Here is a 55,512-nt window from a genome sequence, read left to right as displayed (position 1 = left end):
CGGTTGAAGTTCACTTTGATGGTGAAGATATTCCGTTACCAGAACCATCAAGCCCAGAGCAATGGTTAGGTGATGAGCGATTTGAGGGGGGGTTTTGGTTGTTAGTTGATATTGATACAACAAAAGTAAATACAAAGTCTATTCGTATTAATATCAGCATGCCAGAAGCTTTAGTGAAACGTATTGATGCTGTTGCAAAAAAACAACATTTAAGCCGTTCGGCATTCTTAGCTAAAAGCGCGGAAATGGCGTTGCATTAATCAAGTAAAATATACTAAACCCAGGCTAAATGCTGGGTTTTCTATTGCACCTAATTTGAATGTAGAGGGGTAATTCATCCTAATACGATTTTAAATTTATGTGTTGGTGTAAAGACATAATTTGCATAACGGCAGAATAGGCTGCTACAAGGTGCTATCTAAATGTAATAGTTCAAAACCCGTCATTTAGTCGCATTAACCACTTTTAGATGCTTTCTTTTATGTCCGTTCCTTATTCAACTTACATTGAATAAGCTGCCATAATTGCTAGAATACGCAATACTTCAAAATACTGTTTTGCTAAAGTTTTGCATTTATTTTGCAAAATTTAATTTTTTTATAAGCAACTCAATATCTTAACTACGGAAATTTTCAATGCTCTCAATTTATTTAACGGATATTCAGCAACACGTGCAATTTAAAGATTACCCGGGTGAGCAGCCTGTTAAATTCATCTTGAATTTTAAAAAGATTTTTCCAAGTGTGATGGAGCTTTTACTACCTGTATTGCCTGAAAATGAAAATCTGGAAGAAATGACGTGGGAGTCGACCACTACAGATTTAGAGTTATTTAAATTGCTGCTCAGTGGGTGGGGCGTAATTGAATTACGTTTAAATGCGCTCAGTCAGTTCAAAGGCAAGACATTTGCAGATCAGTTGGTGAAACAAGCCCAACAAAAACGTAAAGATTTCGCCAAAGCACAACAACAATTACAAACTGTGGAGCTAGATTACTTATTTATGCATGAAACACATGCCTTAATTGATGCTGAATTGGTAGAAGTAGGTGAAAAGTTCTATTTGCCAATTTTGCGTGATTTATGGAAAGGCAAAGTATCTACAAAAGTATTGGAAGCGAAGTTTTAAGAACAAACCCATATTAAAAAGCTGTCTCGGCGGCTTTTATTTTTTATAGAATCATACAAGACGATTAGCAACCACTTGCAAATTCAAGATTAATTCAAAATAGCCTAAGCAAAGATTTTAGAAATTTCCTCTCTTAAGAAATAATGCCTTGAATTTTCCTGTAAATCTTTATGCCAATACATCCCCATATTAATTACAGGCAAGTCTACAGGCACATCAAAAATATTCAATTTTTGGCTCATATTCAAATGCTTTAAAATCATTTTAGGAATAGTTAGTATGGCTTGAGGATGCTGCTGTAAAATCTGTAACGCCGTAGAATAGTGCTGACAACGTAAAAAAACCTGCCGTGATAATTGCTTTTGATGCAAATAAATATCTTCTAGCAACATACCAGTACGCCGTGATGAAACCCCAATATGTGCAGAAGATAAATAAAGTGCAGTATTCATTTCTTGTTGTGAACTACAGACCACAAATTGGTCTTGAACTAAGGATTGAAACTGAATTTTATCGCCAAAGTTTTGTTCTAAATCAATTACAAAATCAATTTGTTGTGTTGCTAAATCTGCCAAAACCGTTTTGCGGTCTAATTTGTGGCTCAGAAATTGAATATCCAAGTTCAACTTTTGAAAATGCGCCACCAATTTAGGAAAAATAATCGGTTCAATTTCATCATGGATAGCAATTTTGAGCGATTGCAACATATTCGGCTCAAATTGCTGTTTCTGTATTGCAATACTTTGAATCGCCAACAAGGCATTTTTAATAGTCGGATAAATTTGCTCGGCAAAAGGCGTAGGCAGCATTTTATTGCCACTTCGCACCAGTAAATCATCTTGTAAATGTTGTCTTAAACGCTGCAAAGCATGACTGGCGGCAGATTGGCTAATACACAAAATTTGTGCAGCTTTGGAAATACTGCGCTGCTCATAAATTGCAACAAACATCGGGTATAAATTGATGTCTAAACGATGAAAAACGGTAAGATCAACTTTTGCATTGTTATGAACATGATTCATAGTGTTTTATTGAATTAAATCATTTTGTTCATATTACTTTTCAAGTTAAGGTGTTGTAAAGCAATGAATACAATATTTTAAGGGATTTGAACCATGTTTGAGCTATCTGCACGCGCCAAAGACTATATAGAACGTACCAAAGCCTTTATTGCCAAAGAAATTGAGCCGATTGAAGCTGAATTCTGGGCAGAAGTTCACGAATTAAATCAGGGTGGTGACTGGACTAAATGGCAATGGCCAGCACAATTAGAACAATTAAAAGCCAAAGCCAAAGCTGCAGGTTTATGGAATATGTTTTTACCTTGTCCAGAATTAGGACAAGGTTTGTCGGTACAAGAATATGCACACATTGCAGAGTTGAGTGGACGCAGTTTGATTGCGCCAACCGTATTTAACTGTAATGCACCCGACAGCGGCAACATGGAAGTTTTATGGCGCTATGGTTCTGAAGCACAAAAGGCAGAATGGCTGACACCGCTGCTTGAAGGTAAAATTCGTTCTGTGTTTTGTATGACTGAACCTGCAGTGGCTTCAAGTGATGCGACCAATATGCAGGCAACAGCAGTCGTAGACGGCGATGAAATTGTCTTGAATGGTCTTAAATGGTGGTCTTCAGGTTTGGGCGATCCAAATGCCAAAATTATTATTTTTATGGCGCATACACCCGATGAAACCAAAGACCGTCATCATCAACACTCTATGGTTTTAGTCCCTGTGGATACTGCGGGCGTTAAAATTCAACGCATGTTACCTGTATTTGGTGATTACGACGCGCCACACGGTCATGGCGAAGTCAGTTTTGATAACGTGCGTGTGCCTGTTGCCAACTTTATTGGCGGTGCAGGACAAGGTTTTGAAATTGCACAAGGTCGTTTAGGTCCGGGGCGTATTCACCATTGTATGCGTTGTATTGGTGCAGCCGAAAAATCTTTGGAGTTGATGATTGACCGTGGCATGAGTCGTACCGCATTTGGCAAGGAAATTCTGAAACTCGGTGGCAATTTGGAGCGTGTAGCGGAAGCACGTGTGGCGATTGACCAAGCACGTTTATTAACTCTCTATGCAGCCTATAAAATGGATACTTTAGGCAATATGGCAGCACTTACCGAAATTTCTGCCATTAAAGTGGTTGCACCAAGTGTCTTGGAAAAAGTAGTTGATATGGCGATGCAGATTCATGGTGGTGCAGGCGTATCTAGAGATACACCGTTGACAGGTTTCTTTGCCCAAGCGCGTAGTTTACGTCTTGCCGATGGACCAGACGAAGTACACAAAGGCATGATTGCCAAACTTGAGTTGGCTAAACGTGGTTATCGTAGCAGCCGCAAAAAATAAGTCAGTTGCGAATTTTTTATTGTGTCGCTTGGTAGTGTATTCGGCAATATTTCTGATATTGCCGATACATCTCAAGAGAACACGGAAAATCTATGTTAGATTAAAAAAATTGGAAAATTAGGGAAAAATAATGTCAGTTATTGATGTAGGCGGCACAGTACGCGAAGGCGAAGAACTCGATATTCAGGCAGTGACAGCATGGTTAAAACAACAAAATGTCGATGTCGTAGAACCTGTAGAAGTCACACAATATTCAGGCGGTGCATCGAACTGGACATATCGCCTTAAGTACAGCAATGCTGATTTAATTTTGCGTCGTCCGCCCAAAGGTACTAAAGCTAAATCTGCACATGACATGGCGCGTGAATATCATGTGCAAAAGAATTTAGCCCCGTTTTATCCTGTGTTACCTGAAATGGTGGCGTTGTGTCAGGATGAAGCTGTAATTGGCTGCGATTTTTACGTGATGCAACGTATTGAAGGCATTATCCCACGTGCAAAATTGCCACCAGAGCTTGATTTTAGCGAAACTCAAGTACATGAACTTTGTGTAAATGTCATTGATAAACTGATTGAGCTGCATCAAGTACCTTATGCAGGAACTGAGCTAGAAAAATTAGGGAAAGGTGATGGTTATTGCCGACGTCAGATAGAAGGTTGGGATGCACGCTATGCCAAAGCACATACCATCAACGTGCCATCTTTTAAATATGTGCGTAAATGGTTGTTAGACCATATTCCTGCAGATTCAAAAACCTGCATTATTCATAACGACTGGCGTTTTGATAATGTGATTTTAGACCCGAAACATCCGACTCAAGTGATTGGCGTTTTGGACTGGGAAATGGCAACACTGGGCGATCCACTCATGGATTTAGGCTCGGCTTTGGCATATTGGGTTGAAGATACCGATAATCAAATTTTTAAAGCCACCCGTCGTCAACCAACGCACTTAAAAGGCATGTTCACACGTCAGCAAGTGGTGGACTATTATTTGCAAAAAACAGGCTTGAGCACCGATAACTGGACATTCTATGAAGTGTTTGGAATTTTCCGTTTAGCGGTGATCGCCCAGCAAATTTATTATCGTTATTTCCACAAGCAAACCAATAATCCTGCATTTAAGGATTTCTGGATTGTCATTCATGCTTTGCATATTCGTGCCTTAAAGTTAATTGGTTTACAAAAACTGGAAGCAAATGAACTAGCACAAAAATATATCGCCAAATTTAAGGAATTGATGCCGAAATGACCACCATTTATTTAATTCGTCATGGGCAAGCATCTTTTGGGGCAGAAAGTTATGATCAACTTTCGCCTAATGGTGAGTTACAAGCCAAATTGCTCGGACGTTATTTTGATCGCATTTTAAAAGAAGCACCCTATGTGGTGGCTGGTTCAATGCAGCGCCATCAGCAAACTGCACAACTGGCTTTGGCAGAATGTTTTCCTGAGGTCGAAATTCATACCGACAGTGCATGGAACGAGTTTAATCATCAACAGGTTTTCGCGCAGTATGAACCGCGTTTTAATCAACCTGAATTGATGAAAGAAGATGTCGCCAAAGAGGTCAATCCTCGTGCATATTTAGCAAAAATTTTTGAAGGTGCGATAGAACGCTGGACGGGCGGTGAATATCACCATGAATATGAAGAATCTTGGCCGCATTTTAAACAGCGTGTCGAAGATGCATTGCAGCATTTATGTGATGACTTAGCCCAAAAACAACCACGATATGCTGTGGTATTTACTTCTGGTGGTGTGATTTCTGTGGCTGCAGGTAAAATTTTAGGCTTAACGCCCAATAAAACCTTTGCATTGAACTGGGCAATTACTAACTCAAGTATCACCACTTTACGTTTGGTCGGCAGTGAACCACAACTGTTAAGCTTGAATGAACATCATTTTATTAAAGCTGAAAACTCAAATTTATTGACTTGGATTTAAGGATCAAACCATGACAAAAACAATTCTAATTACAGGTGCAAGTTCAGGTATTGGTGCGGGTATGGCACGTGAATTTGCTCAAATGGGTTATAACCTTGCAATTTGCGCCCGACGTTTAGAGCGTTTGGAAACGCTGAAACAAGAACTGGAAAGCCAGTTTGGTATTCGTGTTATTGCAAAAACGCTGGATGTCACCAATTATGATCAGGTGTTTCAGGTGTTTCGTGAATTTAAACAAGATTTTGGACAAATTGACCGCATTATTGTCAATGCAGGCGTGGGCGAAGGACGTCGCATTGGTAAAGGTAATTTTGCCATCAACAAAGCCACAGTAGAAACCAACTTTATTTCAGCTTTGGCGCAGTGTGAAGCCGCGGTTGAAATTTTCCGTGAGCAAAACTCAGGGCATTTGGTGATGATTTCATCTATGAGTGCCATTCGTGGTATGCCAAAACATCTTACTGCTTACGGTGCAAGTAAAGCTGCAGTAGCACATTTAGCAGAAGGAATTCGTGCAGAATTAATTGATACACCTATTCAAGTTACGACTATTTTCCCTGGTTATATTCGTACCGAAATCAACGAAGGTGCAAAAAAACTGCCTTTTGAAGTTGATGAAAAAACAGGTTCACGCTTACTTGCTGCAGAAATTGAAAAAGCGCCAATTAAAGCCTATGTACCTAAATGGCCATGGTTGCCATTGGGCTTAGCTATGAAAGTTTTACCATTAAAATTGGTCAATAAACTCGGCTAAATAGCAGCGATATCATAGTATTTGAGTAGCATCCTGAAATTTAAAGCTGATGATGAATGCAATCACTTTAAATGACACGATGCTATTTTTATATTTGAGTCTCTACTTTTGTTTGGGTTTAAAATTTGTATTTTCGGTTTTCGTATTTAAGAGTGAAATGTGATGTGGCTTAGAACAGCAACCCTTGCCTTAATTCCCGCTTTGGTGATTCAGGGAAGTCGTGTTAAAAAGAACACGATCCGATTGCCTGAAGCCGAAGGCGCACGAGAAGGTATTACAGGGCAAGGGCAAACGCTGTCATTATTGATTTTAGGCGATTCTGCCGCTGCAGGCGTTGGGGTAGCACATCAAAATGATGCGCTTTTAGGTGCGGTGATTTCTGCTTTGCAGCATCAGTACCAAGTACATTGGCGTTTAGAGGCGCAGTCTGGAGATACTACCTCACAAGTCATTCAAAAAACGAAAAAACTGGTAAATCAAAAATATGATGTTGTGGTTACTTCTGTTGGTGTCAACGATGTAACACGCTTAATGTCGGCACAGACTTGGATTAAACAACAGCAACATTTTTATCAACTTATTCAAGCGAAATTCCAACCTGAATTAATCATTGCTACGGGGGTTCCACCAATGCATTTATTTCCCGCATTGCCCAATCCATTATCTTGGCTATTTGGACAATACGCAAAACAAATGAACTTACAATTAGAAAAAATGATTGCACAACAAGAAGATATGCAGTGGATTGAATATGATATTCGAAAATATCAATCCATGAATTTAGAAATGGCAAAAGATGGTTTTCATCCAAGTAAAGAAATTTACCAAATTTGGGGCAAAGAAGTCGCGGAGATGATTTTAGAACGGTTTTAGGTAGAATTCTTATGATGTAAAACTCGGTAATGCGTATAAGAAAGCCCGCTAATAGTGGGCTTTTGCTTAACTTTACTTTGTTTATTAATAGCTTGGAGCGGATATCCAAGTTTTATTAGATATTACTTCAGAGCAAGGAGATGAGTTTGCTACAGGCGATTGACTTAACTTAATTAAAGTCGCTGCTTGTAACTCCATTTCTTTTGCTTTTTCCAAAGACAGGCTCGAATAAGCCAAAGCTACAGAGGCACAATTTGCCCACGTGTGAACATTGTTACTGTCTGATTCCGCAAGTTTAAAATATTTATCAGCAAGAGCTTTCATCTGATTACCTTTATCCTCACTTGAGGCTTTGGCTGATGCAGATTGTAATGTGAGAACCGTTGTTGAGTTTGGAACACCTGGCTTGTATGCCTCTATAGTTTTGTCATCCACAACACGCATACCATAAGTAATGTTGTTGGTTGGATTTGTGAAAATATAATTTCCACTCGTATCTTTTAGATAAGTGGATGTTTTATTAGGCTCAACAATTGTGAGACTATTTTCTGCGAATTTAACATTGATAGAGTAGTAGCCATTTTGAATAGCGTACACCCCATCTGTAGCCGCAAATGTACACATGGATATAACTGAAAGCGCTATTATCCCCAGAATATTTTTTTTCATTTTTAAGTCCCTTTATAGCAACACTTTTACTAAATTAATCGAAGCGTCATCCAAAAGACATCCTAATATTGGGAGTATCCCTATTTAAATAGTCATGCTATATATGAAATTTTAAGCAGCATTTCAGAGTTAATTTTTTAAGGGGAATTAAAGATGAAGACTTTAAAATTATTTGCAGCTATAACTATGTGTTTTTCAATTTTTGGATCCACGCAAGTAATAGCTGATGACTCTCCTAATACAGCACTTGCGGTTTGTTGGGAGACCAATTCAGGTAAATATCAATGTGATGGACCAACACAAAGACTATCAACCTCCTATACGACATTATCAGAAGCCTTGAGCTTATCTGGTTGTTCTACTGGAAGAGCGGTACAAACCAATTATCTGACACATGCAAGAACTGGCCGTCAGTATGCAACAGTTTACACCTGCAACTACACACTGAAACCAGGTAACACTGCCTCATATACTACCAACAGAGATGTGCGTGGTTGGTGGGATGGTATTATTTATTAATTTCTTTCTATTAAAAAAGCCCGCTGATTGCGGGCTTCTTTTTAACATTTTACAAGTTTTGTGCTAGCTAATGGCAATATGTACAATCCATTGCGCTCTTTGAAAAGCGTTACATTCATCAATACTGGTTTTTGTTGCTGATCACCATCTTCATCGTAATATGGCGCATACCATCCTGCAGTTGGTAGAGCTTTGTTGTGCATCCAGTCATCTTCTATAAAAATAGGTTTAAATGTAAAGCTTGATTCCGCATAACTCCCCTCAATAAGCTTTGGAGTAACATTTACAAGGAGCATAAAGCCCCCGTTAGGCTCTTTAGTTTTGCATGTGCGGACGCTATCACCCCAGAGTCCAATATACTCATTTGGAATTGAATTAATTTCTTTTGCCGATGCCCAAGTAGAAAAGAAAAATAAAGCCAAGATAATGAATTTCATAATGTCTATTTATGTGATTAATGATCGCGTGAGAGTATACACCTTGTGGCTTGAATTATTGGAAATCTATAGTAATTCTAGAAGGAATGAATCGTACCAGGTTTGTCGGAGAGTCAATATTCTGAGAGACTATCCCGATGATAAGACCAAGTATCTCTTGGATCATGGCTACAAACCTGCAGATATTGATCGAATGAACCGCATGAAACATAACTCAAATCTACCCAAATAGATAAAGAATTACTTGGGGAAAATGATGTTTAAATTATTGTTGTCTATATTTGGACTAAACGGTGCTGTAGAAATAGGTTGTGAGATAGGTGAGGAGCAGATCGTAGCAAAACAAAATAAAGAATAAAAAATGCCCCCGCTAATGCGGGCTGTTCTTTATAAACTTACTCTTATTATTAGTTTGACCAAATGAGTTTTTTATAAGTACCTTTTACAAAGAGTTAAAAACTCTTCCAACTTTTCAGGGTCAGATTCTTCCGTATTTGCGAATACACGCTCTTTCAGATAGCTCTCAATCAAATGGCGCATAAGCCCATTTACTGCGCCGTCAACCGCTGCAACCTGTTGTAAAATTTCAGTACAAGTAGCATCACTATCCGCTAGGCGACTTTGAATCGCATTAATTTGCCCCTCAATTCTTCTCACTCTGGTTAAAGTGCTTTTAGATCTCATTTCAATTTATAAACTTAAGTCTTATCAAACCAACTTTTAAGATATATAAAAATATCTAAAAGAAATATTGAAATTTGTTCAATTTGTGTTGAGAAGTTTTAAATACACATAAAATACAAAGCTTTACACCAACCCATAAAGGTTAACTAAACCCACTTAAATTTACTAAACGGTTAATTTTTAATTTTTTTTACAAAAAAGTTGAGTTCTTTTTACTACTTAAAAATGAATAGGGACTGCGTTAGTTGACAAATCTCAGATTTAGCAATAAAAGTTGGTTGACAAATCATAGATTTAGCCATAAAAGATGTATTTATTAAATTTAGTAAGTTTACTTTATAAAACTAAAGATATTGAACATACTATGAGCAGTAGCATTTTAAGATGATCTGAAATGTCAAAAGTGGATAAAAAAGGGAAGCCAACCCAGCAAAGTTTAGATCTTTTAGATCCAGCTGTTCAGCAAGAACAAGCTGGCGATCTTGATTTTGTTTTGAAAATCCATGATGGACATTTACATGATTTAGAAATTTCCAGTGTAGTTAACTTACTATCAGCCTTAGGTCAAATTGTTGGTGTTAAACAATCGAGCTTTAATACAATTAAAGAAGGTTCAACGACCATCGCCATAACAGTTCCTGAAGACCTTAAATCTGTCGCAATTTTAAATGTAACTAAAGACACCACAGCAAAACGCAAACAGATTTCCCGTATCCAAAAAGAGTTGGGTAAGTATGGTTTTAGTCATGCTGAAATTTCTTATGGCACATTAAGAGAAGATGAGGTTTATAAACCTAAAGAAATTTTATATGTCGTTCCTGAAGTCGAAACTGAAGATGTTTTCACCCAAGAAGAATCTTTAGATGGCCGTCTAACCCGTCTGCAAAAAGGAAAAGATAAGTCAGACCACATTACGATTATTTTGAATAATGGTGAAGAGGTACCAGCGCAGTGTTCTAAAAAGTTATTAGAAGAACTACATCCATTTTTTAATACTGATCAAAGCTTAAGATTTGAAGGAAAAGCCACATACTTAACGAAATCAAATTCTTATCAATTAATATTGAAAAAATATGTTATTCACAAATTTCATGTTATTGAAGACATGACATTAGATGAATGGATTGATGACTTTAGATCAAAAGGTGCATCAAATTGGTCGAAACATAACGATCCAATTGGTGAATGGCTGAAGGAGCGTCAAGATTGATTATCTTAGATACGAATGCCTTAATTACTTTATTAATGACAAATAAGAATGAGGCTGAATTTAAAAATCTAAATACATTCCTTAAGCAAAATGAAAAATTATCTATTGCATTGCCCATGCCTGTAATTTCTGAGTTTATCGCTGGCGATGACAATGAAGCCCGTTCTTTAAGCTTATTAAAGCCTAATTCAAAATTTAAAAATTTAGACTTTGATGCAAAGGCAGCTTTAATCGCTGCGAAAATTTATCGTGATTATCGCCAGCTACCACAGAACCAAAAGTCTCAAGAACCACGGCAAAAAGTTAAAGTTGATATACAGATTATTGGAATTGCATTAGCTAATAATGCAACTATTCTTGTATCGCATGATAATGGGGTTAGGAATATAGTGAATGAGCTGGATCTAAATTTGAGTGTTTTTGATTATATGAATAATCATTACTTTGAGCAAATGGCGAGTTTGATTGTAGCTGAAAGTCAAAAAGTTCAATAAAGTTAAAATTTTATAAATAATCTCAGGTTAATTTTTTATGTTTGAAAAGCTTTCTATTAAGAATTTTAAAAGTATTTCTGACTGGCAGGAATTAAAATTAGCGCCAATAACTTTGATTTATGGCCCAAATTCATCTGGAAAGTCTACTATAATCCAATCATTGCTATTGTTGCAACAGACAATGTTAAAACCAAATAAGAATGGTGGCTTGGTTACAAATGGGTTAAATTTAAAATTGGGAAACTTCCCTGTCATTGTTAATAAACATGATTTAAATAAAGATATTGAATTTAATGTGGAGTATTATTATATAGATAATGAGAAAGAATATAATAAATATCATAAAAGATTTGAATTTGTTTATGGATATATCGGTGATTCAGGTGAGCAAGGTTTTTCATTCTTAAAAAATTACAAGTACTTTTCTGAAATGAATTTTAAAAAGAAAAAAATAAATGTAATTAATGAGTTTGTAAATAATTTAGTTTTGAACAATCCATTAAAAATGACTAAAGAAGAATTAAATGAAAGCTCTTTATCGTTTAAATATAGTGATAATAATAATTACTTTTTTGAAGATATTCATAAATTAAAAATAGATAAAGCCATCATTAAAAAAATGATTACGCTTCCAGTATACAAAAGCACATTAAACTACTCTGTTCCATCTTCAACAGAACTGTCTTTTGATTTGCCTCCAATGAGTACTTATAAGATACATCCAGAGCAGTTTTCTATTACACAATTAGTTAATAATGTTGTAACTAAAAATGCGTCGAATTTAAAAGATAAACTGAGTACTATTTCTTATATTGGACCATTACGAAAAAGAATAAAGAAAATTTATATGCTTGAAAATGATAGTGAAATAAGTGTTGGGATTGATGGAAATAATATAGGTTTTTTTCTTTCGTCTCAGGGTGAATTATTATTAGATAAAATAAATGATTATTTTTTTAAATATAAAATCCCATATAAAATACTTATTAAAGAATTAGGAGATGATTTAACAGGCCCTGTAATTTCTATACTACTAGAGGATTTAAGAACAAACACTGTAGTTGGTCCTTCTGATGTGGGGGTTGGGATTAGTCAAATCTTACCAGTCATTGTCGAGGGGATAATTAGAAAAAATTCAACTATTTGTGTAGAACAGCCTGAAATTCATTTACATCCAAAATTACAGGCAGACTTGGCTGAGTTTTTTGTTGATACATGTAAAAATAATCAATGGATTATTGAAACGCATAGTGAAGCCTTAATGCTGCGTCTTCAAAAATTATTACGTATGAAAGATAACAGAATTAAACCTGAAGATATCTCAATTGTTTATGTACATCCAACTTCAAATGGTTCAAAGCTTCATCACATTAGACTTGATGAAGATGGCAGTTTTAGGGATGAATGGCCAGCAGGATTTTTTGATGAACGAATTGATGAAATTTTTGGGTGAGATAAAGTTGCATGTTAGTTCATTTTTCGTTTGATGGAGCTTGTTTTTCATCCAAATTGTTGTGTGATAAATATAATCCAAGTATTCACGAGCAGTTAAATCAATATTGGAAAAAATATGGAGTATTTGTATTTCCAGAAAATTTAGATTTTAAAGAATACTTAAAGACAATAGATCAAAATCACCGGAAAATTTGGACAGCAGTATTAACATCCCCAAATTTTTTTAAAGTAAAGAAACTTACAGAAAATTGGAAGAATCTTAATGAGCTTGCTAATCATGAACCTATGTATAATGGAATAGAGGAATATAGTAAATTTTTTAAAGTACTATTTTCTGATGAAGATCATTTTTATATGTTAACTGAGTTAGGAACTATTTCTAAGCTTCAAGGCAGTTTTGAAATTATAACACCTGGTCAGATTTTGGTTTCACCTTCTTTTAATGAAGTTAAGAATAATTTTGAAAAAAAGACAGTAGTTGGTGATGAGTTAGAAACAATCTGGAAAAATAAATTTAGTGATTTGTGTAAATATTGCACAGATATTACTATAATTGACAGATATTTATTTAAAAGTATTGTCGAAGATAAAATTAAAAATTCATCATCAAGCTTCGAGTATCTCCTAAAAAAGATTTCTAAATATGATGGAAAATATAGAATTATAATCGTATCTTCTATTAATGAGATTAATGAAGATAATATTTTGCTAGATAAAGTCAAAGCTCTAGGAGCCAAAGATGGTGAAGAAGCTTTATTGAATTATATAAATAAATTCTTAACAAGTCCTTTAAAAAAGAATATATCAAGTTTTAAAATTATTGATGTTGAGAATAAGTTTTTTCGAGTAAGTGGACATGATAGATATTTTAGATTTGATAACTCTTACTATAGAATAAGTAAAGGTTTAAACTTTATGCGAGTTGGTGAGCAAATAGAAGATAATAATTTTGATTATTTTACTGGAGAAAAAGTTGTTAAAGATTTAATTTTATCTATTGGTGATTATCATAATTCAGAAAAAATTATCGTTTAATAAGAATTTAAAATAGCCATAACAAGATATTATTTGTTATGGCTATTTATATAACTCATATTCAAAAATTAGCTTTTATCACTTTTTTTAAGTACTGGCATAATGATCTTCTACAACCAACCAACCAAGACTTCTTTTACCGTTATCTACAACATCAATATGATTGTCACCCTTAAAAACTAAAACATCTTTATTGAAAAACTTTAATGAATTCCAAAAAGAAGAGCCACTTAATACTTCAAGAGAAAGGTGAATATCATTTTGTAGGGCAGAGAGTTCTTGTGTGTAGTCTAAATCAAGCGTATTGAGCAACTTTCCATAAACCACACGTTTTTTTCCATTTTTTAAATGAATGATTTTTACATCAGAACTGGCAGGAGCAGAACTCTCATTTCTCAAAAAGCTTTCTTCAAGTCGAGCCACAATATCCGCATTCATTGAGCGATTTAGTTCTTTAGCCGATACTGCAATTTTGTCTTTTAATTCTGGCGGTAAGCGTAAATTATAAGCAACACCTAAATGTTTACCCATGACTTTGTCCTTAAAATTCCTATTGACATAGTACCAAGTGGACATATATATTTTCAATATGTCCACTGGACATATTTTGCAAATAAAAAAACCCCTTGCGACTCTCACATCAAACAAGGGGTTCTATCCAATCTCTTCGCGGAGAAAAGACATGAATAGTCTAGCACAAATCAACGATACACAAGTTTCCATCATCAATTTTAAATCTATTCCAGTTGTCACAACTGCGATGTTAGCTGACTTCTATGGAACAGATGTAAACAACATCCAACAGAACCATTCACGCAATAACGAGCGGTTTATAGATGGTAAGCACTTTTTTAAGCTTGAGGGTGCTGAACTAAAAGCATTCAAGCAACTGACTGACTCAAAGACAGTCAGTCGAAATACAAGAAACCTGATCCTTTGGACAGAACGTGGCGCAGCCCGACATGCCAAAATGCTTGATACCGACCAAGCATGGGACGTATTTGAGCAACTGGAAGATTGCTATTTCCATCGTCAGGAAATTTTAGCCAAAACCCACAAATCAGAGCGTGAACCACTAACCAATGCTGTGAATATGCTCGTGGCTAAAACCAAGCACTTAAATTACTCAGAAGCCTATAAACTTGTGCATCAACGCTTCAATGTAGAGCATATCGAAGATATTCCGTATGAAGCTATACCAGTGGCAGTGGAATACGTGCATCACTTAATAGCGTTATTTTCTCAAGCAGAGAAAAGCCATACTGCTGTTTCAGATCGCTCACGTTCAATGGCACTGCATGCGCTATGGCTCAGTCACTGGTGGACAGAGTTTGGAGACGTGATCCGTAAGATCAGCCCGACAATGGGACATGGCATCCATGACCATTTTAAATTTGCTGCAGAAGATGCACGGCAAATTGTAGGCAGGGAAGTCTACATGCCAATTTATGAGTTGGCGCAAAGACATGATTGGCATAAGGGCGGGATAGGCTACAAAGCACTGTCAGAATGCCGCAGTTTAACTCCTGTCATTTAGTTTTAGCCACCTTTGGGTTAATGCCAGTCAGTTAAGAGAGTGACTGGCATTAATCTTATGGTGCCTTTTTCATTCCAAAGAACAGCGTATTTAGACGATATTTTTAAGTCAGTAGTGACTTACTGTTCGCTATTTTTTTATGAAAAATCACCCATTTTAGTACCAAATTTTCATAATTTTATTTTGTCATAATGGTCAATGCGTTCTATATTTTCCATAATAGTTTTGCAAAAGTTTTGCAGGAATTTTGCAGGCATTAATTAAAAAAGCACTAAATGGAATGGATTGTATCGTTGAAAAAACTGTAATTATGCTAAAATTTAATAAACAATCTTTTGATATTTAGTCAAAATTATTTTTTCAAATCGCATTATAACTTATTGATTTTAAACAATGTCAGAAATAGAAACCCATCCACTCGAACCTTTTTTACCAGCCAATGCCAAGCTGTTAATGTTGGGGAGTTTTCCACCACCTAAAAGCCGTTGGAAAATGGATTTTTATTATCCGAATTATCAAAATGTTAGCTGTGGGTAGTCTGCTAAGTCACTGTATATAAATAACTTTATAGTATATTTTTACTCTAAAAAATGGGCAAAATACACTAAATGGAACATAATGAAAACAATGACTTAGCAATACGTTTTGTGAAAATATTTTATGTCACTTCTGCAAATGGCAGTTTAATTCCAACGTCCACATCATTCCAGATAATTTCATGGCCAGACTCATAGTGTTCTGTCATTTTAACGGAACTATGGCCAGCCAATGCCTGGGCACTTCGACCTGCCTTTTTATGCAGAAAAATAGCTAAAGCACGTATCTCGTGAAAGGTTGGAATTTGTCTGCCTTCTAATTTCGGATAGGCATTTGAAAGTTTAACGATGCGAAGAAATTCCTCTGATAAATACAAAGGCAAGATTTGAGTCCAATGTTCTTTCTTGGCATTTTTAACTTTTCGCTTTGGGACATAGTGAATAACGAATGGGCTAGGGACGTTGTCTGATTTACAACGATCGAGCACTTGCTGTAATTCATCATCAATCTTGATTCGGATATAACCTGAGCCATCCAGTATTTCAAAATCATCCATAGGGTCATCAGTCGTTTTTTGCTGAGCAATATGAATGTAACCATCATGAATATCAGTCCAGCGAATCTTAACAATGTCGGATCTACGCTGAGTCGTTAGCAAAGACAGATCAATTGCGTTTTGCAGCCATAAAGGAGAGTGACTACGAATGATTTGTAATCCTTCAACTGTATGTCTTTTTCTTTGCTTAGGCACATAACGGCTAAGGGTAATTCTTGCAGGATTATCAGGGCAGAGTCCTTTACTGACAGCCACATCAAATATATTGCACAGCAAGCTGCGCACGGATTTACTGTTCGATGGTGTCAAACTATCAAGATATTCATTGACCATTTTCAGGGTAATCGAATCAAGCTCTTTATTCCCCCAAACTTTCCATAATCTGTTCAATTGAACTTGATAGGTATGCCGAGTATTTTCAGATATTGGGCGACCGTCTTTACGTCTTTTTTCAGCTAAATATTGCTCTGAAAAAATCTGAAAATTTACAGTCCTTCCTGCAACTTTGGCAAAAATATCCTCTTCAACAATTAATAAAGCATTCAGCTTTCTGGCTGCCTGAAAAGCTTTATTTCTATCTGTGCCCATTGCATGAAATTTACCAGTTACAGGATGACGGTAACGCCAAGAGTTACCGTTGTCCCGATACAGGTTAGCTGGTATATCTTTATTACCTTTGTGACGTGACCTTGCCATATTCAACCTTGTAAAACTCGATCTACTAAATCATCACCAGTTTGTTTCTGGTAAATATGCCACTGTATATACCAATGTTTGCCTTTCTGTTCAGCAGGGATTAAACCCAATCTACAGTGACGTGCGATTGTTTGGCGAGTTGGTGGAGTTGCTCCTTCGGTACCATAAACGCGCTTAATAAACTCGGACACTTTAATTAAACAGGTCATAGCTTTTTACTCCTGTGCTTTCAAATGTGTTTTCCAATTCCATGCGCCTCCTTCACGGCTGTATTCGGGGATTAAGGTGGGGTTTTCGATTTCCTTGCACTTCTCACAAAGAACCACACCATCCTTGCGAAGCAGCCAAAACTTTTTCACATTTTTTACTGTTTCACTGCGTGTTTCGTATTCGCCAACTTCCATAAAGTCATTACAGCAATCACAGTAAAAGTGCGCTTCATATCGTCCAAGCATTCCCATTACTTTTTACTCCTGTACTGCTTCGATCATCACTTTGTAAGCACTGAAAGGGGTTGCGTGAGTATTCATTACGTGATCATTGGCTGCTCTAAGCATTGCTTCAGTCGGCTCTTTAGGCACAACAACATAATCACCAAGCTGCTCAAGAATTACCTGAACAATTTTTTCACCATCTAAACGAAACGGATCGGCTTTGATACCAGATGCTTCGAGTTGGTCACAAACTGCATTTTCAATCGCTACCACAACTTTTGTGTCATTTAGATTCATGGTTTTGCTCCAAGCAGTAGCGGATCGCATGCTCTTACGATGGGAAAAATTCTTCAATCTCGCCACCATCCTCATGATCTTCATCATGCTTTCCAACTGAGAAATGCATACTTTCACAATGTAGCCAAACATCCTTGCCATTTAGAGTTATGTAATCATCATTAAAAACAACTTCAGCTTTAATCATGGCTTTGCTCCTGTGCTTTAGCTGCTTTCCAGATTTCAAAAGAAAGAGCAACGTAAGTACTTCGATATTTACCCCCTCTCATTTCAAATACAGATGTAAAAGGGCAGTCTGGGTTTTTTAATGCCTCAAGCATTCCTTTATAGAAGCCAGTTTTTGAGAATGCGTGTTCAAACGCCTCTCTTTCTTTCTGCAAATCCATCACGCCTCCAAATGCTCTCTAAACTCTGTGTATAGCTGTGCTGCTGCCTTGTTCAGTCTGCCGTTTGACAGAATAGCGACACCACGCGGAAAGTTTTTATTTACCGTTCTGCAGTAGAACTGTGTTTCACCAGTTGGATGACAAACACCACGGTAGCCAATTTTTACGAGCCAATTCATAAATGCTTCAGACATGATTGGATCAATTTTGGTGATCTTGGTTTTCATAGCTCACTCCTGATATGGCCACATCCATTAATTTATGAATGTGGCCAACCTCAATTAGCCAAATAACTCAGCTTCACGTTGCTGGGCTGCTAGATCTAATCGTTGCTTGCCCTGATCAGACAATTCTTCATAAGCGGGATCGGTATAGACCTCGTTAATATCATCCTGAGTTTTTGCTGCCTGAATTCGCTGAATAGCACCCTCAATCCAAGGTTTGTTCTGAGCAACCATATTCTGCTGATTATCGATAAACTCCTTACGCATTCTGTAGACCTCAAGTAGTTCACCTTGATGGTCTAGTGTGAGTTTGGGTTTATTCTGCGTCATGAGTGCAGCCACATTTTTTAATTCATCCGTGGTTTTGGCATTTTCAATTGATGTCTTTAAACCACCCATGATGGACTTACTTTTAATCGGGTCAATTTGCGCCTTACCCAATTCCTCAATCTTTTGGTGAATCGCATTTACTAGATATGTTTTATGCGGATCGGAAAGGTCTGGATGTCCCTCAATGATTGGAATAATGGTTTGCAGGTCTTTGGCATGTGTAAATCCACTAATTTGTTCTAGATACTCTTTACGCAGTTCCAGAGATGATGGCTTTTTTGCAACATCATTTGATGTTTGATTTTGGCTATCTTCAATTGTTTCAACCATCTCAGCATCGACAGCTTTCGGCTGACGTGTACGCTTTGGCTTTTCTGCTGGCGCTTCTTGCTCGGCTGCAGGTGATTCCTTAACAACGTTTTGTTTGATGCTATCCAATGTTACTGGCTGTGCTGTAACTTCAGGTTCAGGCGTAATGTCGATGATTGAATCAAGTTCTTCTTCATGTGTACGCAGGCCCATCAATAAATCAGGTGCATAGATACGGCCAAAGAATGATGCAGCACGGTAGCGAAGCATTTGTTCAGGCATGGTTTGCCATTTTGAACCGTTCTTTTGGAACCAACCTTCTTTTACAGCCAGCTCCATGGTAATTGGACTAGACTCAAGGCGCTCACCAGTGGCTTTTTCAATAACCCATGCCACACATTTAAGATTTTTCACGCGGGCAACTTTGTTTGATTCAACAGGCTCACGCTTGCGCGTTTCTTTGTTATATTCCCATTCTGTAACTGCATAAGGAATTTCCATTTCTTCATCACCACCTGTGATGTCAAAACGTAATGGGCTATAGCGACCACAGCTGTTAATTGCCGCAATAATAAATTGGCTTGACCAGCTTGGACGGCCATCTACCAAGTACAGGTTTTGCATAATCATCATTGGATCTGCACCTAAACGCTGTGCCATATTCAATGCGATGATGCAGTTTGAAACGCCATTTGGATTTTCTTCAGTTCGGTACAACCATTTCTTGGCGTTTTGATCGAAGCGATCTTTCACCATCAATGTATTTCGGAAAGCTTCAGGAATGATCGTACTGTTCGCCAAGCTTTCAGCCATGTGGTGCATTGCTTGGAAGCCACGATAAGTATTGAAGTTTGCCTCAACATTTTCAGGTTTACGTTGTGTGCGAAGTTGCTCAGTTGTCATTACTTGTGAAGTCATGGGTATATTCCTTATATTGAAATTAATTACTTACGAAATTTGCATGTAGCGAAAGCAGGGCAAAACTTTTCATTGCAAAGCATGGATTTTGAATTGCCATAAAAAGTGCCGTGTTTCAGAATTTTGGCGGCATGGTGAAGTAGTCCAGGTTCTTCTTCAGTACCAAGTAAAACTTCTGCAGGTGATTCAATCTCGCCAATACCTACGTGTTGGCCTTTGTCTGTTTTGGCCGTAGTTAAGCCATATATACGTGCTGGAGCCGTGACGGATTCTTGCAAGGCATGTGCTGCCAGCACGGTATAGATTCCCATCTGTGGCGTATGCCCCGATGTTTTAACAACACCATCACTGCCCACCGAAGTTTTACCAGTCTTGATGTCACCAATACCAAGTTCGCCTTCGTCATTTTCATAGATACGGTCAATGGTTCCTGTTAGCTCAATGCCTAGATCGGCAAGGATTAAGGATTCACAACGGACTTCTACGCCAATAAATTTTTGCGTTGGTGCAATCTGAGTGATGTATTTGTTCACCAGTGCATGACCAATAGATTCAGCACTGTTTTGGTCTAAGTCAGCCCAATCTACTTCCTCATTGGGTTGCCAAATTTGCTGATGCAAAATTTCAGAACATTCTTCTGTAGAAACGGATTCACCAATTAAGTGCATGTGGTCCCACTGGGTCACAGCCTCATGGATTGCAGTGCCTAGTCGTGTACGAGCACCTGCAGGCATACGCTTGTTTAAAAGGTTCTTTGCTTCCCAACGTGCAGGACAGTCAAATAAATCAGACAAAGAACTGGCACGAATCGGAATGATTTTTGTTGGATTTACGGCGATATTCATCGTGTTGCCTCCAAATGTGCCTTGGTTGCATTGATCTGATTTTCGTATTCAGCATCACAAGCCTTTAAACTCATGGCCATAAAACCGAATATGCATGCAGCTAATACTGCAGATGCTGCAGCATCGGAAAGGATTTTTTTAAAGCGAAGTGATAGGCGCTTTTTATTTTGGCGCTGTATCAGCATTGCGACTAACTTGCTATGGGATGTGTTTTGTTTCATACTTATCTCGCTATATGCAGGCCCCGTAGTTGTCCAGACCGTCGGGGCTTTTTGTTGTCCACGAGATAAAATATACCTGTGAGGTAAATAAAAGTAAATACCTGTGTGGTAAAATTATTAAAATATTTTTTTACTTGTATGGTAAAAATTGTTATTTTCTTAGCATAGACAAAAGAAAACCCACCGCTGGGGTGGGTTGATAGGCTTGTGCTAATTATTAAACACTTTGATAGAACAGGACTGACGTATAGGTAGCTAAAGCAACACAAATAATAATTGAAATACTAATATTTGACATGATTCTCCTATACCTTTTATCTACCTCACCTTTTACACTTTGAATTTTAAGCTTTTCATCCTCAAACTTTACTTCTAATGCTTTAAAAACTGTAGTGTATTCTTCCTGCATTTGAGTGACTGTGCTACGTTGCCCCCAAATATTTAAGATCATAATCAATACCATGCAAAGTACAGTCATTAATACAATAAAATTCTTAGTAAAAAGATAGTTACTTGGCTCACCTATCACTTTCATTTGAGCAGTTGCAAACCAAATACCAGCTGGAATAGCAAACATTTTAGTAGCCACTGAATCAAAGGTGTCATTTAACTTTTTAATGTATTCTGTTTTCTTTTCATTATATTCTTTACGTACTTTATCAAAGGTATAATCTTCTACATAACTTTGATAACTATGGTTAATATTCGTGATTAATGGATTCAAATTTCGAATTAAATAACTGAATCGAATTTCTTCAATTTGATCTTTAACAAAAGCTGTCACTTCTTTACACATGAGATGAATAATAGCCTCACGGTGCATGTCAGATTTTATAAATTTTTCTAAGCTTTTTGTATCAATTGAATAATTTAAATCTTCTTCAGAAGCTCTAATTTTAAACTTGTAACTACGGTTATAAAAAATACAATCTCTATCTGCATTCGATTCTTCAGATAAAAACTTTATGAATGAATATAGTTCACCCATGGCAAGGTAATTTTTATATTGAGGATCAGATGACCCTACATCAAAATAACTTTGAGTTTTAGTAAGAAAAATATTCTTGATAGGATTCTTTATATGATGATCATATTTAAGAACAGTATCCCAACAATCACAGATAATGAAATCATGTCCAAAATTAAGGTTTGTTTTATTTAACCTAACTTCAAAAATATATTGTTCATTAAAATGTTTTTCTAAAATTCGATCTAAAACAACACCTGAATTATTTAATCGACCATTAGTTTTGACATTTAAACTTCCATCGGCTAAGGAACGTGAATGTAATACTTTTAGGGCACTAAGTTTGTCTGCATCTAACTGCATCCAACTTACAAATTGGTCATGACTGTCCTCTCTGTCTTGCATAGACAGAAAGATGTCACGATAAATTTGTGCCGGATTCATGGTCATATCTATTCATCTAGATCGTTTTGAGCTGTTGCCGCTCTAAGTTCTGCAACTAAACTATCTGACAGTAATGAACTGTCAATCTTGAGTATATCATCTTCAAATTTAATTTTATCGTTAAGCAAAGCTTTCGCAAAAGTAATTGAAAGATCTTTTTTACTACTACTAAATTTCTTAAAACCCTTTAATTCTGTTTTGCTTATTTGCAATATCCCTGAAAGATTATGCCCATCACTGGCATACTCAAAAAACTCATCGCTATCCGCAGGGAATACATGTTTTGCTACATTTAACAGGACTACATCATCCCCTTTACTTATACATTCGTTAATATACGAATGCGCTAAAGCAAGATATTCATCAGCAGCAGATTGATCAAGTTCTAGTTTCTCAGTGGCAAATGATTCTATGGCAACTTTTAATTTCTTTGTTTCTTCATTTGCAGCTTTTGTATCGACTTCACAACCTATGAATTTCTGAAAATAATCAGTCACTTTTTCCGACTGACCATTTTTAAATCGAATATAACGTTCTGCAAACTCATCACGCCATTCTGTAATATTAATTGTTGCACCCAAATGCAACTTATCTAAATCCAAAATCTCTTTAGCAATAAAATCAAGATCAGGGTTAATATCCGTCGCATTCGACTTATTAATAACTGCAACAGCTAGTTTGGTATGTTCCTCACCTTTAAACTCAAAAAACACAAGAAAACCACCAGTAATACTTTTGTTATGAACAAGAAAATTTTTAAAGTGTTCAGCCATTTTTTTTGTCATTTCAACAAAGTTTAGACAATCATCACCAGAGTAATAACTATCCAACTCCTGTTCAAATGCAGGTTTAAGTGCAGTATCTTCACCTATAGAAAACTGCCCAACCATTAAACTCGTACTAGAAAAAAGCTTCAATAATTGTGCTGACAATTCAGCACTTAATGAACTTAAATCATTCTCTGTGTCTTTAATCTTAGCAACTAATGTTTCTGTACTTTTTTTATCTTCTTTAACGCGTCGAATTTCATGAACAATAATATGTTGAATACTCATAAATCACCTAAAACCTTATAATCGTAAAGCATTTATTTCCCCACCCGATAAATAAGTGCTTCGGGTTCACAGTTAATTTCCCCAAGCCGCATATAGCGGCTTTTATTTCTTTTTTTCTTCAACCATCTTTTGCCCTAACTTTCCCTCATTGCACAGCTGGATTAATTGCTCATTAGTAAGCACAGGGATGAAGTGTAGATCGCCAATTTCTTCTGAAAGAATTTTAACTTCTTCAGGGTTAAGTGTTAGTGACTCGCTATCAGCTGCAGCATTGTTAATACGCTCAATGATTTGATTCATTATTTGTTTTGGGTGCATACCTGTTCTCTTAATTAGTCGCATACAAGTGGAATCTCTAACTTATGTCTACTTGGTGGAATAATCTCTACAACAGGAACAATATTCTCTACTTCAGACATATCAAAGGTGATTCTTTCATTTCCATTTACAGCTAAAACATGAAGAACTCCACCAGAAACACCAATATATTCTTTAATTGTTCTGCGGCCATCTTTTAGTTGCACCTCGACGAATTCTGTAATTTGAGGTTCTGCATCAGGATCACACACAAGGAACCATCCATTTCTTACAACAGGGTACATGGAGTCACCAGTACCTTTGACTGCATAAGCATATTTTCCTGCAGTCAATGACGGCACATAACCATCACCACCATTTCCATCGTATCCCATATCAGAAAAATAACCATCTAATCCCATTTTACTTAACGACTTAACGGGTACCCAACGTCCCGTAAGAGTGTTTGTATGTTTGTTGTTTTCAGCAAGTGATTTATGTTCAATGGATTGATCCAAGTAACCCTTCGGCTTATTAAACGCCTGCTCAATTTTTGCCGCAGTTTCATCACCGATATTTTTTGTTGGGTTTTTACCAATATATTGACTCAATAAGTTATATGACATCCCCACCTTTTCAGCAAAATCAGCCCTACTTAGACCAGACTCACTCATTAAAGCTCTTGTGTTGGTGAGCCTAATTTCATGTATTTGCATCAAGTCAACCATCACGGTGTCCATATTCAATTCACTACCCTTAAATCTACCTATTAGGTAGAAAAAATAAATACCCTGATAGGTTGAATAAATTTTACCTGCAAGGTATATTTATATTTAATTTACCTACTAGGTGTATTTATGGTCACACTCTATCAATACTGGAAAGAACTTACCCCAATTGAGCGTAAGAAATTCTGCTCGGATGTAGGAGCTTCTTATAACTACATGGAATCGCATCTCATCCATGGGCGAAAAAAACCAAGCATGGAAAAAATTCAGGCAATTGTTGATGCAAGCAATGAAAAGCTTACACACAAAGGATTGTTTGAGTTTTTTCTAAACAGGGAATCAGCCGCTTAAATCAATTATCAACCAATTGATTTTATTTAAACACGTTCAAAGGAAGCATAAATGAACATCTTAGATGCGGCATATCACACGGTGCATGACTACCCAGGTGGGGCAAATGCTCTAGCACCTAGACTCGGTATCAAAAGCCCAGCCGTGCTGAACAGCAAAGTGAATCCAAATACGGATACCCATCACATTACGCTTGCTGAAGCTTCAAAACTAATGGGAATCACAAACGATTGCCGTATTTTGCATGCACTTAATGCAGAGCACGGAAAGGTTGCAATTGATTTACCCAAAATTCCCGAATGCCGAGATACAGCACTGACTGAATTGGTGTTGAACATGGGAATCAGTGGCGGTGACATCCAATCGGTTTTTAAAGAAATGATGCTCGATGGTCGTATTACGCGCGGTGAAGCGGTGGATATGTCACGAGTCATAAACAAACTGCACAAGATATTGGCTGAACTGGATGCCAAGGTACACGCTTGTGTTGAAGGCAAAGAAAAAGCCTGATGGTCAAGATCAGGCTTTTGGGATTCTTATTCGAGGTAAATCAAATATGAATGTAAGAGCAAATTTAGCACATGAACCACTCAACCAACAAGGTGAGGTTGTGAATTTTCCCAAAAAAGAGCGAAAAGCCATGTCGAAAAGAGATGATGGGTATTCACCCTTGCCCAATTTCATCTGTGACGAAGGCTATCTGGCTGTATTAAGTGGGGATGCTATTAAGTGCATCGTTCTACTAAATCGCCACATCAAAGGCTTTCACCTAGATCAAAAGTCAATGGGTGAAACCTTGGTGATGAAAATCACTGGAATTAAAGACAAGCGTACTGTCCGTAAATGTATGGCCGAGCTAGCCAAATACCAATTGATCAGCATCACGAAAACACTAGGTAAAAGTAGCTCTTACACACTGACTTTAGGTGATCGTATTTCTGTTGAAGCAGTAGCATCAAATATAACTACATCTAATGCAGTTACATCAAATGTAGTTACATCTCATGTCACTACACCAGTGACATCTCATGTCACCACCACTAGTGACATCAAATGTCACTCTGTAAAAGAAATAGATTTAAAAGAAAATATTAAAGAAAACTTTAAAGAGAGAAACACGCAGCAAAATCCAGTAGATCAGGTATTGAATCTCTGGACACCAGATTTGCATTCTTTGAATTCTTGGTTGCAGCGATCAGGTGAAATGCCAATGACACAAGATCAAGTGAATCAGGTTTTGCTGGAGGTTAATGCGCATTACGAGCAAAAGTTTAAATCTGGGCTGATTACAGAAACTCAGATGTATTCAAATTTTGTGAAATGGATTAAGCGAAAGTTTTCACGCAATACAAATACCCACCAATACAAACAAAGCCAAGTTAGCACTTCACGCAACGTTAACGACGCATGGGGCGATGTAACTCAGTATGCGCCTTGCTCAACTGACGATATCGATTTGGGGGACCTTGTATGAACTCAATTGCAGCTGTATCAGGATTTAATTTCCAAGTGAGTAGTGACATTTGTCCCATCCACAGTGAACTCAAAATCAAAGCAGGGAGTAGTTTAATTTGTGGAACCTGTGCCAAAGAAAATGTGATTCAAAGCAACCTTGAACACCAAAAAGCAGTTGATGCCATGGTGCGTAAGAAACACTTTGAAGGCGCTAGACTCCCAAACCGACATGCCAAAAGCGGTTTCAATGAGTACATCACTCACAACGATGGCCAACGAAATGCCAAAGCGCTTTGCGTGAAATACACCAAGGATTTTATTGCAGGTCGTCCACGTAATTTGATCATGGTTGGTCGTACTGGCACAGGTAAAACGCATCTGTCTTGCGCCGTGGCTCGAAACGCTTTGAACAAGGGAAAATTCGCAAGATACATCACGTCTGAAGACGTGGCTGCAGAAATTGCCAATGCATGGACTAAGCCTGATGACACCGAAGCACAAGCCGTTTATCGATTCACTGAGTATGACTTACTGATTTTAGATGAATACGGTTTGCATGATCGGCACGAGAACAGACTGCAGCTGGTGCACAAAGTGCTGTACGCACGTTATGACGAAGGCAAGCCAACAATGCTCATTTCAAATTATACGTTAGAAGAATTGCGCAAAGATTTAGGTGATCGACTGTGGTCCCGTTTTCAACATGATGGGTTGGATGTTGTGGAATGCAACTGGGCAGATCAGCGGGTAGGGGGTGAGGTGTGAAGCATCCTAAAGATTTTTCAACAATGGATTTTGTTGGATCTAAGGGCGTATCGCAGTTAACACGCGGTATCGCAGTTCTAATTTTTATTAAAAACACCAAAGTTGCATCAGTTGACGTGATTCGAGCGCAGGTATTACCAGGTATGTCAAAAAGATCAGTACAGCGATATTTAACAAACTTGGAAGGCATTGGGTTAGTGCGTCGCATTGGCTATGTAAACACTGGGTATCGATATTACTTATCAGGTATGGCCAAGGAATTATTTGAGGTGAAGGCATGAATTTAACAATCGAGCAAATGCGGAAAATTGTGGATGGGGCGCCTGCAATAGCAAACTTCTACATACCAGGTAATGGCTACACGCGAATGGGGAGTGTTTTGCTTGATGACGCAATAAGTCTTAATGACCTCCGCGCCGCTCTAGCTGACCACGACCGAACCGACTATGTGAGTGATATTCGGAATCATATTAGCCCCACTACGAAGGTGATTGAGCATGAATGATTTTGAGAAATACTGGGAAGAGAGTGCCTCTAAAGAATCATGGGCCAACAAGGCTGTGGCTTGGAATATTTGGAAAGAAAAACAAGCCATCATCGACAACTTAAAAGCCCAGCTCAACAACATGGAGGCTTGTTATATCGAGAAGAAGAAGCAGGTTGAATCATGCGTTGCCTTGGTGGGGGAATGGCGAGAAACACATATAGGCGGTTGGTCAGACTATGCGAGAGGTAGTCTGCACTCACGCCAAGACTGTGCTGATGATTTAGAAAAAGCTCTGCGAGGTGACAGTGACTAGCATCTCGCTTGCTGAATACAGAAAACTTTATGGCGGTGGTCGTAAGACTGCCACCAAACGTAAAAACAAAGTCAAAGGCGTAAAGGTGGAAAGTGTAGGTGAGGCAGCACTGATCCAACAGCTTAAAACTTTAAAAATTGAATTTGAGCAGGAGTTTCAATTTCACACAACAAGAAAATGGCGGGCAGATTTTCATATCAAGAATACGAAGCTGCTGATTGAAGTTGAAGGGGGTATCTGGTCAGGTGGCAGGCATACACGGGGCAAGGGGTACATAGGGGACATGGAAAAATACAACGCAGCAACAATGATGGGTTATCAGGTTTTACGGTTCAGTACAGAGCAAGTGACAAGCGGATTTGCGATTAAACAGATTGAAGGGTTGGTGAAGTGATGAGTGCAGCAGTAACAGACAAGTTTGAGCAATTTGAATGGTTGACCAAGGGTATTACAGCGAAGTCACCAAACTTTGAACCAAATGTGCGTGGCACTGGAGAGCAACCATTGAATTACGAAGATCGTTTAGGTGCGATTGCAGCTATGGAAACACAGCTAGCGAAGTCAGTAACTGCGTTAATTATATTTGAGGGCAAGTGCGAAAGTGATTATGAATATGTGCGAGGGCATCTTGTAAATATCATGCTTAAAAACGCCGTAACGGATAAAAAGCGCGAGCCTGAGCACATCACAATGAATCACTTGGCGTATTTAATTGCACGTATGGTCATAGACTTTGCATTGGATCCTCAGCTTGAGGCTAATTTCACAGCACAGGGGCGTTTGTATTATGCGGGTATTAATTGCCACCAGATGACGGTAGATAATTATCGGATGACATGGAAAACCTATGAAAGACTTATGGTTATGGCTATTGAATCTGCAATTGATGAGGCATCAAAGGCAATTGAAAAGTATAAAAAAAATACTTACAAAGAATTGAGAGCATAAGTATTTCGTTATTCCGAAAACTAGGGTATAGTTTTTATAAGATGGTCATATTATGGCTATCTAGCTTAATTTGTGTGAAAGCAAATGACGATCAGGAAAGACTGATAATTACCGTAAAGCTCATCGAAAGGTGGGCTTTTTTTATTGTTTTTTATGTATTTAAATATAATAATGGGGTATATCATTAAAATAAGAGTAATCAAATGAAAAATAAAAGAGTGGTGATTTTAGGTGTAGTGTTATTGGTGCTTGTGTTTTTATTGGGCTTTTATGTGCATAGCGCCTCTAAAGACAAACTCACAGAATTAGAGGAGCTTTCTAAAGAAAATAGCATGTTCAGATAACCTAAGATTTTGTTTATATTTAAATTTATTCTTATTTTTTGATATATTTTGCCAATGAGTATTGTTCTATTAATCTTCAATATAGCGAGCAGAAACTAGCTGTAGTTTCTGAATGACCTTCCAAGGTCCTTAGTTTATAGTCCACACTACACCCAGTGTGGGCTTTTTTTATGGCGGTTCCCTTATTCGTAGTGGTTTAAATTGAATGCCGCCAATTAAAAGGGTCTACATGATTTGTAGGTCCTTTTTATTTAGAATTCTAAAGGCGTTGTCGGCGCCTTTAAAAACAGCCGAGCCGTGGCGTTGATTCCAAGTCACCACATCATAGGTGGATAACGGTTAGACAGGGTTTTAATCGAAGGGCCCTCATGGCAGTAACCCGATGGCTTGTCGAAAACGGGTATTTTGCGCCATTAGCTCAATTGGATAGAGCATTGCACTTCTATTGCATTGGTTGCAGGTTCGAGTCCTGCATGGCGTGCCATATTCCGATGAACGGCATATAATTTGGTTAAATAGTGTCATACACTCTAGTTAGAACTTTCCTGTAGTTCTTAGTTTTATCCCGCATTTCCCCAAATGCGGGTTTTTTTATGCATGGAGAAAAGCATGCTCCAGTTTTTGATGTGCTTGTTTGGATTCCATGGTGCGACTGAGATCGACTACACAATTGATGATGAAGAAATCAAAGTGTGTCGGGATTGTGGGGAAGAGATCTAGTAAATGCAATTAGTATAGATATGAAATATCATTGAATAATTATAATGGACAAATTGTTTTATGGATTCCACAAAAGTTTTTCAGCTCTCTACTCAAATGGTTGAAGAGCTTAAGAAGGAAATAATCAATAGTACAGTGATTGATGGTGGGTTGCGTTTAGAGCTAGTTGAACAATGTATTTACATTTCATTTGATCATGGTTTGGGCGTAACTGGTCTTTTGGCGATTGGCTTGCCTACACAAGCTATGGTGTTATTTAGAGCTCAATTTGAAGCAGTTGTAAGAGCATATTGGCTGCTGTTTATAGCTTCTAATCATCAAGTGTCAAAACTGAATTTCAGTTACACATTTGATGAACAGTTTACGAGTGATACCTGTCCAATGATAGGTGAAATGCTGGAAAAGCTAAGTAATGCTGATTTACCTGCAAAACCAGTAATTGATCAGCTGTGTGATTTTAAAAAGTATCATCTAAAGCAGCTTAATTCGCTAGTACATACTGGGAAACAGTCTTTTACTCGTGATGTTATGGGTTATGACCCTAGTATGATTCTAAATTTAATGCGCCAATCAAATAATTTAGTTACTGTTGCCGCTCAAATTATGCTTAAACATACAATTCCAGATAAACCAAAGTTCATTCATTATTTGATCGAAAAATATAGACCGTGTTTCTATTTAGATGAAGATGTGGATCCTTCCGTGAAGGCAAGGGTTGAAGGCTATTTTAAGTAAAATTTTACAAAACTTATAGGATGTCCTGTTGTACATATTAAACCCTCGCCACTTCGGTGGCATTTTTGCCGAACGTATTACGGCACATAAGACCCCTCGCATTCTAGATGTTGAGGGGTTTTTCTTTTCTTATTGGTGGTGGGCATGGGTTATATCGTAATAGGTGTGGTGTCGTTCTTATTTGGATACGGGTTGTGCTTTAAGTGGTTTAAAAAAGACATTGTTGAAGGTAAGCCAATCGCGTTTAACGAAGGCATATACGTAGCATCTAAAAAAGAAGTTTGAACCATGACAGACAAAGTACAGGCGAAAAAAGACTTAGAATTTTGCAGTGCTGAACTGTCTAAGTATCAGAATCTAAGTAGATCAGGATTGACGCGAGCAGAGATGCTAGCGATTGACGGCATCATGCGCCGCTTGAAAGATCGTATTAGAAACTTACGGAATGTATTGCTGTGAAACGACCAATGCCGCCTCAAAACCTGCTTGATCTTGACCCTGAAGAACCAGTGGGGTTTGAGCCTGCACACGAACTAAAAGAATGGATTTTAAAAACATTCATTGATGAAGGTGGTGAGCTACACAATCCTGATCACATGCATATATCGCCATGGGATGATGATTTATTTATGGTGCTATGGGCATCAAGTGGTTTTAAAAAGTCTGAAAAAGTTGTTTTAGGTCAGACTGAAAAGTTTGCGCCGATGGCGGGCGGCTGGCGAAAGATGCGTCAAGAAAAACAGATGATTGACTGGTTTGGTTGTGTACCGAATTTCATCATCACAATTGATGCATGGTTTGCACACAATGCCAGTGATACTGATTTTTGCGCATTGATCGAACATGAGCTGTATCACGTTGGTGCTAAAAAAGATGAAGATGGCAATTATTTGGTGAGTCAATCCACTGGTGAGTACAAGTATTACCTAAGACCACATGACGTTGAAGAATTTCACGGTGTGGTCCAGCGTTATGGTGCATCACCAGACGTTCAAAAAATGGTGGAGCTTGCAAATGACGGTCCTACAATCGGCAAGGCAAAAATTGCTCATGCATGTGGTACGTGTTTATTGAAGTTGGCTTAAATTTTTTTTGCCTGTTTTGCTAGACGTAGCTAGACAAAGGGGTGTTTATGGCAGCATTAAAAGAGCCTGTAAAAATATTTATAGTTCAAGCTCTTGCATGCCGTGATACCCCTCAAGAGGTGGCAGATCAGGTCTTGCAAGAATTTGGTGTAAAGATTGATAGAAAGCAATGCCAACTTTACGATCCAACCAAAGCGGCTGGTAAAAATCTAAGTAAGAAATTTGTCGATTTATTCCACAAGACACGCGCCGATTTTGATGCTGGCTTAATTGACATTCCAATTGCCAACAAACATTACCGCTTAAAGCAATATCAGAAGCAGCTAGAACGCAATGCAAAGAACACAGTGATGTCACTCAAGATTCTTGAGCAGGCTGCTAAAGACTGCGGTGGGCAGTTTACAAATAAACAAGAAATCACAGGCGCAGGCGGTGGGCCGATTCAGAACGAAAATACAGTAGTTGTTACTGCCACTGATGAGCAGGTAAGGCAGGCGATAAATGAACTCGAGAGTGAATATTGACCCCGTCAAATTAAAAGCAAAAAGAATCAAATGTGAAGATGAGCATTTGTTTTTTACTCGGGCATTTTTCCTGCCACGCATGGGGTTTAAATTCTTGGTGAATTGGCACCATGAATATATTGCCGATGCGATCGACAAAGTCATTAGTGGTGAAATTCCCAACCTAGTGATTAACGTCCCTCCAGGTAGTGGTAAGACTGAATTACTAACCAACCTGATTGCACGGGGGATTGGGCGTAACCAGCGTTCACGCTTTCTGTATTTGTCATATTCACAGTCCTTGGTTGAGGATGTTTCGGCCACAGCTCGAAATATTGTGAAGTCACCAGACTTTCAAGCTTTATGGCCAGTCAAAATTTCAACCAGTACCGATGCAAAAGCATCATGGAAAACCACTGTAGATGGCTATGAAGCGGGGCATGTGTATAGCGCCTCGATGGGTGGTCAGGTTACAGGGCGTCGTGCTGGTACCTTAGCTGATCTTGGGTTTACAGGGGCAATCATTCTTGATGACCCACTTAAGCCTGAGGATGCATTCAGTAAGACGGCACGTAACAAGGCAAACCGTAAGATTTTGAATACGGTCAACTCACGTAAAGCCAAGTCATCTACACCGATTATTTTGATCATGCAGCGTTTACACGTTGAGGATCCAACTAATTTTGTGATGACTGGCAACGTACCAGGTGAATGGCATCAAATCTCAATCCCTGCATTGATTGATGATGATTACATTCAGTCACTGCCTGAGCATATTCAAAAAAAGGTACCACGAGACGTTGAGCGAGACGAAAAAGGGCGTCAAAGCTATTGGCCATTGAAAGAATCATTGCAGTCATTGCTGCAGTTGGAGAAAGGTGGTCAAGACAAAGATGGCGCAACAGTTTCACGTTACACGTTCAGCAGCCAATACATGCAGCGACCTAAGAAATTAGGTGGTGATTTAATTAAGGGCGAGTGGTTTGGTGAATATCACGAATTACCTGAACTGGTTTGGCGTGCTGTATATGTGGATACCGCTCAAAAAGTCAAAGAAGAAAATGACTTCACTGTCTTTCTTTTGGTTGGTATGGGGGTAGATGGCAAACTTTATTTGATTGATCTTTTGCGCGGCAAATGGGAAGCGCCTGAGATGAATAAAAAAGCGAAAGCATTTATCGATAAACACAAGGTGTATGACTTTAGAACCAAGCCTGTTCGATACATGAAAGTTGAGGATAAGGCGCATGGAACTCAGCTAGTGCAGTCATGGCAAAAATATGGCGGTATTCCAATTATTCCTGTTCAGCGTGAAAAGGACAAATTGACCCGCTTTATGGATGTGGCGCCACACTTGGAAAACAACTTTGATGTTTATCCAGAAAATCAGAATAGATTTGTCATGCTTCCACGTAATGCAACTTGGAAGCAATCCTTCCTAGATGAGTGTGAGGCATTTAACGCCCAAATGACCCATGACCACGACGACCAAGTCGATACCTTAATTGATGCGATTGAAGATTCAGTCGTGATGTTGAATTACAGCCCACCAGCGGCATAAGGTTTTAAATATGGCTAAGAAAAAACGCAAACCCGAAAGTCAAAAGCCTGTGTCGGGTAACTTAAGTGTGCATGAAGCTGAACAGGCACTACTCAATTATTTGACTAAAATGCCTGATGTAGACGAGGTAYTGCGTAAAGCAGGTATTACTCGACATCGCTTAAAAGTCATGATGTATGACGATGAAGTATATCAGGCTATTGAGAAGCGACAGGATAAACTGGAAAGTGCTCCATGGCGGCTAGAGCCAGCGGAAGGCATAGAAACTGAAATTCTGTACGCACATCTTCGTGAATGGTGGTGTGAAATCATTTTAGGTGCACAAAACGCGCGATGGTACGGATATTCAGTGCTTGAAGGAATTTACTCCAAACCTGAAAACCCAAAGCTTCATATTCAAGGTGATACTGTCACACCTTTCATAGGCTTTGAATGGATTGGTGAAAAGCCTCTGCAATGGTATGAGCCAAAGAGTAATGGAAGTTTGCTTCTTTTAAAGAACTACAACCACACACATCAGGATCAGGAAGTAGACCAGCGTTTTAAGCATTTCTTAACACGTTGTAAATCTACATTTGAAAATCCTTATGGTGAGGCATTGCTTAGTCGTTTGTACTGGGTTTGGTTCTTTAAAACGAATGGCTTTAAGTTCTGGTCAAAATTTGTGGAAAAGTACGGTATGCCATTGTTGGTGGGCAAGTCATCTACTGGCCACAACCAAGATATGCGGGATGCATTACTAAAAGCACATGCAACTTCTGTTCTAGCGATTTCGAGTATGGACTCTGTAGAGCTGCATAGTGCATCGGCTGTGGGTAATGGCTCACAAGCGTATGAAACATTCGACAAGAATTTGGAAYGCCGTATTCAAAAGGTGGTTTTGGGTCAGACGCTCACCAGCGGTACAGATGGCGCAGGCAGCCGTGCATTGGGTGATGTGCATTTGGAAGTCCAAAATGCGAAATACCGTGCAGACATTCGGATGATTACCCCAACAGTGCAGGCGATTATTAATGCATTGTGCGATCTTAATGGCTGGAAGCGCAGACAGATTATTCTTGGTGAGGAAAAGTCACTTGAACCTGAAAAAGCGGAACGTGATGTGAAGCTTAAAAATGCTGGGGCATTCTTAACACCACAATACTTTAAGCGCGAATATGGTCTGGAAGATGGTGATCTGATTGAACCGACTTCTGTGGTACCTCATCAATTCACACACGTACCTAAGCAGGTATTCAACTTTAAAGCTAAGCCAAATAAGTTGTCAGGTGCTCAGCAGGAAGTTGAAGAACTGACCGATGGCCAAGATGATTTATCACTGTTGAGCGTGTCTGAAATTCAGCAACTGTTAAGTGAATCGGATAGTCCTGAGTCTTTGGCTTTCAATCTTGCACAGCTTATTCCGAAAGCCACTAAAACCGAGTTCACAGCCAAGTTAGATCAGGCTTTGTATGCTGCAGATATTTTGGGGTATATGGCTGCGAGCGAGGATAAGTGATGGGAAAATGTATTTCATGTCGTAAGGGTTTCAATGGTCGCAATGGGAATGGATATATGCCGTGCTCATGCGAGCCAGTAAAATCTAAATTTGTACCCGCTCCAGCGCCGTTAATTATTTCCGATCATTCACTATTTGCCGTGTACCCTTGGAAATATCGAGCTTGCTTGTATTTCGTACTTGGTTTGATGGTTGGTATTGTGGGGTGCTTGTATGCAGCCAGTTACCTTTCTTGAAGCCTTGCAATATGCACGGCAGCGCAAGATTGTATTGCCTGATGATTTTTACTCACTGGACTTAAAAACTCGGCAGATGGCAACTACGGTTAGCTTTTTGTCGAGTCTTGAGCAGATTGAAACGGTCATTAAGGCAGTGAATAAATCCATTGCAGATGGTGGTACGTTCAAGGATTTTCAGAAGCTGATTGAAGAATCTGAAATCATTTTGCCAAAGCACTATCTGGACAATGTGTTTCGTACCAATATTCAAAATGCGTATGGTCACGGGCGATGGATCCAACAAAACCGAAATAAGGCTAAACGTCCTTACTTGATGTACTCGGCTATAAATGACAGTCGCGTGCGTCCGAGTCACTTGGCTTTAGACAAGATCGTATTACCGTTTGAACATCCTTTTTGGATGACACATTACCCGCCGTTGGGTTTTCGTTGCCGCTGCACCGTAATCGCCTTAACCGAAAAGCAGGCATTGAAATACGGCATCACAGCAGATGACAAATTGCCTGATGTTGCTGAGGCTTTGGACTGGTCATCGCATCCTTTGCAATTTGGTGAGCTTGAATCACTGGTCAATAAAAAGATTGCTGATTCATCACTGGATAAAGAATATTTGCTTGAGCAAAAGCAAGTCATTCAAGCCGAGTGGACTGCATCCAAAAAGCTGACAAGCCTGTTTGCGCCCATGGATGATAAGACTCGGGATCTATTCAATACGATTGCGGATACGGTGATTCCACTTGATCCACAAATACGCCCTACTGCAATTCGGACGTTTATTGATTATGTGCAGGGCAATGATGCTGCATTGACCAGCTATTTAAATGCGTCTGCAGTTTCACTGGCTGATGATGTATTGAAACGGTGGCTGAGTGCTGACATGGCAGCAATTCAGGCTGTGGCAAGCAATAAGGCTTCAACTGTGGTGGGGACTGCGACAATTCAGCAAGTGGCAGGGTATCAACTCGGGCAAACAGTACAATTTAATGCGCCGTTGCTGATGGCTGAATCTGCAGGTGACATCGTAATTCAAATTGAGAATGCTAAAGGCCTAGGCATTGATTTAAGCAAGCTAAATGCAGGGCAAGGGGTTTTGATTCCCTTGGGTTTATCGTTTGAAGTTGTTGCGATAGAAACGAGTCAAGGTAAGCTGATCTATAGGCTTAAGCCTTTGCTGAACTAATTTAAATATGAATATGACCGCTCCTTATGGGGCGGTTTTTTTATTGAGGAATATAAAAATGAGATTTCTTGATTGTGATGGTAAATATCTGGGAGTGCTTGAAGAGGCTAAAGAGCTTCCTAAAAGCATTATTCGATCTGTGATTATCGAAACACCAGAAGAAGAACAGCAATTACGTCTATTTCTAATGGGAGCTTTAAAGGTTGATGAGCATGGTTGTCATACATTGGGTCGCCATATTGACTCAAATAGAAAGGTTTTTGGAGATGGGACATCCAAAGATGCTGACCTAAAATTCAACTATTCGCTAGATGAGAAATTACGAATCATTGATACATTGGCTTCTGCTTTAAGAGGGAGTAGTTCGGTGATTTATTCCTACACGGAAGAAGCTGAGAAAAAACTTTTAACCTTAGTTCAAAGTATTTAAATAATCGCAAGAGTTCAAAACCGCCCTAATTGGCGGTTTTTTTATGGAGCATGAAAATGCCAGTAGAGGAAACACAGGACAAATATTGCTTTCGGCTTGGTGATCTGAACGTCAATCAAGCTGAGGAAGGCAAGAAAAAACGCACCTTCTCAGGCGTGGCATATAGCGGTGAAGTGGTTACAGACCACTGGTATTGGGACCGAATTATTTTTGATTTGGACTCAATTAAAATTAAGGGGCGTATTCCCGCATTACTCGATCACTCACCACGCCAGCGTGCAGGCGTCATCAATGAACACAGCATTAATCATCAACAAGGTTTAGTCGTTTCGGGCGACTTAATGAGCAACGAGTTCGGTACCGAAGTTGCTCAGGACTCTGACGATGGTTTTCCGTGGCAAATGTCGGTTCGTATTGAGCCGTCATCAGTCGAAGAAATTCAGGCTGATGCATCTGTCACAGTTAATGGAAAAGTTCACCAAGGACCTATCACGGTATTTCGCGGTGGTCGCATTCGTGAAGTGTCTTTCTGTGCTTTGGGTGCAGATGACAACACAAACGCTGTGGCAGCCAGCCACAACCCAACACAATCTAGCAAAGAGGACACCGACGTGGACTTAGAACAAGCGAAAGCGAAAATCCAAGAATTGGAAGGTCAGGTTAATACCCTGACTGAGCAAAACAAACAGTTTGCTGCAGATAAACGTAATTCAGCCATTGATGCTTTGGCCAAAGATTTGGGCAAGGAATTTACTGCTGAAGAAAAAACCAAGTTTGCGGCTATGCCAGATGATGCATTTGATTTGATGGCAGCAACACTTAAGCAATTTGCAGCATCGACTCAACAACAACCACCTGCAGGTCAGCAGCAACAAGCACCGTTAGCAAATCCAGCATTTGCTCACTTGTTCACTCATCAAGCGAGTGCTCAAAGTGGCACGCAACCATCGGGCAATCAAGAGCATCAATTATCTGCAGGCGCTAAAGCATTTGCAGCACAGCAAAAAGGGAAGTAATCCATGACTACTGTTTCAGCTACACATGAATCACGTCCATTTAATTTGGATGTGGGTAAAACACGCCGTGTTAATGCAAAAGTCACAACTGCTACTGCATACAAAGAAGGCGACTTACTGGCGCTGTCTGCAGCAAACGTCTTAACCCAAGCGGCCGATGAGTCAAGTTGGGACGTTATTTGCGGTGCAACACTAACAGCTGCACAAGCAACTGCAGCAGCTGCAAACGGCACAGAAATCCCTGTTTATAACGGTGGGGTATTTAACATTGAGGCTGTATCAATTGCTGGCACAGCACTCGCAACAAGCAAATACGATGCAGCACGCGCTAAAGCATCTAAAAACAACATTGAATTATCAAAGGTGTAAATCATGCCACAAAGTTTTACTATTGATGGTGCTCCACTGGAGCTATTGGGCGTTGATGAATTAGCATTAATTCATTCAAATTATGAGCCGATGGATACGTGGCTTTTGGATAAGCTATTTCCTCGTCGTAAATCATTCACTACGAATGTGGTGCCTATTGCGGAGCTTGAAACTGAATCAGACATTGCTCCATTGGTTGCCCCACAGGTGCCAGGTAAGCCGTTTGACCGCACCACAGCAATTCAAGTAAGCCATGTGCAGCCAGCTTACTTGAAACCAAAGAATCAAGTCACACCTGCTACCGCATGGGATACTGCATTATTGGCGCGCTTGCGTGATGCAGGCATTATCTCAACAGGCAACAATCAGTTGAGCACAGCAGAGCAATACATGATTGCTCAGATCGAAACGATCAAGCGTAACCACGACTCGATTGATAATCGTAAAATCCTGATGGCGACTGAATTAGTCACAACTGGTCAGATTGTGCTTGAGTCAGACGACTACACTAAAAACGTGGTGTCTTTTGGTCGCGATGCATCACTTGCATTTACCCCGACAACCGCTTGGGATCAGGCAGGTGCTACACCGCTTGAAGACATGGATACCATGGCACAACGCATGTTGGATGAAGGTGGTGGTGATGCAACCATGATTCTTACAACTGGCAAAGTGTGGTCAGTGTTGGAAAATAACGCAGCATTCAAAGCCAAGTTTGTTGAGCCGTATGCAGGTATTAGCGTTCCTTATCGCCCAGGTCTAAACGCTTCACGTTCTGCGAAGTTCAAAGGCTATTTGGGTGATATTGAAATTTGGACGTATGACGCAACGTACCGACACAAAGGGCAAGTGAAACGCTTCATCCCAGTGGATTACTTTGCGCTTATTTCAGATACCAATGGTTATGTGACGCAATGTAAGATCGAAAACATCCATGCAAATGGCTTGGCTTTAGAATACTTTGACCGCCAATGGTACGAAGAAGATCCAAGCGGCATTTTACTCATGACTGAATCGGCTCCATTGGTCGTACCATCAAATAAAAATGGTATTTGTGGTGGTACTGGCTTCATCACGATTTAAGGAGTGACGCATGGCTAAATACATTGCAACGCAGTCCGTAGGGCAGTACCTACCAGGACAAACTGTCGAGGGTCTTAGTGCAGAACGTGCTAAGGCCCTTTTAGTTATGGGTGCGATTAAAGAAGTGGAAGCCGATCAAGAGGAAACTCAAGAAAAGCCTGCACGTCGTACCCGCTCAACCGCTGAGTAAGTCTTATGTATGCATCACGAGAGGATTTAGTGGCTCGGTTTGGTGTACATGAGATAGAAAATTTAGAAGCAATGCAAACAATGAGTAACGCCATTGAAAACGCATTACAGGATGCTGCAGAGGAAATCGATAGTTATGTTGCAGTCAAATATGAACTGCCATTACCTAGTATTCCGAGCACATTAAAACGTGTGGCGTGCAACATTGCGCGCTACCGACTTTACTTTCAGCAACCTACCGAAGAAGTAGACAACCGTTATAAGGCGGACATTGATTTCTTAAAGCGGGTTGCAGATGGTAAAGCTGTTCTAAATATTCTCAATGCTGAAAACCAAGTCACAGAAGAAAAACCTGTAAACAAGCCATCTACCATGCCGATCGGTACCAGCTACACGGGTGGTGTATTTGGTGATTCCACTTTAGACCTGATGCCTAGCATCAAGTGAGGTGAGCATGGCTTTTGCGATAACAATCAAGGCAGACAGTTCACCCATCGAAGCGATCTTTGCGCATTTAAACCAGTTCAACGCTGACAAATCAAAGCTATTTGATGAGATCGGTGCAGGGCTTGTTTTTAGTGTGCAGGATCGTTTTTTTACTGGGAGAGATGTAGACGGCAATCCATGGAAAATGTCATGGCGTGCAAAACTGCAAGGGGGTCAAACGCTGCGTGATACAGGGCGTTTAATGAACTCCTACACACATAATGTTTTGTCGAGTGGTGTCGAGGTCGGCACCAATGTTGAGTATGCACCGCATCTTCACTATGGCGCGACAATCCTGCCTAAGAATGGGCAGTACATTACGTTTGCAGTAGCAGGGCAATACCGCAAGGTGAAGCAATCCGTTTTGCTACCACGTACTCAGCTCGGCATAAATGCAGATGACAAGGAAATGGTTTTGGACATCGTAGGGGATTTTATTAATGACTACATTCTTCGCGGTGCGTGATGAAATCGCTGAAAAACTGAAAGAGATTGAAGATTTTCAGAAAATTTACACGCCACTTAACTCGGTAAACGTGACAGAAATGTCGCAGGTTACGCCATCTGCCCATGTGAACTTTGTGCGTATTGATCTGAAAGACTCCAAAGGCAACGGCAAGATGAATCAGATCGGGCAGCAATGGGCTGTATCTATTGCATGTCGCAATGCTCAATCACAGTTAAATGATGGTCGTGCTGTAGCGGATGAGGCGGGCGCATTGACTGAAAAGGTCATTCAGCTTTTGGCTGGATGGAAGCCTGTTGCTTCACGTATTCCGTTGCGGTTTATATCGGTGCGAGATGGTTATAGCTCAAGCTTTGCGTATATCACCATTATTTTTGAATCGGAAAAGTTTATTTAGGAGCCTTTCATGGCGAAACAATACAAAGCCTTAAAGCCTGTAGGTCGCTTTCAGGTTGGCGAATTGGTCGGTGGTCTGAATGAAGATCAGATCAAAAAGTTAATTGCTGATGGCGTAATTCAGGAAGTGAAAACCGCAGCAGCCACAACGAAGAAAGCCACAGGGGATGCTAAATAATGAGCACTCAATATATTTCGCTACAAGGTGAGTTTTACTTAGCAAAAATCACCAACGGTGTAGCAGGCGCAATGCGTCATTTGGGTAACGTACCAGAGTTTGAACTGGAAATTGGTGCTGAAGTTTTAGAGCATGTTGAATCCATGACAGGCAAGCGTACAACCGACTTCACTATGGTTCAGACTACATCGGTTAATTTCTCAGGTCAGCTTGAAAAAGTGGATAAAGAAAACTTGAAATACATTGTTTCAGGTGAAACCACAGAAGTGACCACTGATACCATTACTGACGCTGATATTGGCACTGTGGTAGCGGGTCAGGAAATTAAGCTTAATGGTTATAACTTGTCTACCGTGTCATTCAAAGACTCAACTGAAGGCACAGCAAAAACACTGACCAGTGAGCAGTACACGGTTGATGCTAAGTTCGGTACGGTTGTTTTCCATGATGTGGATGAATTGACGATGCCGATTTTGGCTACATACACCACTGGCGCTGTAACACATACAACATTGGCAGCAGACTTTGAAACAGAATATGAGTTGTTTTTCAAAGGTATTAATACGGCTACCAGTGAACACATGGCGGTTCGTTTATGGCGTACTAAAAAGTCACCTGAAACCACATTCCCATTAATCCATGAGGAATTAGGGCAATACTCAATTTCAGGTCAGGCATTATCAGATGTCACAAAACAAAGTGATGCTAAGCTTGGTTTGTACGGTCACATCGTGACAATTCCTGCAGTATCTGCACCTTAACCAACACAGGCACAAGAAAACTCCACGACGCATAAGCGTCTTTTTTTGTGCCTGTCTTTTGAGATTCCATCATGAATGATTTTTTCTTAGCAGCTAACCGCACTTTTCAATTTAGTGATATTGAAGTGAAGCAGATTCAGATGAAGTCACTGGATCTATTCAGTCAACATGCTGAAACGGTCAAAGAGTTTTTGGCAGACAAAAATTATTCAGATGAAATTTTGATTGAGTTATTTAAAGCGCATACGGTTGAAGTAATCCACACATGTGTGATGACCAGTAATTTAACAGCAGATCGTATTTTCGATATAGCAAAAGATCAGGCCTTATTTTTAGATATGCTGCGTGCTGTATTAACTGTGAATACAGCATATTTCAAACCAGAAAAACCGAAACGCCGTACCAAGCAAAGCAATGAGAAAAGCACTTGGTTTGATTCATTTCAGTATTTGATTGATTGCGGCCATCGTCACGATGACATTATGAATATGCCATACGGTGCGTTTACCCAGTATTTAAAAGCCGCTCAGCGTAATGAGCTAAGAAAAATGCGGTCTCAGGTCAATTTAATGCGTTCGGCACAACATGCTCAAAACCGTGAATTCAAGAAATTGTTGGAAGATTTGAAGGTTGTTGATTAATTTATTTTGTCAGTGACATTTTTGGTTACTATTGCTACCCTTGGCTCGTGAAATTGTTTGTCGAACAAATGATAAAAACTTAATAAATTAAAGTTTACTGATTGAAATAGAGGGTGTTATGGGTAGCTATATCGAGGAAAATTTAGCACGTGATGAGCAAATAATTATCAAAGCTCAGGTGTCTTGGTTATCTCAATTCTGGTATTTATTCTTTGGCGGTTTGCTTGTTTTGTCTGCACTAGGATCAAAAAGCATTGTGCCTGTATTGATTGGCGGTACGCTTATTGCCATAGCTGCTATTCATGTTTTAACGACTGAATTAGCACTAACCAATCGCAGAATTATTGCAAAGTCAGGCCTTATTCGCCGTAATACGATCGAACTGAAAACAAACCGTGTTGAGAGTTTAGGGGTAGATCAAAGTATTCTTGGCCGTATTTTTAATTTTGGTTCTATTGTTGTCAAAGGTGTAGGTGGTTCTCATGCACCAATTCCATATATTGCTAGACCAATGGAATTTAGACAACAAGTTAATAACTATCTAGACGAGTTGGATGATCTAGAGAAAAAAGCATCTTAGTAACTTAAACCCACTTCGGTGGGTTTTTTAATGCCTAAAATTTGAGGTCAGCATGTCAAAAAATTTAACTTTTAAACTTATCATGGACGCTGACAGCAAAGGTTTTGTTAGCGGTGTAAAACAATCTGAAAGTGTTGCGAAGTCCGTATTTGAAGCAATTAAAGCTGAGTCGGACAAATTAAAACAAAGCTCAGCTGAGGCAGCAAAAGAGCTTGGAAATATCATCCCGAAAGGTACAAGTGAATTAGCTGCTGGTTTAACTAAGTCACTCTTTAGCGCTACGGAAATAATTAAAGGTGCTGGGGATAATGCTAAGTCTACAGCAGGCAACTTTACAGATTTTGGCAACAAGTCACACAAAGCTTTAGAGTTACTAAAATCCGATTTAATAAGCGCTAAACAAAAGCTGCAAGAGTTTGCCAACTCAAATGCATCACCTGCAGATATTGAAGTTGCACAACGCCAAGTCGATCAGCTTGAAAAAGAAGTTCAGCAAGCTGACCAGGCATTTAATGATTTTCAAGCAGAAGTAGGCAGAGCAAACACGCAGCTTAAAGAAACAGATTCTGCAGCGGCATCGGCTAAAAAAGGCTTGGATGGTGCAAAGTTTGCGGTTAATGCACTCATGGGTGCAATGGCTGCCTTAGGTGTAGGGCTTGGTTTACGCGAAATAGCCGAAGCAGCAGACTCATACACAAACCTTTCAACGCGTATTCAGATTGCCACTAAAGAAGGTGGTAACTTTGAATCTGCAATGGCTGGCGTGCATCAGGTTGCCTTAGCCACAAATTCAAGCCTGCAGGCAACTGGAGACCTGTTTACAAGGATTGATTCGGTCGGTAAAGAAATGGGAATGACGCAGCAACAAGCGTTAGACCTAACCAAGACCGTGACCCAAGCAATTCAGATTGGTGGTGGTTCTGCTCAAGCCAGTGAAGCTGCAATTACACAGTTTATTCAAGCTATGCAAGGCGGTGTGCTGCGTGGTGAAGAATTTAACTCAATCATGGAAAACGGCTATGGCTTAGCTGAGGCATTAGCTAAAGGCTTGGGAGTCACTACAGGTGAACTCCGAAAAATGGCTGAAAATGGAGAGCTAACTTCCGAACGTGTGGCAAAAGCACTGCAAAGCCAAGCCGCACAAATCCAATCGACTTATGACCAATTCCCAACAACCATTGGTAATGCGCTAACCAAGATTGCAACACAGTGGCAAATCTTGATCGGCACAATGGATCAGGCGCATGGTGCAAGCTCTGTTGTAGCAGAAGCACTATCCACCATTGCAGATAACTTAGGAATTTTAAAAGTATTCTTTGATGATGTAGCAGAGGGCGTTGGATGGTTTAGAGATAAATTAGCTGAAATTGACCCTGCAACTATTGATGCAGTGCGATCAGCACTATCTGATGCCTATGATGTGGTTAAAAACCTAATCAAAAGTATGGCTGGTATAGCTGAAACAGCATGGAGCGCGTTCACTTCTACACTTGATGCCATCTCTCCGTTATTTAATGCCATGCTGAGTGGTCAGCAAAATGTTAGCGGCTTAACCACATTGTTTAATGTGTTTCGTGTAGCTTTAGGTGTGGTTTCAGATGCTGCAACTGGTTTAAATATTGGACTTAAACTCTTACTGTCAGGTCTGCAGTTTCTAGCAGGCGGTCTAACCGCTTTACAGGCAAAGGTACTTGATTTTATCGGCTTCGATACACTAGCAAAGCAAGCACAAGATGCATCCGATCGCTTATTTGCACAAGCTGAAAAAAATGCGAAAGAAGCAAATAGACTTGCTTTGGAGTCAAAGTCAGCAACGATTGCAGCACTGGAGGATATTCGTAAAACAGATGAGGAAAAAAACCAAGAGCGAATTGCTAACAGTCAAAAGACCCTTGATGAATTAAAAACTCAAGAGGAAAAGCATCGTGCTGACTATAAAGCCATTAGTGATGAGCGCATTAAACTAGAGCAGCAGTTACATGAAGCCAGAAAGTCAGGCAATCAGGCTGCAATAGATATTGCTGTTAAGGGTTTAGCCGAACTTGATGCCAAAGAAAAAGCATATCAAGCAGAAAGTAAAAAGATTACCGATGCTAAGATTGAAGCAGCTCAGGCATATATAGACTCTATGATTACGATGGATGAGCAGACATCAAAAGTAATCAGTAAGGAGAAAGAAGCCTATCTTGCAGCACAAGGTCTAAAGCTAGAGTTTGATAGCACAGGCAAAGCCATTGTGAAAGCAATGGGTGATGGTGCTATAGCCACAGATGCGCAAAGCAATGCTACAGACAAGGCACGTAAAGCTGCAGCAGCATTAGGTTTGGACTTGGATGTTTCGCTTAATCGTGTTTCTGAAAAGTTTGGCGAAAATGCAAACCAGATAGATGCATTTATTGCTGGCTTGGAAGGCTTAGGTGCGAAAGGAAAGCAGGCTGGTGAAGTTACTTACCAAGCATGGCTTAAATGGCTAGAAACAGCTAAAAGCCAAGCTGAAATTGACATGGCTAAAGCCAAGCTTGAGCAGTTTGGCGAACAAGGCAAGCTATCAACTTCGCAAGTCGAACAAGGTTTGATTGCAGTTAAGAATCAAGCACAAGGTTTGCCAGATGATATTGATCCTGTAACGGCTGCTTTTAAGCGATTAGGGATTGAGACCAAAGAGAATCTTAAACTGTCTGCACAACAGGCATTGATGGACTACATCACTATCCGCGATAGTGGTCAAGCTACAGCAGAGGGTATCCAAAAGGCTTATGAGAAAGCAGCACAAGCGGCTGCCCTATCAGGCGATCAAGCAGTAATTGCATCGGCTAATGCTGCAGGTGCAGGTCGTGACCTTCGCGTCGAAATCGACGAAACAGGCAAAGCCTCTGTTAAAGCAATGGATGATTTAACCGAAGCTAACCACCGTGTACGTGAATCAGCACGCCGTATTGGTGATGGCTATCGTGAGGCGGGGCAGATTGCACGTGAAGAAGCCAATGCAGCACAGGTGGCATGGAATAAGGCATCTCAGGAAGCAGCTCAGAAATGGGATGCGGAAATGAAACGTCAGTCCAAAGGTTTAAGCGCGGCTATCTCAGGCTATCAATCCATGAGCAAGAACGATGTAATTTCTCAGATTAAAAGCATGGGATACAGTGAAGATCAAGCTAAGAAATTGGCAGGGTCAATCTGGTCACAAGCCATGGCTACAGATCGTGATGCCAAATTTGCTGCATACGGCAAAGGCGGCAACTTGGCTATGAATAAACTCATCGAGCAAGAATTTAACAATGCTGCAGCGAAAGGTTTAACCACACAACACGGCACCAACAAGATTAATGAGTTGCTGCGTAATCTTGATATCAGAAGTACTGGCAGCACAAAGGTCAATGACTATGCACCTTCTATTTCTGAGCCGAAAGTCCGCGATCTGCAGAATGACACATCAACCAAAAATGTGCGCTTTGAGTTTGTTTCAGGCGGTAAACGCTTTGAAATGCTCGGCTCACAAGAAGATGGCGACACAATGGAAAGTATCTTGCGTGAATTTGAAATGCTGAAAAAGGCAATGTAATGAAATTAATACGCTTAACAACATCTGAAACCATCTCATTAGAAGATGGTTTTTTATGGTCTGATGAATTTGAATGGAAGCCAAAAGAGCAAACATTGGAGCGTGCCATTAGTGGTGCAGCCATTATTCAAGAAGGTATTAAGGTTGGTGCTCGACCTATCACTTTAACGCCCGATAGCAACCGCGGTTGGGCAAAGTTAAGTGACGTACGCAAGTTGCAGGAATGGTCAGCATTAAGCGAGAAATTTCGTTTGCAGTTTGAATGGCCACATGACAATCGGCAATTTGATGTGATTTTTAATCATCAAGATACAGCACTGGAAGCGGTTAGCGTATGGGGTTCACCTGCGACCAGTTCAGATGAAATGATGCGTTTAACGCTAAGGTTTTGGAGCGAATAATGGCGATAGAAACAAAAGACTTAGTGCTCTATAAATCAGAGCGATTAACTGACACAGACGATGGTGGCGGTAAATATTCAGGTCAGGTCATCGTGGATGGCCAGAGTAATAACCTGTTTAACGACGTGTCAGAGATGGATCGAACCATGGGCGATGTATCCATGCGTAAAATCTTTCCTGCGGTGATTACTGAAGACACGGACGCATTGATGGGGGCAACGGTATTCATCTCTGAAAACCCACAGGATCCAAATGTGTCGGCCTTATTGTTCAGTACAAGAAGCTGGACAGATGAACGCCGTAGTGCCCAAAACCGAGTTGAAAACTACTTGGCGAAAGGTGGGCAGATTGCAGGCACACCGCTTGATACACACTGGCAAGGCATGAAGCAGCTACAAGTGGCCATGTTTCCGCAAGAAACTGAGTCAAGTGTAGGCGATACCATTGTACTTGTCAGCGATGAGGGCAAAGCACTTGAGTTCGAGCAATATGTGCGTATTACCAAAGTGGAAACACGTATTGCAATCATGGTGGTTGATAATAAAAACGTGGAATACAAGATTGCCACTTACACCATCAATGACCCGCTAGAGCGTGATTTTGTCGGCTTGACGGCACGGCAGTGGTACGGTGGCAACACGCCATCTAAAACCATCATTCGTGAATCATTGGTAGCCGATACAGGCGAATATTGTGCATCGGTAAAATTGGCATCGGATGCGCAAGTAGGTGAGTTCACTGTGAACGCATCTAGCATGTTTACACAGTTGATTCCATCTGCTCAGACTGAAACCCCGATTATTGATGTGAATGCGGCAGGTGAAAGCATTATTTTAGTCCCTGGTAGCGATGGCACCATTACCGCAAACTTCCCAACTACTGTAGGCGTCAGTCAAAACTTGTATTTAGGTTCGAGCGTGATGCCCTCAAGCATTGCGTTTACATTGTTTGGTCAGCCTGTAAGCGATCAAGGTGGCTTGCTTAAAAACAGTCAAGGCACACAAGTTGGAACGATTGATTATCAGCGTGGCTTGATACAGTGGACTTCTGCTGCAGGTGCAGGCTCAACCACATTAGAAATCACTTTTACGCCTGCTGCAGCGCCTAGACAATATTTTCAAAGCTATGCGATTCCTGTTACGCAAAACAGCCAAAGCACCAACTGGACAGGCGTATTAATTCCAATCCCTGCGCCTGGCAGTTTATCGCTGTCTTATATGTCGCAAGGCAAGTTTTATGAGCTAAAAGACGATGGATCAGGTCAATTAAAAGGTGTTCACAGCTCCTTTGGCTCAGGCATGATTAACTATGAAACAGGCTCATTCTTGCTGACCACAGGTGCTTTGCCTGATGTGGATACGCCAATTTTGGCACACTGGGGCACACCGATTGTGACCTTTGTACGAGCAGGTTTGCATGTAGAGAAAGCAGGCTTTGATTTTGATCTTGGACAAACAGGTATTGCTACAGGTATTACTGTGACGTGGGTGTTAGAAGGTGAAACTAAAACCGCATCTAGCAATGCAAAAGGCTTGTTTACAGGCGATGCGACAGGATACGTCAATTACGCAACAGGTACAGGTCGGATTATCCCAAACAAATTGCCGCAGAAAAACACGCAATTCAACATCATATACAGTTTTGGTCCACAACTCGACCAAACCAAATCCGCGATACCTGATGCTAGCCAACAACTGACGTTTACCATCGGCACAGGCTTAAGCATTCAACCGAGCAGTGTGGCTTTAGGGATTCCAGTGACAGATTTATCTGGTCTAAATACGCTCACTGTGCATCTTAAAGACGACCCAACAGGCGGCAATATGGGTAATCTAATTAACGATGCAGGTGATATTCAGGGCACGATTGATTACAACACAGGTCAGTGCATTGTGACGCCAACAGCCTCATACAAAACATTTAACTATGTGTACGAAGCTCGATTTAACGCAACTTATGCGTCTGCATAGAGGTGGTTTAAATGGCTTTTTATTCTCCAGTTACATCCCAAATTAGTGGCACGACACAAGAATTTCGGGCTTATAACGAAACATCTATTTCAGTGAAATACCGTGATAGCTCAGGCGTAAACCAAAGCAGCACCATTGCTGTGGCTGATAAGTTACGGCTTGATCTATCATCAGGTTATGACGAGCAGATTTTGACAGGCTCAGCACGCTTTAGAGTGGGCGCTGATACTTTCTTAGATCGTGATGGGCAGCTTTATCGCAATGTAGACCCATCGAATAATAGTGGTATTGCGTCAGGTTCTATTCAGTACGGCACAGGTCAGGTTGAAATTGAGTCATGGACGCCAAACGGTGACAACACTGTTAGCTTAGACTCGCTAACGACTACAACCGATTTGCCACCAATGAATCAAATCAGCTTTAGAACACCTGTGATTCCAATACGCCCTCAGTCTTTGACTGTGGTTGTAGCATCATTGGAACATGGTCAATTAACACTAACAACAGATGAAAACGGTGTGATTGAAACAAGCCTTGCGCATGGCAGGATTAATCACGACACAGGTTTTGTGGATATTTACTTCTACGATAAAACCGAGATTACCGAAGCCAATCGTGCAGAAATTGTTGCTAAAGACTGGTATGACGCGCGCATGGAGTATGAGGAACTAGGCAAAACGTACATTAACGTGCCAGTTTGGATTGATGGCTCATCGGTGCGTTATAACGCAATTGCTTATACCTATATTCCGCTTGATTCTGAAATTCTAGGTTTGTCTGCAACACGATTGCCCCTTGATGGGCGTGTACCTATTTTTCGAGTCGGCGACATTGGTATCGTCAGCTCAAGCAAGTCACAGGAATTACCAAGCCATGTTGCAGGTCAGGTTTATGACTTAAATGACCAGCGCATTTCATGGTGTGAATTGGAAGATAGCCAAGGGACGAAAGTGCCATTCGATATGTATGTAGTCGATTATGACTATGGCAAAGTCACATTAAACGGTGATTTCGCTTTGAATACTTTGGTTGCACCACTCACTGCTAAATACCGCTATCAGGACATGGGCTTGATTCGTGATGTGCAGATTAGTGGACAACTAACCTTTACCAAGCCTTTAACTCACAACTACGCTGCAGCAGACACGATCGTGGGTTCGGCTTTGGTCATTGGTGATATGCAGTCACGCTACACACGGAAATTTGTGCAGCAATCTTGGAACAATGCTTGGGCGGATGAAGCCACAGGTAGCGGTATTTCAGCCAACTATAACGATGCGTTATATCCAATTGCTGTGACGAACAAAGGTGCAATTCAGGAACGCTGGGCTTTAATTTTCACAGACAATACTAATTTCCGCTGTGTCGGTGAATACTCAGGACAGATTGGCACAGGTAGCGTAAATGCTGACTTTGCTCCAATTAACCCCGTGACTGGCTTACCGTATTTCACAGTGAAAAAAGAAGGTTGGGGCGCAGGTTGGGCAAACGGTAACGTGCTGCGCTTCAATACTGTTGCTGCAAACTTCCCTGTTTGGGTGATTCGCACTGTGAAGCAATCTGAGCCAACTGTCATGTCAGATCAGTTCCAAATCATGCTGCGTGGTGACATTGACCGCATTGTTTAAAACCTAAATCAATTACGGCCGCTTTGAGCGGTCTTTTTTATGAGTAAATGAAAATGGTCGCAAGTACAGATATTAAATTTTATGTGCATACCAACAATAATGCACCACAGCTTGAAAATGCTTACGGCAGTATGATTAATGTGCTGGATGCATGCTTGATCGATGGCATTCAAATAGGAGCTGTAAACTCACTTACAGCATCGGGAAATACGGTAACAGCAACGTTTGGGACTGCACACAATTTAATGCAGTACCAAGTGATTAAAATTACGGGTGCGAACCAACCAGAATTCAATGGTGAGCATCGTATTCTATCTATCCCTGATACAAGCTCATTTACATTTGAATTGGCCGCAGCACCGAGCGTATCCACTGCAACAGGTACAATCAGCGCATCATTACCGCCACTTGGTTGGGAAAAACCATTTAGCAGCACAAATGAGGCTGGTGGCGGCAAGGCTGCTTATCGCTCTTTGAATTTATTATTACCAAGCCGTCCATTCTTGCGTGTTGTTGATGAGCCTGATCCTGCTTACAACACGGCTTATGCAAAATTTGCGAAGGTCGGTATCGTTGAGGATATGACTGATATTGATACGATGCTTGGTGTACAAGCACCATTTGATGCGTTAAATCCTAACAAAAACTGGGTGGGTACAGGCTCAGGAACGAGTGTAATAAATGGTTGGGCAAGATGGTATTATGCGAGAAATACGACAGCAAATGCGGCAAATGCGGGTGATAGCAGCCCTCCATCAGCTGGCAGCCGACCATTCATTCTTATAGGTACTAAAGATGTATTTTATATTTTGTGCGGAATGACAACAGCGGATAACACTAAGCTAGGATATGGGTTTGGAGCGTTTGAGAGCTTGATTCCAGCAGATACCAGCAATACATTTTTATCATCAACATTGATAAATGTTGCGGCAGGTCTATCTACGAGTCGCGCAATGAATACACCTCTTGCAAACTCAAGTGCAAATCTTGCGCTACAGAGAAATCACCTTCAGCAAATGACTCCAGTATTTTCAGCAAAAGCAATATCAATCAAGCTAAGCACAAATTCAGTTGATTACTCTGGTGAAGGTAATTGGATTGATACACCGTCAAATGCCAACCAAATTCCTTGCGCTGATGTATTTGTCACTGATGGTAGCTTGAGGGGAAAGTTACCTTTAATGAAATGGCTATTTCAGAATCGCCCGTACGCTAATTACAATTTTATTGATTATGGTGAACAGTCTTATATTGCTCTTGATGTGGCATCAGGCTCATCAGCAAGCATAGGTCAAATTTTAATAAGGGTGATTTAATGCTGACGAATATTGAGTTATTTTCAATGCAACCTATAGATGTAAATCCTGTTGTTTATCAAAAAGGATTGAGCATAAAAGGCCAAATTAAAGAAGGCGGTAATAATATTCCATGCCGTGTTAGGCTGTTTAATAAATTGACAGGTCGGATTGTTAGAGATATCACAACTGATCAGCATGGTAACTATGAATTTGACCATTTGCTACATTCAATTTTTTTTGTGGTTGCCCATCATCCATCCTCTAAATTCAATGCAGTCATTCAAGATAACGTGGTGCCAAAATGAGTAAAACATCAGTCAAAGCTCGGCTTGCCATGATTCAAGTCTTTTCAGAATTTATGGATAACGGTAGCCAAAGTGCTACCGTTATTTTTTATGAAGGTGTGCAGCCATTGGATCCATCGGTGGCAGCAGATTCAAACAATGCTTTGGTGACGTTGGTATTTCCTGAGCCTTGCATCAAAGAAACCACGGCAACCTATGTTGAGTTTCATCCAACCGATACAGGCAATGTGACTAAGTCAGGCACTGCAACATGGGCACGGATTTATAACGGTGCAGGTGAAGTGGCAGCAGATCTAACCGTGGGTACTGACATTACGCTAGCCAATACCAGCTTAGTTGTTGGCGGCACACTGTTTATCCAGTCCATCAAACTTAGACCTTAATTTGAAAAGGGTGCTCATGTGGATTTTAAAAATAAGCTCGGCACCGTTGATGCGCACAATCTAAACCTAAATTTTAAGCCTGACAATACCGACAGCCACAACATCATTCTCAATTTTGAGCACCTAGCCGATGGCTCAACCAATCTCAATTTTGGTGATGATGTATCTGCTGTAATCGACACAGTATTAGATGCTGAGTTTAGTTTTGAAATCACAGCCATCTATGCAGACAGCGGGGTAAACACCGCCGTTATAGATACTGTGCTGGATACTGCATTCAGCTTTGAAGTTGTTGCAGTCTTTGAAGAAAATACCGATGTCATCGGGCAGATTGATACTGTCTTAGACACCAGTTTTAGCTTTGAGATTGTTGCGGAATTTGCAGAAAACCTATGCATTATTGATACGGTTTTAGATACTGCGTTCTTGTTTGAAATTGATGCTGTATTCGATATTAACCACATCGTCGGCGTGTCCTATGCCTTTGATGCTGGTTATCAAAAGGCCATTACAGCATTAAGTTCCACGGAAATACCATGGGCGAAGCCAATTTTAAGAGTCTCAAATGAGGCTCTTTTTTATGACCAAGGTTTGGTGCTCAGTCAGCAAGCTATGGTGGGTTTTGATCGTTCTGATTCGCTTACACAAGCCGTCAGAATTGAACACGAGAAAGCCACTGGCCTGCAGACTGATGCGTATTTAGTTTGGCAAACAGGTGATAAGCGATTCATTCACAAGAGTTACTTATTTGATGAAACCCTGAAGTTGCGTATCAATCGAATCACAGACTGGCACGAAATGATTCGTAAGCGCCGCACGGTCACTTATGCGCATGAAGTGGCACACGTCTTTGAAAAGCATTTCACGTTTGAGTGGGACAAAGGCTTGGAGCTTGTCACGACTGATGATTTAGCATGGGAAAAAGCTAAGGCGATTCATTATCGCAAGCATCCGATTCAACCATGGCCACAACCTGAATTGCCGCAATTCGAAGGCACAGGCGATTTAAATTTCGTTTGTCTATGCAATGAAGTTGATGCGCACAACGTCATTTTAAACTTTGGGGTTGATGACTGTATTCCCGCAATTCCAAATCAAAATTGGTGGTATATCTTGAATAATTTATCTGTGACACGGCTTGATAATGATGCAGAAATTTTGGTGTATGACGGAAGCTATCGTTCAGACCGCAGCAGTTGGGCATGGTCGTATAGCTTAACTGTGCCGCATACTGAAATTGCCAAACTTGAGCCAATTAACGGCCAACCAGTGATTTTAAAAATCATGGTCAATGGGCATGAGCATCACATGCTACTTGAGAATCGCACACGCTCACGCAAGTTCGGCAATATCACTTATGTACTCACAGGTCGCAGTCAAACCGCTTTACTTGATGCGCCGTATGCGCCGTTACGCTCGTTTTTACAAGAGAATGAGCGTACATCGGTACAACTTGCACAAGCTGAATTGGATCGTGTATTTAGCGATACTGTGCTGAATTGGCAATTGATTGACGACCTAGGCTGGATTGTAGCAAACAACAGTTTAAGTTATTCCAATCTTGCGCCAATCACAGCCATTAAGCTGATTGCAGAAAGTGGTGGTGGTTTTGTATATAGCGAAAAGGGGAGTAATACGCTTTCCCTTAAACCGCTTTATAAAAAGACATTTTGGGATACGTTCACGGTAGATGATTACGACAGATTGGTACCTGAGTCATTGGTCACCAGTCAGTCCACAGATTATGAGCATTATCCCGATTACAACGGCATCACACTGACAAACGATAGAGCGGGTAAGCAAGGGCAGATCAAACGCACAGGTACCGCAGCAGATGTGCTATTGCCACCTGAAAACAATCCTTTATTTGATGTGGTCAGTATGGGGGCTTTTGGTAAAGCCAAACTAGCCAAGGCAGGCATGATAGAAACACACACATTAACTATGCCGATTTCTGCAGAAGTGGGTGAGTGCGCACCTGGAGAAGTTTTTGCATTTAATGCCCAGTGGTGGGGGATTGTTGAAAGTGTCAGCGTGTCATTCAGTCATGCCAAAGTGAATCAAACTGTCAAAGTGGAGCGTGTGAATCGTGAGTAATGCACTGCAGCGGCTGATTGATTTAATGCCTAAAGCGCCTGAGTTTGTGGGGCAAATCACGCATGAGAATCACCCAAATTATAAGGTTTTGGTTGTGGATGGTTCAGGGCTAGTGATGTGTACCAGCACCACCCGTTACAACGTCGGTTCAACGGTTTTTATATCAAACGGGGAGATTAAACGCTTGGCGGCAAGCGGTGATGTAGTTCAGATCGAAGTGTGAATTTTTAAATTGAAGCAAGCGTCCGAAAGGGCGTTTTTTTATGTCTGGAGAAAAGACAATGCAAGAAAACACGTTACCGTGGGTCATTAAATTAGTTCCAGCAGTTGTGGGGGCAATCCTTGCTTTAGTGCTTAGCGGGGATATTGATAAAGACGGGAAAATTCAAGTCACGCTAGGCGTGATCGGTAAATTCTTATTCAGTGTGTCAGTTAGTTTATATGGTGGTACGGCATTCATTGAATACTATGAATTAAGCCAGTATTCGCACATGACACAAGGCTTTGTGATGCTGATTTTTGCTGTATTCGGATTGTTGGCCATCGGTATTGTTTATCAGTCGATTGCGCTCATGCATGGCAAGTCGCTGGCAGAAGTCATTGCGGAAGTGAAAGCTGCTTTCGTTGCAATTATCGGGGGTGGCAAATGAGCAAGAAACTAACTGAGGCACAAATTCAGGTGCAGGCATCGAAACTTGGTATTGAAGTCGCAGCATTAAAAGCTGTGATTGAAGTTGAGTGCAAAGG

General features: G+C 40.1%; 70 protein-coding genes, 1 tRNA gene and 2 pseudogenes (2 of these 73 running past the window's edge). 54 read left to right on the top strand and 19 right to left on the bottom strand.

Annotated features, from left to right (window positions below; translation table 11 throughout):
• Both E0H79_RS09015 and E0H79_RS09010 read left to right on the top strand, forming a co-directional pair.
• Positions 1-260, top strand: partial view of a type II toxin-antitoxin system HicB family antitoxin gene (locus tag E0H79_RS09015; protein ID WP_104851972.1) — the 3' portion only. 124 nt of this gene lie to the left of the window's left edge; 260 of the gene's 384 nt are visible here — the last part of the coding sequence; the start codon falls outside the window, past its left edge; its stop codon occupies positions 258-260.
• Positions 261-635: 375 nt separating this feature from the next.
• Positions 636-1,127, top strand: coding sequence for a hypothetical protein (locus E0H79_RS09010; protein WP_131261442.1), 492 nt, complete (start codon positions 636-638; stop codon positions 1,125-1,127).
• 104 nt (positions 1,128-1,231) lie between these two features.
• Here E0H79_RS09010 and E0H79_RS09005 read toward each other — a convergent pair whose 3' ends face one another.
• Positions 1,232-2,149: a LysR family transcriptional regulator gene (locus E0H79_RS09005; protein WP_104851971.1), complete on the bottom strand. Its 918-nt coding sequence runs from the start codon at positions 2,147-2,149 to the stop codon at positions 1,232-1,234.
• A 93-nt stretch (positions 2,150-2,242) separates the two neighbouring features.
• On the opposite strand from E0H79_RS09005, the gene E0H79_RS09000 reads away from it, so the two are divergent.
• The 5 genes from E0H79_RS09000 (at position 2,243) to E0H79_RS08980 (ending at position 7,058) form a co-directional block, all read left to right on the top strand.
• Complete coding sequence (locus E0H79_RS09000; RefSeq protein ID WP_131261441.1) at positions 2,243-3,484, top strand: acyl-CoA dehydrogenase family protein; 1,242 nt, start codon at positions 2,243-2,245, stop codon at positions 3,482-3,484.
• A gap of 130 nt (positions 3,485-3,614) precedes the next feature.
• Positions 3,615-4,736 carry a phosphotransferase family protein gene (locus E0H79_RS08995; RefSeq protein WP_131261440.1) on the top strand — a complete coding sequence of 374 codons (1,122 nt, stop codon included), beginning with the start codon at positions 3,615-3,617 and terminating at the stop codon, positions 4,734-4,736.
• On the top strand, positions 4,733-5,431 hold the full coding sequence (locus tag E0H79_RS08990) for a histidine phosphatase family protein (protein ID WP_004973573.1): 699 nt from the start codon (positions 4,733-4,735) through the stop codon (positions 5,429-5,431). The genes E0H79_RS08995 and E0H79_RS08990 overlap by 4 nt, the downstream gene beginning before the upstream one ends.
• 10 nt (positions 5,432-5,441) lie before the next feature.
• Positions 5,442-6,185, top strand: coding sequence for an SDR family oxidoreductase (locus tag E0H79_RS08985; protein ID WP_004973576.1), 744 nt, complete (start codon positions 5,442-5,444; stop codon positions 6,183-6,185).
• Positions 6,186-6,347: 162 nt separating this feature from the next.
• Positions 6,348-7,058, top strand: a complete 711-nt coding sequence (locus tag E0H79_RS08980) for an SGNH/GDSL hydrolase family protein (RefSeq protein ID WP_096902562.1) — start codon at positions 6,348-6,350, stop codon at positions 7,056-7,058.
• An 84-nt stretch (positions 7,059-7,142) separates the two neighbouring features.
• Here E0H79_RS08980 and E0H79_RS08975 read toward each other — a convergent pair whose 3' ends face one another.
• The gene (locus E0H79_RS08975; protein WP_131261439.1) at positions 7,143-7,727 is read right to left on the bottom strand and encodes a hypothetical protein; all 585 of its coding nucleotides are present in this window, start codon (positions 7,725-7,727) and stop codon (positions 7,143-7,145) included.
• A gap of 153 nt (positions 7,728-7,880) precedes the next feature.
• On the opposite strand from E0H79_RS08975, the gene E0H79_RS08970 reads away from it, so the two are divergent.
• Positions 7,881-8,246 carry a hypothetical protein gene (locus E0H79_RS08970; RefSeq protein WP_131261438.1) on the top strand — a complete coding sequence of 122 codons (366 nt, stop codon included), beginning with the start codon at positions 7,881-7,883 and terminating at the stop codon, positions 8,244-8,246.
• A gap of 41 nt (positions 8,247-8,287) precedes the next feature.
• Here the strand turns inward: E0H79_RS08970 and E0H79_RS08965 are convergent, their stop codons facing one another.
• Both E0H79_RS08965 and E0H79_RS08955 read right to left on the bottom strand, forming a co-directional pair.
• Positions 8,288-8,683: a hypothetical protein gene (locus E0H79_RS08965; RefSeq protein ID WP_131261437.1), complete on the bottom strand. Its 396-nt coding sequence runs from the start codon at positions 8,681-8,683 to the stop codon at positions 8,288-8,290.
• Between the two features lie 429 nt (positions 8,684-9,112).
• The gene (locus E0H79_RS08955; protein WP_131261435.1) at positions 9,113-9,367 is read right to left on the bottom strand and encodes a metal/formaldehyde-sensitive transcriptional repressor; all 255 of its coding nucleotides are present in this window, start codon (positions 9,365-9,367) and stop codon (positions 9,113-9,115) included.
• Positions 9,368-9,761: 394 nt separating this feature from the next.
• Here E0H79_RS08955 and E0H79_RS08950 point away from each other — a divergent pair, with 394 nt between their 5' ends.
• Genes E0H79_RS08950 through E0H79_RS08935 form a run of 4 tightly spaced genes read left to right on the top strand, consistent with a single transcriptional unit; the run spans position 9,762 to position 13,561 of the window.
• Positions 9,762-10,577, top strand: coding sequence for a hypothetical protein (locus E0H79_RS08950; protein WP_131261434.1), 816 nt, complete (start codon positions 9,762-9,764; stop codon positions 10,575-10,577).
• Complete coding sequence (locus tag E0H79_RS08945) at positions 10,574-11,071, top strand: PIN domain-containing protein (RefSeq protein WP_096902559.1); 498 nt, start codon at positions 10,574-10,576, stop codon at positions 11,069-11,071. The genes E0H79_RS08950 and E0H79_RS08945 overlap by 4 nt, the downstream gene beginning before the upstream one ends.
• 37 nt (positions 11,072-11,108) lie before the next feature.
• Positions 11,109-12,524 carry a DUF3696 domain-containing protein gene (locus E0H79_RS08940; RefSeq protein ID WP_096902558.1) on the top strand — a complete coding sequence of 472 codons (1,416 nt, stop codon included), beginning with the start codon at positions 11,109-11,111 and terminating at the stop codon, positions 12,522-12,524.
• 11 nt (positions 12,525-12,535) lie between these two features.
• The gene (locus tag E0H79_RS08935; RefSeq protein WP_131261433.1) at positions 12,536-13,561 is read left to right on the top strand and encodes a hypothetical protein; all 1,026 of its coding nucleotides are present in this window, start codon (positions 12,536-12,538) and stop codon (positions 13,559-13,561) included.
• A gap of 399 nt (positions 13,562-13,960) precedes the next feature.
• Here the strand turns inward: E0H79_RS08935 and E0H79_RS15585 are convergent.
• A pseudogene (locus E0H79_RS15585) lies at positions 13,961-14,092 on the bottom strand (Arc family DNA-binding protein); the annotation flags it as partial.
• A 151-nt stretch (positions 14,093-14,243) separates the two neighbouring features.
• On the opposite strand from E0H79_RS15585, the gene E0H79_RS08925 reads away from it, so the two are divergent.
• Both E0H79_RS08925 and E0H79_RS08920 read left to right on the top strand, forming a co-directional pair.
• Entirely contained in the window at positions 14,244-15,098 is an 855-nt protein-coding gene (locus E0H79_RS08925) for an ORF6N domain-containing protein (RefSeq protein WP_131261431.1), read from the top strand.
• 393 nt (positions 15,099-15,491) lie between these two features.
• A pseudogene (locus E0H79_RS08920) lies at positions 15,492-15,620 on the top strand (uracil-DNA glycosylase family protein); the annotation flags it as partial.
• Positions 15,621-15,756: 136 nt separating this feature from the next.
• Here the strand turns inward: E0H79_RS08920 and E0H79_RS08915 are convergent.
• The 14 genes from E0H79_RS08915 to E0H79_RS08855 all read right to left on the bottom strand — a co-directional run bounded on the left by E0H79_RS08915 (position 15,757) and on the right by E0H79_RS08855 (position 24,342).
• On the bottom strand, positions 15,757-16,887 hold the full coding sequence (locus E0H79_RS08915; RefSeq protein WP_131261449.1) for a phage integrase Arm DNA-binding domain-containing protein: 1,131 nt from the start codon (positions 16,885-16,887) through the stop codon (positions 15,757-15,759).
• A gap of 2 nt (positions 16,888-16,889) precedes the next feature.
• Positions 16,890-17,096 (bottom strand): hypothetical protein, encoded by a 207-nt coding sequence (locus E0H79_RS08910; protein WP_131261429.1) that lies wholly within the window; start codon positions 17,094-17,096, stop codon positions 16,890-16,892.
• Positions 17,097-17,102: 6 nt separating this feature from the next.
• Positions 17,103-17,348 carry a hypothetical protein gene (locus E0H79_RS08905; RefSeq protein ID WP_131261428.1) on the bottom strand — a complete coding sequence of 82 codons (246 nt, stop codon included), beginning with the start codon at positions 17,346-17,348 and terminating at the stop codon, positions 17,103-17,105.
• Positions 17,349-17,354: 6 nt separating this feature from the next.
• Positions 17,355-17,618, bottom strand: a complete 264-nt coding sequence (locus E0H79_RS08900) for a hypothetical protein (protein ID WP_131261427.1) — start codon at positions 17,616-17,618, stop codon at positions 17,355-17,357.
• A gap of 34 nt (positions 17,619-17,652) precedes the next feature.
• Positions 17,653-17,805, bottom strand: coding sequence for a hypothetical protein (locus E0H79_RS15290; protein WP_165492531.1), 153 nt, complete (start codon positions 17,803-17,805; stop codon positions 17,653-17,655).
• Positions 17,798-18,004: a hypothetical protein gene (locus E0H79_RS08895; protein WP_131261426.1), complete on the bottom strand. Its 207-nt coding sequence runs from the start codon at positions 18,002-18,004 to the stop codon at positions 17,798-17,800. The genes E0H79_RS15290 and E0H79_RS08895 overlap by 8 nt, the downstream gene beginning before the upstream one ends.
• Positions 18,004-18,231, bottom strand: a complete 228-nt coding sequence (locus tag E0H79_RS08890; RefSeq protein WP_131261425.1) for a hypothetical protein — start codon at positions 18,229-18,231, stop codon at positions 18,004-18,006. Before E0H79_RS08890 ends, E0H79_RS08895 begins: the two co-directional genes overlap by 1 nt.
• Positions 18,232-18,285: 54 nt before the next feature.
• Entirely contained in the window at positions 18,286-19,785 is a 1,500-nt protein-coding gene (locus E0H79_RS08885; RefSeq protein ID WP_213072760.1) for a recombinase RecT, read from the bottom strand.
• Between the two features lie 26 nt (positions 19,786-19,811).
• Positions 19,812-20,630: a PD-(D/E)XK nuclease family protein gene (locus E0H79_RS08880; protein WP_131261424.1), complete on the bottom strand. Its 819-nt coding sequence runs from the start codon at positions 20,628-20,630 to the stop codon at positions 19,812-19,814.
• On the bottom strand, positions 20,627-20,851 hold the full coding sequence (locus E0H79_RS08875) for a hypothetical protein (RefSeq protein ID WP_004973600.1): 225 nt from the start codon (positions 20,849-20,851) through the stop codon (positions 20,627-20,629). Before E0H79_RS08875 ends, E0H79_RS08880 begins: the two co-directional genes overlap by 4 nt.
• 217 nt (positions 20,852-21,068) lie before the next feature.
• Complete coding sequence (locus tag E0H79_RS08870; RefSeq protein ID WP_131261423.1) at positions 21,069-22,268, bottom strand: hypothetical protein; 1,200 nt, start codon at positions 22,266-22,268, stop codon at positions 21,069-21,071.
• A gap of 2 nt (positions 22,269-22,270) precedes the next feature.
• Positions 22,271-23,317: a nucleoid-associated protein gene (locus tag E0H79_RS08865; protein ID WP_131261422.1), complete on the bottom strand. Its 1,047-nt coding sequence runs from the start codon at positions 23,315-23,317 to the stop codon at positions 22,271-22,273.
• Between the two features lie 102 nt (positions 23,318-23,419).
• Positions 23,420-23,635 carry a hypothetical protein gene (locus tag E0H79_RS08860; RefSeq protein WP_131261421.1) on the bottom strand — a complete coding sequence of 72 codons (216 nt, stop codon included), beginning with the start codon at positions 23,633-23,635 and terminating at the stop codon, positions 23,420-23,422.
• Between the two features lie 14 nt (positions 23,636-23,649).
• The gene (locus E0H79_RS08855; RefSeq protein ID WP_131261420.1) at positions 23,650-24,342 is read right to left on the bottom strand and encodes a LexA family transcriptional regulator; all 693 of its coding nucleotides are present in this window, start codon (positions 24,340-24,342) and stop codon (positions 23,650-23,652) included.
• Positions 24,343-24,471: 129 nt separating this feature from the next.
• Here E0H79_RS08855 and E0H79_RS08850 point away from each other — a divergent pair, with 129 nt between their 5' ends.
• The 40 genes from E0H79_RS08850 to E0H79_RS08660 all read left to right on the top strand — a co-directional run.
• Positions 24,472-24,693 (top strand): XRE family transcriptional regulator, encoded by a 222-nt coding sequence (locus E0H79_RS08850; RefSeq protein ID WP_131261419.1) that lies wholly within the window; start codon positions 24,472-24,474, stop codon positions 24,691-24,693.
• Between the two features lie 51 nt (positions 24,694-24,744).
• The gene (locus tag E0H79_RS08845; protein WP_131261418.1) at positions 24,745-25,203 is read left to right on the top strand and encodes a phage regulatory CII family protein; all 459 of its coding nucleotides are present in this window, start codon (positions 24,745-24,747) and stop codon (positions 25,201-25,203) included.
• On the top strand, positions 25,178-26,167 hold the full coding sequence (locus E0H79_RS08840; protein ID WP_228258783.1) for a replication protein: 990 nt from the start codon (positions 25,178-25,180) through the stop codon (positions 26,165-26,167). The genes E0H79_RS08845 and E0H79_RS08840 overlap by 26 nt, the downstream gene beginning before the upstream one ends.
• Positions 26,164-26,913 carry an ATP-binding protein gene (locus E0H79_RS08835; protein ID WP_131261417.1) on the top strand — a complete coding sequence of 250 codons (750 nt, stop codon included), beginning with the start codon at positions 26,164-26,166 and terminating at the stop codon, positions 26,911-26,913. The genes E0H79_RS08840 and E0H79_RS08835 overlap by 4 nt, the downstream gene beginning before the upstream one ends.
• Complete coding sequence (locus E0H79_RS08830; RefSeq protein ID WP_228258782.1) at positions 26,910-27,194, top strand: hypothetical protein; 285 nt, start codon at positions 26,910-26,912, stop codon at positions 27,192-27,194. Before E0H79_RS08835 ends, E0H79_RS08830 begins: the two co-directional genes overlap by 4 nt.
• Positions 27,191-27,418, top strand: a complete 228-nt coding sequence (locus E0H79_RS08825; protein ID WP_131261416.1) for a hypothetical protein — start codon at positions 27,191-27,193, stop codon at positions 27,416-27,418. The genes E0H79_RS08830 and E0H79_RS08825 overlap by 4 nt, the downstream gene beginning before the upstream one ends.
• The gene (locus E0H79_RS08820) at positions 27,411-27,713 is read left to right on the top strand and encodes a hypothetical protein (RefSeq protein WP_131261415.1); all 303 of its coding nucleotides are present in this window, start codon (positions 27,411-27,413) and stop codon (positions 27,711-27,713) included. The genes E0H79_RS08825 and E0H79_RS08820 overlap by 8 nt, the downstream gene beginning before the upstream one ends.
• Entirely contained in the window at positions 27,706-28,107 is a 402-nt protein-coding gene (locus E0H79_RS08815) for a DUF559 domain-containing protein (RefSeq protein WP_131261414.1), read from the top strand. The genes E0H79_RS08820 and E0H79_RS08815 overlap by 8 nt, the downstream gene beginning before the upstream one ends.
• Positions 28,107-28,661: a hypothetical protein gene (locus E0H79_RS08810; protein WP_131261413.1), complete on the top strand. Its 555-nt coding sequence runs from the start codon at positions 28,107-28,109 to the stop codon at positions 28,659-28,661. The genes E0H79_RS08815 and E0H79_RS08810 overlap by 1 nt, the downstream gene beginning before the upstream one ends.
• Positions 28,662-28,864: 203 nt before the next feature.
• Entirely contained in the window at positions 28,865-29,005 is a 141-nt protein-coding gene (locus tag E0H79_RS15285) for a hypothetical protein (RefSeq protein WP_165492530.1), read from the top strand.
• A gap of 407 nt (positions 29,006-29,412) precedes the next feature.
• Positions 29,413-29,489, top strand: a tRNA-Arg gene (locus tag E0H79_RS08805).
• Between the two features lie 296 nt (positions 29,490-29,785).
• Positions 29,786-30,460 (top strand): DUF6988 family protein, encoded by a 675-nt coding sequence (locus tag E0H79_RS15425; RefSeq protein WP_171458222.1) that lies wholly within the window; start codon positions 29,786-29,788, stop codon positions 30,458-30,460.
• A gap of 455 nt (positions 30,461-30,915) precedes the next feature.
• Positions 30,916-31,545, top strand: a complete 630-nt coding sequence (locus E0H79_RS08795) for a putative metallopeptidase (RefSeq protein ID WP_165492529.1) — start codon at positions 30,916-30,918, stop codon at positions 31,543-31,545.
• A gap of 47 nt (positions 31,546-31,592) precedes the next feature.
• A complete protein-coding gene (locus E0H79_RS08790; protein ID WP_104852024.1) occupies positions 31,593-32,069 on the top strand; it encodes a DUF2280 domain-containing protein in 477 nt (158 codons plus the stop codon).
• Entirely contained in the window at positions 32,047-33,609 is a 1,563-nt protein-coding gene (gene terL / locus E0H79_RS08785; protein ID WP_131261412.1) for a phage terminase large subunit, read from the top strand. The genes E0H79_RS08790 and terL overlap by 23 nt, the downstream gene beginning before the upstream one ends.
• A gap of 10 nt (positions 33,610-33,619) precedes the next feature.
• Positions 33,620-35,107, top strand: a complete 1,488-nt coding sequence (locus E0H79_RS08780) for a phage portal protein family protein (protein WP_131261411.1) — start codon at positions 33,620-33,622, stop codon at positions 35,105-35,107.
• A gap of 213 nt (positions 35,108-35,320) precedes the next feature.
• Positions 35,321-36,526 carry a phage minor head protein gene (locus tag E0H79_RS08770; protein WP_131261409.1) on the top strand — a complete coding sequence of 402 codons (1,206 nt, stop codon included), beginning with the start codon at positions 35,321-35,323 and terminating at the stop codon, positions 36,524-36,526.
• Positions 36,527-36,533: 7 nt separating this feature from the next.
• Positions 36,534-36,956 carry a hypothetical protein gene (locus E0H79_RS08765; RefSeq protein WP_131261408.1) on the top strand — a complete coding sequence of 141 codons (423 nt, stop codon included), beginning with the start codon at positions 36,534-36,536 and terminating at the stop codon, positions 36,954-36,956.
• Positions 36,957-37,012: 56 nt separating this feature from the next.
• The gene (locus E0H79_RS08760) at positions 37,013-37,972 is read left to right on the top strand and encodes a hypothetical protein (RefSeq protein WP_131261407.1); all 960 of its coding nucleotides are present in this window, start codon (positions 37,013-37,015) and stop codon (positions 37,970-37,972) included.
• Positions 37,973-37,975: 3 nt separating this feature from the next.
• A complete protein-coding gene (locus E0H79_RS08755) occupies positions 37,976-38,341 on the top strand; it encodes a hypothetical protein (RefSeq protein ID WP_004973656.1) in 366 nt (121 codons plus the stop codon).
• A gap of 3 nt (positions 38,342-38,344) precedes the next feature.
• On the top strand, positions 38,345-39,424 hold the full coding sequence (locus tag E0H79_RS08750) for a major capsid protein (RefSeq protein ID WP_131261406.1): 1,080 nt from the start codon (positions 38,345-38,347) through the stop codon (positions 39,422-39,424).
• A gap of 10 nt (positions 39,425-39,434) precedes the next feature.
• Complete coding sequence (locus tag E0H79_RS08745; protein ID WP_004973660.1) at positions 39,435-39,614, top strand: hypothetical protein; 180 nt, start codon at positions 39,435-39,437, stop codon at positions 39,612-39,614.
• A 5-nt stretch (positions 39,615-39,619) separates the two neighbouring features.
• Positions 39,620-40,060: a gp436 family protein gene (locus tag E0H79_RS08740; RefSeq protein WP_131261405.1), complete on the top strand. Its 441-nt coding sequence runs from the start codon at positions 39,620-39,622 to the stop codon at positions 40,058-40,060.
• Positions 40,061-40,067: 7 nt separating this feature from the next.
• Entirely contained in the window at positions 40,068-40,565 is a 498-nt protein-coding gene (locus tag E0H79_RS08735) for a phage virion morphogenesis protein (protein WP_131261404.1), read from the top strand.
• A complete protein-coding gene (locus E0H79_RS08730) occupies positions 40,540-40,962 on the top strand; it encodes a hypothetical protein (protein WP_131261403.1) in 423 nt (140 codons plus the stop codon). The genes E0H79_RS08735 and E0H79_RS08730 overlap by 26 nt, the downstream gene beginning before the upstream one ends.
• Before the next feature lie 9 nt (positions 40,963-40,971).
• Positions 40,972-41,139, top strand: coding sequence for a hypothetical protein (locus tag E0H79_RS15280; protein WP_165492528.1), 168 nt, complete (start codon positions 40,972-40,974; stop codon positions 41,137-41,139).
• On the top strand, positions 41,139-41,900 hold the full coding sequence (locus tag E0H79_RS08725) for a hypothetical protein (protein WP_131261402.1): 762 nt from the start codon (positions 41,139-41,141) through the stop codon (positions 41,898-41,900). Before E0H79_RS15280 ends, E0H79_RS08725 begins: the two co-directional genes overlap by 1 nt.
• Positions 41,901-41,971: 71 nt before the next feature.
• Positions 41,972-42,541 (top strand): hypothetical protein, encoded by a 570-nt coding sequence (locus E0H79_RS08720; RefSeq protein WP_131261401.1) that lies wholly within the window; start codon positions 41,972-41,974, stop codon positions 42,539-42,541.
• 118 nt (positions 42,542-42,659) lie between these two features.
• The gene (locus E0H79_RS08715) at positions 42,660-43,121 is read left to right on the top strand and encodes a PH domain-containing protein (protein ID WP_131261400.1); all 462 of its coding nucleotides are present in this window, start codon (positions 42,660-42,662) and stop codon (positions 43,119-43,121) included.
• A gap of 52 nt (positions 43,122-43,173) precedes the next feature.
• Complete coding sequence (locus E0H79_RS08710; RefSeq protein ID WP_131261399.1) at positions 43,174-46,683, top strand: tape measure protein; 3,510 nt, start codon at positions 43,174-43,176, stop codon at positions 46,681-46,683.
• Positions 46,683-47,084, top strand: coding sequence for a hypothetical protein (locus tag E0H79_RS08705; protein WP_131261398.1), 402 nt, complete (start codon positions 46,683-46,685; stop codon positions 47,082-47,084). The genes E0H79_RS08710 and E0H79_RS08705 overlap by 1 nt, the downstream gene beginning before the upstream one ends.
• Positions 47,084-49,054 (top strand): hypothetical protein, encoded by a 1,971-nt coding sequence (locus E0H79_RS08700; protein ID WP_131261397.1) that lies wholly within the window; start codon positions 47,084-47,086, stop codon positions 49,052-49,054. The genes E0H79_RS08705 and E0H79_RS08700 overlap by 1 nt, the downstream gene beginning before the upstream one ends.
• 11 nt (positions 49,055-49,065) lie before the next feature.
• Positions 49,066-50,682: a hypothetical protein gene (locus tag E0H79_RS08695; RefSeq protein ID WP_131261396.1), complete on the top strand. Its 1,617-nt coding sequence runs from the start codon at positions 49,066-49,068 to the stop codon at positions 50,680-50,682.
• A 53-nt stretch (positions 50,683-50,735) separates the two neighbouring features.
• Positions 50,736-51,998, top strand: coding sequence for a hypothetical protein (locus E0H79_RS08690; protein WP_131261395.1), 1,263 nt, complete (start codon positions 50,736-50,738; stop codon positions 51,996-51,998).
• Positions 51,998-52,285, top strand: a complete 288-nt coding sequence (locus E0H79_RS08685; RefSeq protein ID WP_131261394.1) for a carboxypeptidase regulatory-like domain-containing protein — start codon at positions 51,998-52,000, stop codon at positions 52,283-52,285. The genes E0H79_RS08690 and E0H79_RS08685 overlap by 1 nt, the downstream gene beginning before the upstream one ends.
• Complete coding sequence (locus E0H79_RS08680; RefSeq protein ID WP_131261393.1) at positions 52,282-52,668, top strand: hypothetical protein; 387 nt, start codon at positions 52,282-52,284, stop codon at positions 52,666-52,668. Before E0H79_RS08685 ends, E0H79_RS08680 begins: the two co-directional genes overlap by 4 nt.
• Before the next feature lie 18 nt (positions 52,669-52,686).
• The gene (locus tag E0H79_RS08675; RefSeq protein WP_131261392.1) at positions 52,687-54,765 is read left to right on the top strand and encodes a hypothetical protein; all 2,079 of its coding nucleotides are present in this window, start codon (positions 52,687-52,689) and stop codon (positions 54,763-54,765) included.
• Positions 54,758-54,988 (top strand): hypothetical protein, encoded by a 231-nt coding sequence (locus E0H79_RS08670; protein ID WP_045796833.1) that lies wholly within the window; start codon positions 54,758-54,760, stop codon positions 54,986-54,988. The genes E0H79_RS08675 and E0H79_RS08670 overlap by 8 nt, the downstream gene beginning before the upstream one ends.
• A 58-nt stretch (positions 54,989-55,046) precedes the next feature.
• Complete coding sequence (locus E0H79_RS08665; RefSeq protein ID WP_131261391.1) at positions 55,047-55,415, top strand: hypothetical protein; 369 nt, start codon at positions 55,047-55,049, stop codon at positions 55,413-55,415.
• Positions 55,412-55,512, top strand: partial view of an N-acetylmuramidase family protein gene (locus E0H79_RS08660; protein ID WP_131261390.1) — the start only. It continues 481 nt past the right edge of the window; 101 of the gene's 582 nt are visible here — the first part of the coding sequence; it begins with the start codon at positions 55,412-55,414; the stop codon falls past the right edge of the window. The genes E0H79_RS08665 and E0H79_RS08660 overlap by 4 nt, the downstream gene beginning before the upstream one ends.

This window comes from Acinetobacter sp. ANC 5045 (assembly GCF_004331005.1).
In the GTDB taxonomy this organism is placed as follows: Bacteria; Pseudomonadota; Gammaproteobacteria; order Pseudomonadales; family Moraxellaceae; genus Acinetobacter; species Acinetobacter towneri.
This window is presented reverse-complemented; position numbering and strand designations above follow the sequence as displayed.

Coding starts and splice junctions, on each gene's coding strand:
- E0H79_RS08790 (WP_104852024.1), top strand. CDS start 31,593: ATGGCAGCATTAAAAGAGCCTGTAAAAATATTTATAGTTCAAGCTCTT.
- E0H79_RS15280 (WP_165492528.1), top strand. CDS start 40,972: ATGGCGAAACAATACAAAGCCTTAAAGCCTGTAGGTCGCTTTCAGGTT.
- E0H79_RS08745 (WP_004973660.1), top strand. CDS start 39,435: ATGGCTAAATACATTGCAACGCAGTCCGTAGGGCAGTACCTACCAGGA.
- E0H79_RS08965 (WP_131261437.1), bottom strand. CDS start 8,683: ATGAAATTCATTATCTTGGCTTTATTTTTCTTTTCTACTTGGGCATCG.
- E0H79_RS08710 (WP_131261399.1), top strand. CDS start 43,174: ATGTCAAAAAATTTAACTTTTAAACTTATCATGGACGCTGACAGCAAA.
- E0H79_RS08995 (WP_131261440.1), top strand. CDS start 3,615: ATGTCAGTTATTGATGTAGGCGGCACAGTACGCGAAGGCGAAGAACTC.
- E0H79_RS08940 (WP_096902558.1), top strand. CDS start 11,109: ATGTTTGAAAAGCTTTCTATTAAGAATTTTAAAAGTATTTCTGACTGG.
- E0H79_RS08915 (WP_131261449.1), bottom strand. CDS start 16,887: ATGGCAAGGTCACGTCACAAAGGTAATAAAGATATACCAGCTAACCTG.
- E0H79_RS08890 (WP_131261425.1), bottom strand. CDS start 18,231: ATGAAAACCAAGATCACCAAAATTGATCCAATCATGTCTGAAGCATTT.
- E0H79_RS08760 (WP_131261407.1), top strand. CDS start 37,013: ATGCCAGTAGAGGAAACACAGGACAAATATTGCTTTCGGCTTGGTGAT.
- E0H79_RS08700 (WP_131261397.1), top strand. CDS start 47,084: ATGGCGATAGAAACAAAAGACTTAGTGCTCTATAAATCAGAGCGATTA.
- E0H79_RS08740 (WP_131261405.1), top strand. CDS start 39,620: ATGTATGCATCACGAGAGGATTTAGTGGCTCGGTTTGGTGTACATGAG.
- E0H79_RS08970 (WP_131261438.1), top strand. CDS start 7,881: ATGAAGACTTTAAAATTATTTGCAGCTATAACTATGTGTTTTTCAATT.
- E0H79_RS08765 (WP_131261408.1), top strand. CDS start 36,534: ATGAATATGACCGCTCCTTATGGGGCGGTTTTTTTATTGAGGAATATA.
- E0H79_RS08705 (WP_131261398.1), top strand. CDS start 46,683: ATGAAATTAATACGCTTAACAACATCTGAAACCATCTCATTAGAAGAT.
- E0H79_RS08855 (WP_131261420.1), bottom strand. CDS start 24,342: ATGGTTGACTTGATGCAAATACATGAAATTAGGCTCACCAACACAAGA.
- E0H79_RS08925 (WP_131261431.1), top strand. CDS start 14,244: ATGAATAGTCTAGCACAAATCAACGATACACAAGTTTCCATCATCAAT.
- E0H79_RS08810 (WP_131261413.1), top strand. CDS start 28,107: ATGAGTGCAGCAGTAACAGACAAGTTTGAGCAATTTGAATGGTTGACC.
- E0H79_RS08755 (WP_004973656.1), top strand. CDS start 37,976: ATGACTACTGTTTCAGCTACACATGAATCACGTCCATTTAATTTGGAT.
- E0H79_RS08820 (WP_131261415.1), top strand. CDS start 27,411: ATGAATGATTTTGAGAAATACTGGGAAGAGAGTGCCTCTAAAGAATCA.
- E0H79_RS08865 (WP_131261422.1), bottom strand. CDS start 23,317: ATGAGTATTCAACATATTATTGTTCATGAAATTCGACGCGTTAAAGAA.
- E0H79_RS08720 (WP_131261401.1), top strand. CDS start 41,972: ATGAATGATTTTTTCTTAGCAGCTAACCGCACTTTTCAATTTAGTGAT.
- terL (WP_131261412.1), top strand. CDS start 32,047: ATGAACTCGAGAGTGAATATTGACCCCGTCAAATTAAAAGCAAAAAGA.
- E0H79_RS08900 (WP_131261427.1), bottom strand. CDS start 17,618: ATGAATCTAAATGACACAAAAGTTGTGGTAGCGATTGAAAATGCAGTT.
- E0H79_RS08735 (WP_131261404.1), top strand. CDS start 40,068: ATGGCTTTTGCGATAACAATCAAGGCAGACAGTTCACCCATCGAAGCG.
- E0H79_RS08715 (WP_131261400.1), top strand. CDS start 42,660: ATGGGTAGCTATATCGAGGAAAATTTAGCACGTGATGAGCAAATAATT.
- E0H79_RS08910 (WP_131261429.1), bottom strand. CDS start 17,096: ATGACCTGTTTAATTAAAGTGTCCGAGTTTATTAAGCGCGTTTATGGT.
- E0H79_RS08950 (WP_131261434.1), top strand. CDS start 9,762: ATGTCAAAAGTGGATAAAAAAGGGAAGCCAACCCAGCAAAGTTTAGAT.
- E0H79_RS08835 (WP_131261417.1), top strand. CDS start 26,164: ATGAACTCAATTGCAGCTGTATCAGGATTTAATTTCCAAGTGAGTAGT.
- E0H79_RS08850 (WP_131261419.1), top strand. CDS start 24,472: ATGGTCACACTCTATCAATACTGGAAAGAACTTACCCCAATTGAGCGT.
- E0H79_RS08730 (WP_131261403.1), top strand. CDS start 40,540: ATGACTACATTCTTCGCGGTGCGTGATGAAATCGCTGAAAAACTGAAA.
- E0H79_RS08880 (WP_131261424.1), bottom strand. CDS start 20,630: ATGAATATCGCCGTAAATCCAACAAAAATCATTCCGATTCGTGCCAGT.
- E0H79_RS08770 (WP_131261409.1), top strand. CDS start 35,321: ATGCAGCCAGTTACCTTTCTTGAAGCCTTGCAATATGCACGGCAGCGC.
- E0H79_RS08980 (WP_096902562.1), top strand. CDS start 6,348: ATGTGGCTTAGAACAGCAACCCTTGCCTTAATTCCCGCTTTGGTGATT.
- E0H79_RS08905 (WP_131261428.1), bottom strand. CDS start 17,348: ATGGGAATGCTTGGACGATATGAAGCGCACTTTTACTGTGATTGCTGT.
- E0H79_RS08975 (WP_131261439.1), bottom strand. CDS start 7,727: ATGAAAAAAAATATTCTGGGGATAATAGCGCTTTCAGTTATATCCATG.
- E0H79_RS08845 (WP_131261418.1), top strand. CDS start 24,745: ATGAACATCTTAGATGCGGCATATCACACGGTGCATGACTACCCAGGT.
- E0H79_RS08860 (WP_131261421.1), bottom strand. CDS start 23,635: ATGCACCCAAAACAAATAATGAATCAAATCATTGAGCGTATTAACAAT.
- E0H79_RS15425 (WP_171458222.1), top strand. CDS start 29,786: ATGGATTCCACAAAAGTTTTTCAGCTCTCTACTCAAATGGTTGAAGAG.
- E0H79_RS08935 (WP_131261433.1), top strand. CDS start 12,536: ATGTTAGTTCATTTTTCGTTTGATGGAGCTTGTTTTTCATCCAAATTG.
- E0H79_RS08875 (WP_004973600.1), bottom strand. CDS start 20,851: ATGAAACAAAACACATCCCATAGCAAGTTAGTCGCAATGCTGATACAG.
- E0H79_RS08750 (WP_131261406.1), top strand. CDS start 38,345: ATGCCACAAAGTTTTACTATTGATGGTGCTCCACTGGAGCTATTGGGC.
- E0H79_RS08885 (WP_213072760.1), bottom strand. CDS start 19,785: ATGACTTCACAAGTAATGACAACTGAGCAACTTCGCACACAACGTAAA.
- E0H79_RS08690 (WP_131261395.1), top strand. CDS start 50,736: ATGGTCGCAAGTACAGATATTAAATTTTATGTGCATACCAACAATAAT.
- E0H79_RS15285 (WP_165492530.1), top strand. CDS start 28,865: ATGAAAAATAAAAGAGTGGTGATTTTAGGTGTAGTGTTATTGGTGCTT.
- E0H79_RS08955 (WP_131261435.1), bottom strand. CDS start 9,367: ATGAGATCTAAAAGCACTTTAACCAGAGTGAGAAGAATTGAGGGGCAA.
- E0H79_RS08895 (WP_131261426.1), bottom strand. CDS start 18,004: ATGGATTTGCAGAAAGAAAGAGAGGCGTTTGAACACGCATTCTCAAAA.
- E0H79_RS08695 (WP_131261396.1), top strand. CDS start 49,066: ATGGCTTTTTATTCTCCAGTTACATCCCAAATTAGTGGCACGACACAA.
- E0H79_RS09000 (WP_131261441.1), top strand. CDS start 2,243: ATGTTTGAGCTATCTGCACGCGCCAAAGACTATATAGAACGTACCAAA.
- E0H79_RS08680 (WP_131261393.1), top strand. CDS start 52,282: ATGAGTAAAACATCAGTCAAAGCTCGGCTTGCCATGATTCAAGTCTTT.
- E0H79_RS08870 (WP_131261423.1), bottom strand. CDS start 22,268: ATGACCATGAATCCGGCACAAATTTATCGTGACATCTTTCTGTCTATG.
- E0H79_RS09005 (WP_104851971.1), bottom strand. CDS start 2,149: ATGAATCATGTTCATAACAATGCAAAAGTTGATCTTACCGTTTTTCAT.
- E0H79_RS09010 (WP_131261442.1), top strand. CDS start 636: ATGCTCTCAATTTATTTAACGGATATTCAGCAACACGTGCAATTTAAA.
- E0H79_RS08825 (WP_131261416.1), top strand. CDS start 27,191: ATGAATTTAACAATCGAGCAAATGCGGAAAATTGTGGATGGGGCGCCT.
- E0H79_RS08725 (WP_131261402.1), top strand. CDS start 41,139: ATGAGCACTCAATATATTTCGCTACAAGGTGAGTTTTACTTAGCAAAA.
- E0H79_RS08685 (WP_131261394.1), top strand. CDS start 51,998: ATGCTGACGAATATTGAGTTATTTTCAATGCAACCTATAGATGTAAAT.
- E0H79_RS08990 (WP_004973573.1), top strand. CDS start 4,733: ATGACCACCATTTATTTAATTCGTCATGGGCAAGCATCTTTTGGGGCA.
- E0H79_RS08665 (WP_131261391.1), top strand. CDS start 55,047: ATGCAAGAAAACACGTTACCGTGGGTCATTAAATTAGTTCCAGCAGTT.
- E0H79_RS15290 (WP_165492531.1), bottom strand. CDS start 17,805: ATGATTAAAGCTGAAGTTGTTTTTAATGATGATTACATAACTCTAAAT.
- E0H79_RS08985 (WP_004973576.1), top strand. CDS start 5,442: ATGACAAAAACAATTCTAATTACAGGTGCAAGTTCAGGTATTGGTGCG.